The sequence below is a fragment of the Pseudomonas sp. NBRC 111138 genome, from assembly GCF_001320835.1.
Lineage (GTDB): Bacteria > Pseudomonadota > Gammaproteobacteria > Pseudomonadales > Pseudomonadaceae > Aquipseudomonas > Aquipseudomonas paracarnis.
This window is the reverse complement of the sequence record NZ_BCBO01000035.1, coordinates 1-56302: the sequence shown is the minus strand read 5'-3', so window position 1 is coordinate 56302 and position 56302 is coordinate 1. Positions and strand designations below refer to the sequence as shown.

At 61.0% G+C, this 56302-nt stretch carries 57 protein-coding genes (1 of these 57 cut by a window edge); 31 read left to right on the top strand and 26 right to left on the bottom strand.

What is annotated here, in order from left to right:
* Both APH41_RS07090 and bfr read left to right on the top strand, forming a co-directional pair.
* Positions 1–624 carry the final stretch of a catalase gene (locus APH41_RS07090; RefSeq protein ID WP_054918200.1) on the top strand. It extends 825 nt beyond the left edge of the window, so the window shows 624 of its 1449 coding nt (coding positions 826–1449); its start codon lies beyond the left edge, outside the window; the stop codon is at positions 622–624.
* Positions 625–779: 155 nt separating this feature from the next.
* Positions 780–1244 carry a bacterioferritin gene (gene bfr, locus APH41_RS07085; protein WP_003176400.1) on the top strand — a complete coding sequence of 155 codons (465 nt, stop codon included), beginning with the start codon at positions 780–782 and terminating at the stop codon, positions 1242–1244.
* A 67-nt stretch (positions 1245–1311) separates the two neighbouring features.
* On the opposite strand, the gene uvrA is transcribed toward bfr, so the two are convergent.
* Positions 1312–4146 carry an excinuclease ABC subunit UvrA gene (uvrA, locus tag APH41_RS07080; protein ID WP_054918198.1) on the bottom strand — a complete coding sequence of 945 codons (2835 nt, stop codon included), beginning with the start codon at positions 4144–4146 and terminating at the stop codon, positions 1312–1314.
* A 178-nt stretch (positions 4147–4324) separates the two neighbouring features.
* On the opposite strand from uvrA, the gene APH41_RS07075 reads away from it, so the two are divergent.
* The 3 genes from APH41_RS07075 (at position 4325) to tam (ending at position 7191) form a co-directional block, all read left to right on the top strand.
* Positions 4325–5719 (top strand): MFS transporter, encoded by a 1395-nt coding sequence (locus APH41_RS07075; protein ID WP_014720149.1) that lies wholly within the window; start codon positions 4325–4327, stop codon positions 5717–5719.
* A 9-nt stretch (positions 5720–5728) separates the two neighbouring features.
* Positions 5729–6244, top strand: a complete 516-nt coding sequence (locus APH41_RS07070) for a single-stranded DNA-binding protein (RefSeq protein WP_003232445.1) — start codon at positions 5729–5731, stop codon at positions 6242–6244.
* 185 nt (positions 6245–6429) lie between these two features.
* Positions 6430–7191, top strand: a complete 762-nt coding sequence (gene tam, locus APH41_RS07065; RefSeq protein WP_054918195.1) for a trans-aconitate 2-methyltransferase — start codon at positions 6430–6432, stop codon at positions 7189–7191.
* A gap of 21 nt (positions 7192–7212) precedes the next feature.
* Here tam and APH41_RS07060 read toward each other — a convergent pair whose 3' ends face one another.
* Positions 7213–7776: a cysteine hydrolase family protein gene (locus APH41_RS07060; protein WP_054918192.1), complete on the bottom strand. Its 564-nt coding sequence runs from the start codon at positions 7774–7776 to the stop codon at positions 7213–7215.
* A 96-nt stretch (positions 7777–7872) separates the two neighbouring features.
* Here APH41_RS07060 and APH41_RS07055 point away from each other — a divergent pair, with 96 nt between their 5' ends.
* From APH41_RS07055 to APH41_RS07045, 3 genes are all read left to right on the top strand, one after another.
* Complete coding sequence (locus APH41_RS07055) at positions 7873–8844, top strand: GlxA family transcriptional regulator (RefSeq protein ID WP_054918190.1); 972 nt, start codon at positions 7873–7875, stop codon at positions 8842–8844.
* A 169-nt stretch (positions 8845–9013) separates the two neighbouring features.
* On the top strand, positions 9014–10123 hold the full coding sequence (locus APH41_RS07050) for a DUF3182 family protein (protein WP_054918189.1): 1110 nt from the start codon (positions 9014–9016) through the stop codon (positions 10121–10123).
* Complete coding sequence (locus APH41_RS07045; protein ID WP_019818878.1) at positions 10113–10868, top strand: S9 family peptidase; 756 nt, start codon at positions 10113–10115, stop codon at positions 10866–10868. Before APH41_RS07050 ends, APH41_RS07045 begins: the two co-directional genes overlap by 11 nt.
* Positions 10869–10980: 112 nt before the next feature.
* On the opposite strand, the gene APH41_RS07040 is transcribed toward APH41_RS07045, so the two are convergent.
* The 4 genes from APH41_RS07040 to APH41_RS07025 are packed head-to-tail and all read right to left on the bottom strand — an operon-like array spanning position 10981 to position 14894.
* Complete coding sequence (locus APH41_RS07040) at positions 10981–11946, bottom strand: lysylphosphatidylglycerol synthase domain-containing protein (RefSeq protein WP_054896947.1); 966 nt, start codon at positions 11944–11946, stop codon at positions 10981–10983.
* Positions 11936–13198, bottom strand: a complete 1263-nt coding sequence (gene clsB / locus APH41_RS07035; protein ID WP_054918187.1) for a cardiolipin synthase ClsB — start codon at positions 13196–13198, stop codon at positions 11936–11938. The genes APH41_RS07040 and clsB overlap by 11 nt, the downstream gene beginning before the upstream one ends.
* Entirely contained in the window at positions 13195–13971 is a 777-nt protein-coding gene (locus tag APH41_RS07030) for an endonuclease/exonuclease/phosphatase family protein (protein ID WP_032895083.1), read from the bottom strand. Before APH41_RS07030 ends, clsB begins: the two co-directional genes overlap by 4 nt.
* Entirely contained in the window at positions 13968–14894 is a 927-nt protein-coding gene (locus APH41_RS07025; protein ID WP_054918185.1) for a DUF72 domain-containing protein, read from the bottom strand. Before APH41_RS07025 ends, APH41_RS07030 begins: the two co-directional genes overlap by 4 nt.
* Positions 14895–15082: 188 nt before the next feature.
* Between APH41_RS07025 and APH41_RS07020 the strand changes: the two genes are divergently transcribed.
* Positions 15083–17170 carry a mechanosensitive ion channel family protein gene (locus APH41_RS07020; RefSeq protein WP_054918184.1) on the top strand — a complete coding sequence of 696 codons (2088 nt, stop codon included), beginning with the start codon at positions 15083–15085 and terminating at the stop codon, positions 17168–17170.
* Between the two features lie 107 nt (positions 17171–17277).
* On the opposite strand, the gene APH41_RS07015 is transcribed toward APH41_RS07020, so the two are convergent.
* Positions 17278–21525, bottom strand: coding sequence for a DEAD/DEAH box helicase (locus tag APH41_RS07015; RefSeq protein ID WP_054918183.1), 4248 nt, complete (start codon positions 21523–21525; stop codon positions 17278–17280).
* Positions 21526–21691: 166 nt separating this feature from the next.
* Between APH41_RS07015 and APH41_RS07010 the strand changes: the two genes are divergently transcribed.
* Positions 21692–22576, top strand: coding sequence for a sugar nucleotide-binding protein (locus APH41_RS07010; RefSeq protein WP_054896955.1), 885 nt, complete (start codon positions 21692–21694; stop codon positions 22574–22576).
* A 166-nt stretch (positions 22577–22742) separates the two neighbouring features.
* Here the strand turns inward: APH41_RS07010 and APH41_RS07005 are convergent, their stop codons facing one another.
* From APH41_RS07005 to APH41_RS06985, 5 genes are all read right to left on the bottom strand, one after another.
* The gene (locus tag APH41_RS07005) at positions 22743–23441 is read right to left on the bottom strand and encodes an OmpW family protein (RefSeq protein ID WP_014720136.1); all 699 of its coding nucleotides are present in this window, start codon (positions 23439–23441) and stop codon (positions 22743–22745) included.
* A 139-nt stretch (positions 23442–23580) separates the two neighbouring features.
* Positions 23581–24102, bottom strand: coding sequence for a DUF3299 domain-containing protein (locus APH41_RS07000; protein ID WP_034125929.1), 522 nt, complete (start codon positions 24100–24102; stop codon positions 23581–23583).
* A gap of 11 nt (positions 24103–24113) precedes the next feature.
* Complete coding sequence (locus tag APH41_RS06995) at positions 24114–25379, bottom strand: ABC transporter permease (protein ID WP_054918178.1); 1266 nt, start codon at positions 25377–25379, stop codon at positions 24114–24116.
* 1 nt (position 25380) lies between these two features.
* Positions 25381–26091, bottom strand: coding sequence for an ABC transporter ATP-binding protein (locus tag APH41_RS06990; RefSeq protein WP_054918175.1), 711 nt, complete (start codon positions 26089–26091; stop codon positions 25381–25383).
* Positions 26092–26239: 148 nt separating this feature from the next.
* Positions 26240–26839 (bottom strand): DUF2796 domain-containing protein, encoded by a 600-nt coding sequence (locus APH41_RS06985; protein WP_054896939.1) that lies wholly within the window; start codon positions 26837–26839, stop codon positions 26240–26242.
* 129 nt (positions 26840–26968) lie between these two features.
* On the opposite strand from APH41_RS06985, the gene APH41_RS06980 reads away from it, so the two are divergent.
* A complete protein-coding gene (locus tag APH41_RS06980; protein WP_054896938.1) occupies positions 26969–27313 on the top strand; it encodes a hypothetical protein in 345 nt (114 codons plus the stop codon).
* A gap of 103 nt (positions 27314–27416) precedes the next feature.
* Here the strand turns inward: APH41_RS06980 and trxA are convergent, their stop codons facing one another.
* The 3 genes from trxA to APH41_RS06965 form a co-directional block, all read right to left on the bottom strand.
* Positions 27417–28289: a thioredoxin gene (gene trxA, locus APH41_RS06975; RefSeq protein WP_019818859.1), complete on the bottom strand. Its 873-nt coding sequence runs from the start codon at positions 28287–28289 to the stop codon at positions 27417–27419.
* 152 nt (positions 28290–28441) lie between these two features.
* The gene (locus APH41_RS06970; protein WP_054918174.1) at positions 28442–29098 is read right to left on the bottom strand and encodes a methyltransferase; all 657 of its coding nucleotides are present in this window, start codon (positions 29096–29098) and stop codon (positions 28442–28444) included.
* The gene (locus APH41_RS06965) at positions 29095–29550 is read right to left on the bottom strand and encodes a YbaY family lipoprotein (protein WP_034133864.1); all 456 of its coding nucleotides are present in this window, start codon (positions 29548–29550) and stop codon (positions 29095–29097) included. The genes APH41_RS06970 and APH41_RS06965 overlap by 4 nt, the downstream gene beginning before the upstream one ends.
* 140 nt (positions 29551–29690) lie before the next feature.
* Between APH41_RS06965 and nrdR the strand changes: the two genes are divergently transcribed.
* The 11 genes from nrdR to APH41_RS06910 all read left to right on the top strand — a co-directional run bounded on the left by nrdR (position 29691) and on the right by APH41_RS06910 (position 37866).
* Positions 29691–30155: a transcriptional regulator NrdR gene (gene nrdR / locus APH41_RS06960; RefSeq protein ID WP_019818855.1), complete on the top strand. Its 465-nt coding sequence runs from the start codon at positions 29691–29693 to the stop codon at positions 30153–30155.
* Positions 30152–31279 (top strand): bifunctional diaminohydroxyphosphoribosylaminopyrimidine deaminase/5-amino-6-(5-phosphoribosylamino)uracil reductase RibD, encoded by a 1128-nt coding sequence (gene ribD, locus APH41_RS06955; RefSeq protein ID WP_054918168.1) that lies wholly within the window; start codon positions 30152–30154, stop codon positions 31277–31279. The genes nrdR and ribD overlap by 4 nt, the downstream gene beginning before the upstream one ends.
* 49 nt (positions 31280–31328) lie before the next feature.
* Positions 31329–31991 (top strand): riboflavin synthase, encoded by a 663-nt coding sequence (locus APH41_RS06950; RefSeq protein ID WP_047711880.1) that lies wholly within the window; start codon positions 31329–31331, stop codon positions 31989–31991.
* Between the two features lie 15 nt (positions 31992–32006).
* The gene (ribBA, locus tag APH41_RS06945) at positions 32007–33098 is read left to right on the top strand and encodes a bifunctional 3,4-dihydroxy-2-butanone-4-phosphate synthase/GTP cyclohydrolase II (RefSeq protein ID WP_003194579.1); all 1092 of its coding nucleotides are present in this window, start codon (positions 32007–32009) and stop codon (positions 33096–33098) included.
* 88 nt (positions 33099–33186) lie between these two features.
* Positions 33187–33663, top strand: coding sequence for a 6,7-dimethyl-8-ribityllumazine synthase (gene ribE / locus APH41_RS06940; RefSeq protein ID WP_003194576.1), 477 nt, complete (start codon positions 33187–33189; stop codon positions 33661–33663).
* A complete protein-coding gene (nusB, locus tag APH41_RS06935) occupies positions 33660–34160 on the top strand; it encodes a transcription antitermination factor NusB (RefSeq protein ID WP_014720126.1) in 501 nt (166 codons plus the stop codon). Before ribE ends, nusB begins: the two co-directional genes overlap by 4 nt.
* Before the next feature lie 18 nt (positions 34161–34178).
* The gene (thiL, locus tag APH41_RS06930) at positions 34179–35144 is read left to right on the top strand and encodes a thiamine-phosphate kinase (protein ID WP_054918165.1); all 966 of its coding nucleotides are present in this window, start codon (positions 34179–34181) and stop codon (positions 35142–35144) included.
* Between the two features lie 54 nt (positions 35145–35198).
* A complete protein-coding gene (locus APH41_RS06925; protein WP_054918163.1) occupies positions 35199–35921 on the top strand; it encodes an ABC transporter substrate-binding protein in 723 nt (240 codons plus the stop codon).
* Positions 35922–36050: 129 nt separating this feature from the next.
* Positions 36051–36668, top strand: coding sequence for a GTP cyclohydrolase II (gene ribA, locus APH41_RS06920; RefSeq protein WP_005791841.1), 618 nt, complete (start codon positions 36051–36053; stop codon positions 36666–36668).
* Entirely contained in the window at positions 36665–37084 is a 420-nt protein-coding gene (locus APH41_RS06915; RefSeq protein ID WP_054896934.1) for a nuclear fragile X mental retardation-interacting protein 1, read from the top strand. Before ribA ends, APH41_RS06915 begins: the two co-directional genes overlap by 4 nt.
* Entirely contained in the window at positions 37081–37866 is a 786-nt protein-coding gene (locus tag APH41_RS06910; protein WP_054918161.1) for a cobalamin-binding protein, read from the top strand. The genes APH41_RS06915 and APH41_RS06910 overlap by 4 nt, the downstream gene beginning before the upstream one ends.
* Before the next feature lie 90 nt (positions 37867–37956).
* On the opposite strand, the gene APH41_RS06905 is transcribed toward APH41_RS06910, so the two are convergent.
* The 6 genes from APH41_RS06905 to APH41_RS27955 all read right to left on the bottom strand — a co-directional run bounded on the left by APH41_RS06905 (position 37957) and on the right by APH41_RS27955 (position 44221).
* Positions 37957–39831: a TonB-dependent receptor domain-containing protein gene (locus APH41_RS06905; protein ID WP_054918158.1), complete on the bottom strand. Its 1875-nt coding sequence runs from the start codon at positions 39829–39831 to the stop codon at positions 37957–37959.
* 137 nt (positions 39832–39968) lie between these two features.
* A complete protein-coding gene (gene dxs, locus APH41_RS06900; protein WP_034126860.1) occupies positions 39969–41867 on the bottom strand; it encodes a 1-deoxy-D-xylulose-5-phosphate synthase in 1899 nt (632 codons plus the stop codon).
* Between the two features lie 110 nt (positions 41868–41977).
* Positions 41978–42865 (bottom strand): (2E,6E)-farnesyl diphosphate synthase, encoded by an 888-nt coding sequence (gene ispA, locus APH41_RS06895; protein WP_054918156.1) that lies wholly within the window; start codon positions 42863–42865, stop codon positions 41978–41980.
* On the bottom strand, positions 42862–43104 hold the full coding sequence (locus APH41_RS06890) for an exodeoxyribonuclease VII small subunit (RefSeq protein ID WP_003194556.1): 243 nt from the start codon (positions 43102–43104) through the stop codon (positions 42862–42864). Before APH41_RS06890 ends, ispA begins: the two co-directional genes overlap by 4 nt.
* A 156-nt stretch (positions 43105–43260) precedes the next feature.
* Complete coding sequence (locus APH41_RS06885) at positions 43261–43638, bottom strand: MerR family transcriptional regulator (RefSeq protein WP_054918153.1); 378 nt, start codon at positions 43636–43638, stop codon at positions 43261–43263.
* Positions 43577–44221: an NAD(P)H-dependent oxidoreductase gene (locus tag APH41_RS27955; RefSeq protein ID WP_082430427.1), complete on the bottom strand. Its 645-nt coding sequence runs from the start codon at positions 44219–44221 to the stop codon at positions 43577–43579. The genes APH41_RS06885 and APH41_RS27955 overlap by 62 nt, the downstream gene beginning before the upstream one ends.
* Before the next feature lie 174 nt (positions 44222–44395).
* Here APH41_RS27955 and APH41_RS06875 point away from each other — a divergent pair, with 174 nt between their 5' ends.
* From APH41_RS06875 to APH41_RS06835, 9 genes are all read left to right on the top strand, one after another.
* Positions 44396–45427, top strand: a complete 1032-nt coding sequence (locus APH41_RS06875; protein WP_054896929.1) for a YhcG family protein — start codon at positions 44396–44398, stop codon at positions 45425–45427.
* Between the two features lie 229 nt (positions 45428–45656).
* The gene (locus APH41_RS06870) at positions 45657–46238 is read left to right on the top strand and encodes a YjfI family protein (RefSeq protein WP_032895109.1); all 582 of its coding nucleotides are present in this window, start codon (positions 45657–45659) and stop codon (positions 46236–46238) included.
* 17 nt (positions 46239–46255) lie between these two features.
* Positions 46256–46954, top strand: coding sequence for a PspA/IM30 family protein (locus APH41_RS06865; protein WP_003194548.1), 699 nt, complete (start codon positions 46256–46258; stop codon positions 46952–46954).
* Between the two features lie 156 nt (positions 46955–47110).
* Positions 47111–47671, top strand: a complete 561-nt coding sequence (locus tag APH41_RS06860; RefSeq protein WP_054918148.1) for a rhomboid family intramembrane serine protease — start codon at positions 47111–47113, stop codon at positions 47669–47671.
* A 72-nt stretch (positions 47672–47743) separates the two neighbouring features.
* On the top strand, positions 47744–48778 hold the full coding sequence (locus tag APH41_RS06855) for an ion channel (protein ID WP_054918146.1): 1035 nt from the start codon (positions 47744–47746) through the stop codon (positions 48776–48778).
* Positions 48765–49439, top strand: coding sequence for a DUF2491 family protein (locus APH41_RS06850; RefSeq protein ID WP_054918144.1), 675 nt, complete (start codon positions 48765–48767; stop codon positions 49437–49439). Before APH41_RS06855 ends, APH41_RS06850 begins: the two co-directional genes overlap by 14 nt.
* A gap of 15 nt (positions 49440–49454) precedes the next feature.
* Entirely contained in the window at positions 49455–49883 is a 429-nt protein-coding gene (locus APH41_RS06845; RefSeq protein WP_003194539.1) for a DUF350 domain-containing protein, read from the top strand.
* Between the two features lie 18 nt (positions 49884–49901).
* Positions 49902–50612, top strand: a complete 711-nt coding sequence (locus APH41_RS06840) for a DUF1190 domain-containing protein (protein ID WP_034126869.1) — start codon at positions 49902–49904, stop codon at positions 50610–50612.
* An 11-nt stretch (positions 50613–50623) separates the two neighbouring features.
* Positions 50624–51781: a glutathionylspermidine synthase family protein gene (locus tag APH41_RS06835; protein WP_054918141.1), complete on the top strand. Its 1158-nt coding sequence runs from the start codon at positions 50624–50626 to the stop codon at positions 51779–51781.
* Between the two features lie 152 nt (positions 51782–51933).
* On the opposite strand, the gene ycaC is transcribed toward APH41_RS06835, so the two are convergent.
* From ycaC to APH41_RS06810, 5 genes are all read right to left on the bottom strand, one after another.
* Positions 51934–52566: an isochorismate family cysteine hydrolase YcaC gene (gene ycaC, locus APH41_RS06830; protein WP_014720109.1), complete on the bottom strand. Its 633-nt coding sequence runs from the start codon at positions 52564–52566 to the stop codon at positions 51934–51936.
* A gap of 448 nt (positions 52567–53014) precedes the next feature.
* Complete coding sequence (locus APH41_RS06825; RefSeq protein ID WP_034126892.1) at positions 53015–53785, bottom strand: S24 family peptidase; 771 nt, start codon at positions 53783–53785, stop codon at positions 53015–53017.
* 211 nt (positions 53786–53996) lie between these two features.
* Positions 53997–54524 (bottom strand): inorganic diphosphatase, encoded by a 528-nt coding sequence (ppa, locus tag APH41_RS06820; RefSeq protein WP_003176323.1) that lies wholly within the window; start codon positions 54522–54524, stop codon positions 53997–53999.
* A 109-nt stretch (positions 54525–54633) separates the two neighbouring features.
* Positions 54634–55449 (bottom strand): zinc-dependent peptidase, encoded by an 816-nt coding sequence (locus tag APH41_RS06815; protein ID WP_054918139.1) that lies wholly within the window; start codon positions 55447–55449, stop codon positions 54634–54636.
* A 7-nt stretch (positions 55450–55456) separates the two neighbouring features.
* Complete coding sequence (locus APH41_RS06810; protein WP_003194521.1) at positions 55457–56113, bottom strand: DedA family protein; 657 nt, start codon at positions 56111–56113, stop codon at positions 55457–55459.
* Between the last annotated feature and the right edge of the window lie 189 nt (positions 56114–56302).

Below are 56302 nucleotides of genomic sequence, written 5' to 3'. Positions count from 1 at the left end.
CCGTTTGACGTGACCAAGACCTGGTCGCAAAAAGAATTCCCGTTGATTGAAGTGGGTGAGTTGGAGCTCAATCGTAATCCGCAGAACTACTTCGCCGAAGTCGAGCAGGCCGCATTTGGCCCAAGCAACATGGTCCCAGGCGTTGGCCTGTCGCCAGACCGTATGCTCCAAGGTCGAGTTTTCGCCTACGCCGATGCTCACCGTTATCGTGTGGGCACTAACCACCAGCAACTGCCGGTGAACGCACCACGTAGCCCGGTTAACAGCTACCAGCGTGACGGTTCCATGGCTTTCGGCAGCAATGGTGGGGCGGCTCCGAACTACGAGCCAAACAGCTATGCCGACGCACCAAAACAAGCCCCGCAATATGCAGAGCCAGCACTGGCCCTGAGCGGTGCCGCCGATCGTTACGATCACCGCGAAGATACGGACTACTACAGCCACGCCGGTGCGCTGTTCCGTCTGATGAATGATGAGCAAAAAGCGTTGCTCACCAATAACATCGCGGGCGCAATGGCTGGGGTTTCCAGCGATGTGGTCCAGCGTCAACTGCAGCACTTCTATAAGGCCGACCCGGCTTATGGAGAAGCAATTGCAAAGGCATTGGGTGTATCGCTTAACTGACTCTAAACGATAAGCAGAACCGCCCTCATTTGGGCGGTTTTTGCGTTATTTCAGCTACTTTTCTCCGGAAATCTTCACTTTTCTGCCGTTTGTCCCGTGACCTTCAAGTCAGCATGGTTCAAACTACAGTCTTTCAAGCAGGGAGATGTAGGGCGATGCAAGGTCACCCCGACGTAATCGATTACCTCAACACGTTGCTGACGGGCGAACTGGCAGCTCGTGACCAATATTTCATCCATTCGCGTATGTACGAAGACTGGGGCTTTACCGAGCTCTATGAGCGTATCAACCACGAAATGGAAGAAGAGGCACAGCACGCTGACGCCCTGATGCGCCGCATTCTGATGCTCGAAGGCACGCCGCGTATGCGTCCTGATGATCTGGACGTGGGTACCACAGTGCCTGACATGCTCGCTGCCGATCTTCGCCTTGAGTACAAGGTCCGTGCCGCACTCTGCAAGGGCATTGAGCTTTGCGAACAGCACAACGACTATGTCACCCGGGAAATATTGCGGGTGCAGTTGAATGACACCGAAGAAGATCACACCTACTGGCTGGAAAAGCAGTTGGGCCTGATCAAGTTGATCGGCCTGGAAAATTACCTGCAATCGCAGTTCTGATTCCCGGCTATAAAAAAGCCCCCGTCACCGCAAAGTGGCAGGGGCTTTTTATTGGGCGATGAAAAAATCAGGCCCTGTCGCGTTCCAGCAACGGTTTCAAGTAGTAACCGGTGTGCGATTGAGGCATTTCGGAAACCTGCTCCGGAGTGCCCACTGCGATGATCTGGCCACCCTTAGAACCACCTTCTGGCCCCAGGTCTACCAGCCAGTCGGCAGTCTTGATCACATCAAGGTTGTGCTCGATCACCACCACGGTATTGCCGTGGTCCCGCAAGCGGTGCAGTACGTCCAGCAACTGCTGGATATCCGCGAAGTGCAGGCCAGTGGTCGGCTCATCGAGGATATACAAGGTTTTGCCGGTATCACGCTTGGACAGCTCGCGAGACAGCTTGACCCGCTGCGCCTCGCCACCCGACAGCGTGGTCGCTGACTGCCCCAGCTTGATGTACGACAGGCCCACATCCATCAGCGTCTGCAGCTTGCGCGCCAGCGCCGGCACTGCGTCGAAGAACTCGCGAGCTTCCTCGATCGTCATTTCCAAGGTCTCGTGGATGCTCTTGCCCTTGTACTTGATCTCCAGGGTCTCGCGGTTGTAGCGCTTGCTCTTGCACACATCGCACGGCACGTAGATGTCCGGCAGGAAGTGCATTTCCACCTTGATCAGGCCATCGCCCTGGCACGCTTCACAGCGGCCGCCCTTGACGTTGAACGAGAAGCGGCCCGGCCCATAACCCCGTGAGCGCGACTCTGGCACGCCAGCGAACAACTCACGGATAGGGGTAAACAGCCCGGTGTAGGTGGCTGGGTTGGAGCGAGGCGTACGCCCAATCGGGCTCTGGTCGATGTCGACCACCTTGTCCAGATGCTCCAGGCCCTTGATGCTGTCGTGAGCTGCCGCTTCCAGGGTGGTCGCGCCATTCAGGGCGGTGGCACTCAGTGGGAACAGGGTGTTGTTGATCAGCGTCGACTTGCCCGAACCGGAAACACCGGTCACGCAGGTCAGCAGGCCCAGTGGAATCTCCAGGTCGACATTGCGCAGGTTGTTCCCGCGCGCGCCCTTGAGATGCAGCGCCATCTTCTTGTTACGCGGCGTTCGCTTGGCGGGTACTTCAATCTTCACACGCCCCGACAAGTATTTGCCGGTCAGTGAATCAGGATGTGCCATCACCTCGGCAGGCGTGCCTTCAGCAACGATATGGCCACCATGCACGCCCGCGCCGGGGCCGATATCGACCACGTAGTCCGCCAGGCGGATAGCGTCTTCATCATGCTCCACCACGATCACGGTATTGCCGATATCGCGCAGGTGTTTCAGCGTGCCCAGCAGGCGGTCGTTATCTCGTTGGTGCAAGCCAATCGACGGCTCGTCGAGGATATACAGCACGCCCACAAGGCCCGCGCCGATCTGGCTGGCCAGGCGAATGCGCTGTGCCTCACCGCCAGACAGGGTATCGGCACTGCGGTCCAGCGACAGATAGTCCAGGCCCACGTTGACCAGGAACTGCAACCGCTCGCGAATCTCCTTGAGGATCTTGTCGGCAATTTCGCCACGACGACCGGTCAGCTTCAGCACGCCAAAGTATTCACAGGCATCGCCGATCGGCAGGTTGGTTACTGCAGGCAAGGTCTTCTCGCCCACCCATACATGCCGGGCTTCACGGCGCAGGCGCGTGCCACGGCAATCCGGGCATGGCTGTGTGCTGAGGAACTTCGCCAGCTCCTCGCGCACGCTCGCCGATTCGGTTTCGCGGTAACGGCGTTCCAGGTTCGGCACGATGCCTTCGAACGGGTGCGAGCGCTTGACGATATCACCGCGATCGTTCAGGTATTTGAAGTCGACATTCTGCGAACCGCTGCCATTTAGAATGACCTTCTGCTGGTCTGCCGGGAGTTGGTTGAACGGTACTTCCAGGCTGAACTTGTAGTGGGAGGCCAACGACCCAAGCATCTGGAAGTAGTAGACGTTACGTCTGTCCCATCCGCGTATCGCCCCCTCGGCCAGGGTCAGGTCACCATTGACCAGGCGCTTGATATCGAAAAACTGCTTCACACCCAGGCCGTCGCAAGTCGGGCAGGCGCCGGCCGGGTTGTTGAAGGAAAACAGCTTGGGTTCCAGCTCACTGATGGCATGGCCACAGATCGGGCACGCAAAGCGCGCGGAGAAGATGATCTCTTCGCCCGGCTCGTCATCCATCGGCGCTACCAGGGCAATGCCATCGGCCAGCTTCAGCGCGGTTTCGAACGATTCCGCCAAACGCTGCTGCAAGTCGGCACGCACCTTGAATCGGTCGACCACCACATCAATGGAGTGCTTTTTCTGCTTGTCCAGCTTCGGCGCTTCGTCCAGCTCATAGAGCTTGCCGTTGATGCGCGCACGTACAAAACCCTGGGCACGCAGCTCTTCGAAGACCGACAGGTGTTCGCCCTTGCGCTCGCGAATGACAGGCGCCAGCAGCATCAGCTTGGCGCCTTCGGGCTGGGCCAGCACCAGGTCGACCATCTGGCTGACGGTCTGGGCTTCCAGGGGGATATCGTGGTCCGGGCAGCGGGGGATACCCACGCGTGCGTAGAGCAGGCGCAGGTAGTCGTAGATCTCGGTAATGGTACCCACGGTGGAGCGCGGGTTGTGGGACGTGGATTTCTGCTCGATGGAAATAGCCGGCGACAGGCCTTCAATGGTGTCGACATCGGGCTTTTCCATCATCGACAGGAACTGCCGGGCGTAGGCCGACAGGGATTCCACATAGCGGCGCTGACCTTCGGCATACAGCGTGTCGAACGCCAGGGACGATTTGCCGGAGCCGGACAAGCCGGTGATGACGATCAGTTTGTCCCGGGGCAGGGTCAGGTCGATGTTCTTCAGGTTGTGGGTTCTAGCCCCACGAATCAGGATCTTGTCCAAGATGGCCTCGCACGGCGGGCGTAAATGATGCCGGAGTATACGGCTAAAGACTGGATGAATATACACTGTCAAAACGCCGCCTGCAGCCTTACATGAAAGCTGCGCGGCAAAGCGCCGCATATACCCTCTCAATCGATGGGACTGGTAGAATCGCCGCCGGTTCACACGAGGTTTTTCCATGCACGATCCCCACAGCGAACGCATGAGTAGCGGCGAGACCCGAGCGGCAAGCGGGCTGGCCCTGGTGTTCGCCTTCCGTATGCTGGGCATGTTTATGGTGTTGCCAGTGCTGGCCACCTATGGGATGGATCTCGCAGGTGCGACCCCCGCCTTGATCGGCCTGGCGATTGGTGCCTATGGCCTGACCCAGGCGATTTTCCAGATCCCGTTCGGGATTATTTCCGACCGCATTGGCCGTCGCCCGGTGATCTATCTCGGGCTGATCGTATTCGCCCTTGGCAGTGTGCTAGCGGCCCAATCCGATTCGATCTGGGGCGTGATCGCCGGCCGCATCCTGCAGGGCGCCGGTGCGATTTCCGCCGCCGTGATGGCGCTGCTGTCGGACCTGACCCGCGAACAACACCGCACCAAGGCCATGGCGATGATCGGCATGACCATCGGCCTGTCGTTTGCCGTGGCCATGGTGGTCGGGCCCTTGCTCACGCGCGCGTTCGGCTTGCATGGGCTGTTCCTGGCCACGGGCGGCATGGCGTTGTTTGGCATCCTGATCGTTGCCTTTATGGTGCCGCGCTCCACCGGTACCCTGCAGCATCGTGAATCGGGCGTCGCACGCAAGGCGTTGCTTCCCACGCTCAAGCACCCGGACTTGCTGCGCCTGGATTTAGGTATCTTCGTATTACACGCCATGCTGATGTGCAGCTTCGTCGCCTTGCCCCTGGCCCTGGTGGAAAAAGCCGGCCTGCCCAAGGAACAGCACTGGTGGGTCTACCTCACTGCGCTGTTGATTTCGTTCTTCGCCATGATCCCGTTCATCATCTATGGCGAGAAGAAACGCAAAATGAAACGAGTTTTACTCGGCGCCGTCGCGACATTGATGCTCACTGAACTATTCTTCTGGCAGTTCGGCGACAGCCTGCGAGCATTGGTGATCGGTACGGTGGTGTTTTTCACCGCCTTCAACCTGCTCGAAGCGTCGTTGCCGTCATTGATCAGTAAAGTTTCACCGGCAGGCGGCAAGGGCACGGCCATGGGGGTGTATTCCACCAGCCAGTTCCTGGGTTCCGCGTTGGGCGGCATCATGGGCGGCTGGATGTTCCAGCATGGCGGTTTGTCGGTTGTGTTCCTCGGATGCGCCGGGCTGGCTGCACTTTGGCTGGTCTTTGCTGTTACCATGCGCGAACCTCCCTACGTCACCAGTCTGCGTTTGCCGCTATCGCCCGAAGCGATCCGCGAAGCCGGCCTGGTAGAGCGCCTGAAGGCTGTCGTAGGGGTAACGGATGCAGTCGTGGTCGCTGAAGAGGCGGCCATTTACATCAAATTGGACACCGAATTATTGGATCGCGCGACGCTCGAGCAACTGGTCAACCCAGTGCCAACAGCGCGCCCAGCCTAGGAGAACGTTATGGCCCGTGGGGTTAACAAAGTCATATTGGTCGGTACTTGCGGCCAGGATCCCGAAGTTCGCTACTTGCCTAACGGTAACGCCGTGACCAACCTGAGCCTGGCGACCAGCGAACAGTGGACCGACAAGCAGACCGGCCAGAAGGTCGAGAAGACCGAATGGCACCGCGTGTCGATGTTCGGCAAGGTCGCAGAGATCGCCGGTGAATACCTGCGCAAAGGTTCGCAGGTGTACATCGAAGGCAAACTGCAAACCCGCGAGTGGGAAAAAGACGGCATCAAGCGTTACACCACCGAAATCGTGGTCGACATGCAAGGCACCATGCAACTGCTGGGCGGCCGTCCACAGGGCGACCAACAGGGCCAGGGCGGCATGTCCAACTCGGCACCGCGCCCACAGCAGTCGCGTCCGCAGCCAAGCCAGCAGCCACAGCGTGAGTCGCGCCCAGCACCACAACAGGCTGCTCCGCAACCGGCTCCGGATTTCGACAGCTTTGATGACGATATCCCGTTCTAAGGTCCAAGACCGACCCTGAACAAACAAAACCCCCGATAGCGAAAGCATCGGGGTTTTTTTATGGTCGACGTGCAGGCGTCGCGCGCGGGGTGCCTTTGTACAGGCAGCACACCAACCCCAGCATTTGTTCTCATGGCTCACAAGATTTAGGCTGGCGCCACCTCTAACAAAGAAGGAAGGCTGTGATGACCTGGTCCGCCAAGCAGTACACGATGTTCGAACAGCAGCGCACTCGCCCCGTCCGTGACCTGGTTGCGGCAATTCCCAACACCGACGTGGGCACCGCAGTCGACCTGGGGTGCGGGCCGGGAAACTCCACTGAAGTGCTGGCCGAGCGTTTCCCCCAAGCGCACGTCACTGGCATGGACAGCTCCGATGACATGTTGGCAGACGCCCGCAAGCGCCTGCCCAGGTTGAACTTCGAGCTGGCGGACATCGGCGCCTGGCATTCTGCGCAACGCTTGGATGTGATTCTGGCCAATGCCTCGCTGCAATGGCTGCCCGACCACGCCACGCTCTACCCGCATTTGGTCCACCAACTGAACCTAGGCGGTACGCTGGCGGTGCAAACCCCGGACAATCTTGACGAGCCCGCCCATCGTCTTGCCCGAGAAGTCGCGGCCGATGGCCCATGGTCGGCAAAGATAGGGGCGGTCAAACACAATGAACGGCACACCGCCAGTTACTACTACGAACTGCTGAGCAAGCATTGCAGTACCGTGGACGTGTGGCGCACCACCTATCAACACCCCTTGGCGGACCACGCGGCGGTGGTGGAGTGGTTCAAGGCTTCGGCATTGCGGCCTTTTCTTGCGCCGTTGACGGACGATGAAAAAGCCGCCTTCCTGCAGCAATACCAGGCGCGAATTACCCAGGCTTATCCAGCCCTGGCCGATGGCACGGTGTTGTTGCCCTTTCCGCGGCTGTTCATCATTGCCACACGCTAAAGCGATCAGCCCAGGTGGCGGTCACGCAGCCGCTGCTTGGGCTTTCAGATATTCCTCTGCCGACACTACACCCGCATAGCCAAATGCCAGGGAGGCCATGTACGCCCCGTGCACCTGTGCCGCCGGAATCACCTGGCCGTTGAATTCCTGGTCGCGGGTCGCGCAGGCGTCATGGATCACCGTAACCTTGTAGCCCAAGTCCGCTGCCGCCCGCACCACGGCGTCAACGCACATATGGCTCATGCTACCCACCACCACCACCTCGGTGATGCTGCGCTGTTCCAGCAGTTCGCGCAGGTTGGTTTGGCGAAACGCATTCACGAAGTGTTTGAGCACCACCGGTTCATCGCCCTCGTTGAGCACCTTGGCATGCAAATGCGCGCCTTCGGAGCCCGGTGTGAAGAACGGTGCGTCGTCGCCAGCGAACTCATGCCGTACATGAATCACCGCATCGCCTGCCTGCCGAAACGCCTGGAGCACCTGCGCCGCCTTATCCGCTGCGGCTTCCACGCCGTCGAGCGGCCACTCGCCCTGGGGGAAGTAGTCGTTCTGGATATCGATTAGGATGAGCGCCTGCTTGGCCATGTGTGTTGCCTCGTGATGGGTTGATGGGCCTAGTATCTTAGCTGGCGATCACACCGAGAATTGGCTGCACCGACAATAACAGGGGGAAAACTGACAATGGCCGCGCAACGCAGCACTGTCGAGCTGGGTGTGTTGATCTACCAGGGCGCGCAACTCGCCGCAGTCCACGGGCTGACCGACCTGTTCGGGGTCGCTAACCGCATCGCCGCCGAGCATGAATCTGCGCAGTTACCGCTGCTGCGGGTCAGCCACTGGCAGGTAGATGCCCACGGCACGCCCGCGCGCACGTTCGACAGCCACCCAGGCCCCGAGCAACCGATGATGGCCGTGTTGGTGCCGCCCTCAATTGCAGAGTTCACCGAAGACCAGGCGCCGCCTGCGCTGCTGGAATGGCTGCGCCTGCAACATGCGGGCGGCACCGTGCTGGGCGGCGTGTGCATCGGCTCGATCATGCTGGCGCGCAGCGGCCTGTTGGATGGCCGCAGTGCCACCACCCACTGGTCCTCCGCGAAGTCTTTTGCGGCCTGTTACCCGGCGGTGCGACTGGAAGCGGATAAACCTATTGTCGATGACGGCGACCTGATCACCTCCGCTGGGCTGATGGCCTGGTCGGAGCTGGGCCTGCGCCTGGTCGATCGGCTTATGGGGCCGAGCATTGCAGCTGACACTGCGCGCTTTCTGGTGATCGAGCACAGCGCCAGTGCCAGCCAGTGCGGTAGCAACTTTGCGCCGATTCTCAGGCATGGTGATGGTGCGGTCCTCAAGGTCCAGCATTGGCTGCAGGCCAGTGGCGCGGTGGATGTGTCCGTGGCGGCGATGGCGCAGGAGGCGAACCTGGAGGAGCGCACGTTCTTGCGCCGCTTTCGCAACGCCACCGGGCTGAAACCCACCGAGTACTGTCAGCATCTGCGAGTCGGCAAGGCGCGGCAGATGCTGGAGTTCACCAACGGCACGATCGATCACATTGCCTGGACCGTGGGCTATCAGGACCCCAGCGCCTTTCGCGCCATCTTCAAGAAAATCACCGGCCTGTCCCCCAGCGATTACCGCAACCGCTTCGGGGTTTGAATCGTGCAGAACGCCGCAGGCTTCTCCCCGGGTCGTGCAGAATAAAACAGGCTAACGGCCATCACTTTTTGCGCAACTGATTGATTTAACAGCTCTTCCCTCAAACCCAGCGTTGGCCTGATCCATGCAACCTCACTGCTACACAAAGGTTGATAGAAAAGGGGACCGCATGACCCCCATAAGTCGCAAGAAGTTGGTGGTCGCCCACTCCATGCGAGAGGGTGCGCCCCTGCATGAAATTGAGACCAACCGCGCCCTCGCACGCTGGCTCGCGCAGATCCTGGGGCTCAAGTTCGGTGGCAGTTACGACCCGGCCCTGCATGCGGGTCGGGAATTGTATCTGCTGCCCACGCAAACCCTGGTCGGGCCAGCCCAAGCGCACCAGCTCAATATCAAGGGGCCACAAGATCTGTGGGGCGGCTATGTCGATCACGCGTTCATCTGCACCAAAGCCATCAGTCACGGGCTGCTGAGTCCCGAGGCCAAGGCGCCCGAAGGCTGGTCGCCGTCATTCTGCGAGCGTGTGCGTGACGTGGTGTTGGACGGTGTGAGTGTGTTCGCCCTTGAGGATGCACGGCCTGCCGCGACCCGCTTGCTCTACAGCGGCCCGATTCGTCTGAAACCCGTAAATGCCTGTGCAGGGCGGGGGCAGGAAGTTATCCACAGCCTGGATGAGTTCGACGCGATAGTGGCGCGCCCGGAAGCGGCCCGAATGTTCAATGAAGGTGTGGTGCTGGAACAAGACCTGCACGCGGTGGTCACCCACAGTGTGGGCCAGAGCTTTATCGGCGCTCACCTCTTCAGCTACTGCGGCGAGCAGCACCTGACGCAAGACGGGCAGGGGGAAGAGGTCTACGGCGGTTCCGATCTGCTGGTCGTCCCCGGTGATTACGCTGCCCTGCTCAAACTGGATCTGCCTGAAGACGTGCGTGAGGCCATCGAACAGGCGCTGGTTTTCGACCGTGCTGCGAATGAGGCCTACCCAGGCTTCTTCGCCTCGCGCCGCAACTACGACATCGCCCAAGGCCTGGACAGCACAGGCCAGCGCCGCAGTGGTGTGCTCGAACAATCCTGGCGCATGGGCGGGGCCAGCAGCGCGGAAGTCGCGGCGTTGCAGAGTTTTATCAACCATCCGGGCCTTAAAGCCATCCGTGTGTCCTCGGTAGAAACCTATGTAGACCAGGCGCTGCCGGCGGATGCCATCGAGGTATACCGAGGCCCGGCCGAAAACAGCGACTTTCTACTCAAGTATGTGACGGTCAAGACTTATGACGGCTAGAAGCGAGAGCATCACCATCGATATAGACGACGAACAGATGAGCGGGACGTTCCTCAGTCCCAAGTCCAAAGTGCCCGGCGTATTGTTCGTGCACGGCTGGGGCGGCAGCCAGGAGCGCGACCTGGAGCGGGCCAAAGGCATCGCAGGCCTTGGATGTGTATGCCTGACCTTCGACCTGCGTGGCCATGCTGGCACCGGCATCCCCTTGTCCCGCGTCACCCGCGAAGACAACCTGCGCGACCTGTTGGCCGCTTACGATCGCCTGCTGTCCCACCCGGCTATCGACACCTCGGCGGTGGCAGTGGTGGGCACCAGTTATGGCGGGTACCTCGCGGCGATCCTCACCTCATTGCGCCCGGTACGTTGGCTGGCGCTGCGAGTGCCGGCGCTGTACCGCGACCAGGAATGGCTCAAGCCCAAGCGCGACTTGGATAAAGCCGACCTGATGGATTACCGCGGCACCCTCGTGCACGCCGAAACCAACCGCGCCCTGCATGCCTGCGCGCAATTTACCGGCGATGTGCTGATTGTCGAATCGGAAACCGACGACCATGTGCCCCACGCCACCATCATGAGTTACCGCGCAGCGTGCCAGCAGACCCATTCGCTGACCCACCGCATCATCGACGGCGCCGACCATTCCCTGAGCGACCCGGTGTCGCAGCAGGCGTACACCTCGATCCTGGTGGACTGGATTACCGAGATGGTGGTGGGGGAGCGGTTGAGCATCATTCAGGCCCGATAGTCGTTGCCCTTGTGATCGCTATCGCGGGCAAGCCTGGCACCACCTTGGAATGCATTCCCCTGTGGGAGCCGGGCTTGCCCGCGATAGCGATTCAACAGTCACCACCGCCTCATCAGGCTGTCTTCTTCACTCGCAACGCCTTGGCCTTGGCCTCCACCCCCAAATACATCACCAGTGCAATCAACAACGGGCAGATAAAGTAAATCGCCCGATACGCGATCAGCCCCGCCAGCAAACTCCCCCGCGACGCCTCATGTTGCAACAGCGCAATGAACACCGCCTCCAACACCCCCAACCCGGCGGGGATATGGGTGACCACCCCGGCAATCGCACTGATCAACAGCACGCCCAGCACCAGTGGGTAATCCAGTTTGGCCGGCAGCAAGGTAAAGATCACCGCGGCCATCAATGACCAGTTCAACGCACCCAGGGCCAACTGCAAACAGGCCATGCGCAACGACGGCAAGTTGATCTCGATACCGCGAATCGACCACGCACGCTTTTTCGAAAACCGGCACGCCGCCAGGTAGCCCAGGCTCGCGATCACCAATAACACCCCGACGCCTTGCAAGGCGCCGCTGCTGAGCTTCCAGCCTGGCGGCAGGGTCACCAACCCGCTGCTGAATACCACCCCGGCCAACGCCATATAGCCGAACCAATTGGTGGCCAGGCTCAGGCCGAGGATCTTGGCGATATTGCTGGTGCTCACGCCCAGGCGTGAATACAGCCGATACCGCATGGCGATGCCGCCGACCCAGGCGCTGAGGTTGAGGTTGAACGCGTAGCTGATGATGCCCACCGGTAATATCTGCTTCCAACGCAACGGCTGGCGAATGTAGGTGCGGCCGATCAAATCGAAGCAGGCATAGACGATAAAACTGCACAGCGTCAGCGCGCCGGCGATGAACAATGTGCGTAGCTTGAACTCGCTCAGGGTCTGGAACACTTCGCTCCAGTCGATGCGCCGGGCGAGCAGGGTAAACAACACGATCAGCAGCACGAAGAACGCAATCGTCAGCGGTTTCTTCCAGCGCTTGAACCCAGAGGCTTGCGTTTGGGGGCGGGCTTCAGACGTCATGGGGCGTGGCCTCAAAAGGTTTCAAGCGCGGTTTGTGGGCCGGCAACCAACTGGCCAGTACCGGGAAATGGCGCATCACATGAAACACCAGGAAACCCACGGTCAAGCGCCAGAGCCACAGGCGTGGCTTGCGCTTTTCCGGCATGGTCTGGCAATGATTGTGGGCGAGGGCTTCCAGGCGTTCGTAGAGCTGCTGATTGAAAGCCCGGTCGCGAATCAGCACATTGGCCTCCAGGTTTAATGCCAGGCTGAGTGGGTCCAGGTTGCTCGAACCGACGGTGCTCCATTCGTCATCCACCAGCGCCACCTTGCCGTGCAGTGGGCGTTGGCAGTATTCGTGAATCACCACGCCATCCTTGAGCAGATAGTCATAGAGCATGCGCGCGGCAAGTTTTGCCAACAGCACGTCGGGCTGGCCCTGCATGATCAATTGCACCTGCACGCCACGGCGCGCCGCGTTACGGATCTCGCGAAGCAGGCGATAGCCGGGGAAGAAGTACGCGTTGGCGATCACCACCCGCTGCCGGGCCTGGCTCAACGCATGGATATACGCGTCTTCGATGTCGTCACGATGCTGGATATTGTCGCGGTAGATCAGGCGTACCAGGCCGTCGCCTGGCTCGTTCGTCCAGGGTGAAGGCCGCTGCTGGCGCCGCCGCCAACCGCGACGGCTGCGCACCTGGCGGCCACTTTGGGCAAGGGCGAAATGGTGCAGGTCGGCCACGGCCGGGCCGATCACCTGCACGGCGTAATCCTGCTTGGCTTCGGGGCCGAAATCCGCCAAGTGGTCAGCAGAAAAATTGATCCCGCCGATAAACGCCACGCGGGCATCCACCACCACAATCTTGCGGTGCAGGCGGCGAAACCAGTTAGTGCGTATGCCGAAGGTCTTGGGCGCCGGGTCGAACATTTGCACCATCACCCCGGCTTCGGCCAACTCCCGCAGGAAGCCCGGGCTCAGCTCGCCGCAACCAAAACCGTCGAGGCTGACCACCACCTTTACCCCACGCTTGGCCGCCTCGATGAGGATGCTGTGCAGCTCAAAGCCGACCTTGTCTTCAAAAAGGATGAAGGTCTCCAGCAGGATCTCGCGCTCGGCGCTGCGCAATGCCTCGAACACGGCAGGAAAGTACGCCTCGCCGTTCTCCAGCAACACCACCTGGTTGCCGCTCTGCCAGCCGTAATCCAGATCTCGCGCCTTGCTGTCATCTGGCGGTTGGTCTGTGGCGATATGGTCTACCGCAACGTTCATAGCTCAACCTCCACCGACAGCGGCACATGGTCTGATAAATGGGACCAGGGACGAGTGGTGAGCACGCGAGGGTTGTGCACCGTCAGGTTGCGCACATAAATGCGGTCCAGCGGCAGCAACGGCAGGCGTGCCGGGAAGGTGCGCGCCGGTTTGCCGAGGGTGTGCATGAACACTTCCTGCAGGCCGCTTTGGCTCAGGTCGGCTTTTTGCCGCCAGTCGTTGAAATCGCCAGCGACCACCAACGGCGCATCGGCGGGAATCTCGCTGATACGTTGTTCCAGCAAGCGCAATTGTTGTTGGCGATGCACCTCGCGCAAGCCCAGGTGGATGCAGATCGCGTGCACCTGCTGGCCGCTGCCCGGCAGGCGCAACACGCAATGCAGCAGGCCGCGGTTTTCATGGCCGCTTTGCGAAATATCGAGGTTGTCGTAGCGGATGATCTGGAATTTCGACAGCAGTGCATTGCCATGATCGCCATGGGGGTACACCGCATTGCGCCCATAGGCAAACTGCGGCCAGATGCTGTCGGCGAGGAATTCATACTGCGGCATTTTTGGCCAGTCGCTGTAGCGCTGGGGATGGCGTTCGTGGGTGCCATGGATCTCCTGCAAGAACACCATGTCTGCGCCCACGCTGCGCACCGCTTCACGCAGCTCGGGCAAGATGAAACGGCGATTCAGTGCGGTGAAACCCTTGTGGATATTAACCGTCAGCACCGTGAAACGGGTGATGGCGGTGGTCGGCGGGGTGGGGATTAGCTCTGGATGCGTCATGGCAATACTCCTGGTTCCGGCAGCCGGCCAGGTTCGGTGAGCAGGTGTTGGTCCAGCCCGAAACGTTGCAGCAATTGGCGTGCATCGAAGGGGGCGCGAACTTTGATGTCGTTGTCGAAAAAGCAGAACACATCGCGCTGTTTACGCCTGCGGGGTGTGTGGTGAGGGTCGATTAGGTGTGCATCGGCAGGCTGCTTGCCTTGGGCCCAGCGTTCGATTCGGTCACCCCAGCGCTGGAGCGCTTCGGCGCTATAACCGCTGGCGTATAACTGCTTGTCGCCGTGCAAGCGCAGGTACATGAAGTTAGCGGTCACGTCTTCCATGTACGGCCACTTGCCGGCAGTGTCCGCGACCACCAGCGCCACACCGTGCTTATCCAGCAATTGGATGAACTCCGGCACGGCAAAACTTTTGTTGCGAATCTCCACGGCATGGCGCAAAGGCTTCTTGGCATAGGCCTTCATGCTCGCCTTGCCGTTCAGGCGTGGCTCATGCTGGCGGGCGAGGGCGGCTGCCTGCTGGGTATCGGTAGGTAATTCAGCCAAAAAGGTTTCGAACAGCGTGGCGTCGAATTTGAAGCTGGGCGGAAACTGCCAGAGGATGGGGCCAAGTTTTTCTTTGAGTTCCAGCACGCCGGAAGCGAAGAAATTCGCCATCGGCTTGTGCACGTCCCGCAGGCGCAGGATATGCGTGATGAAACGGGGCGCCTTGACACTGAACAGGAAACCTTCGGGCGTATCGGCATACCACTCGGCGTAGCGCTTGGGGGTTTGCAGCGCGTAGAACGAGCCGTTGATTTCGATGCTGTTGACGGCGCGTGACGCAAACTGCAACTCGCGTTTCTGGGTCAGCCCTTCGGGGTAAAAGTCCCCGCGCCAGGGCGTGTAGCGCCAGCCGGAAATGCCGATGTGAATCGCCGCCATGTTTACTCCCGTGGATGGTGGGTGAGGTGACCTCCGTTATGGGATGACTGCGCTATTTGGCTGAAAGTTTCCACATTCCTACAGGCGGTAATAGGGGTGAAATGCGGGAGGGGCATTGCAAATGCAGGGAACGATAAAGGCCCCAGCTCGTCAGTTCCTTACAGACCCTGCTGAAGGAGCTTGCTGTTTTGCTGAATTTAAAGACTGCATTACTGCTCGGCGCGCTGCTGCTCTGCGGCAATGGCGCATTGCAGGCCGCGGCCTCTGCGCCTGCTGCCGACACACCGGCCAAGCCGGAGCTGCTGGTGGAGGGCGGGTTGCTCGGGGCCATCAGCTCCAGCATCGACGACGTGCAGAACAAGCTCGACCTCGACCAGAACCTCATCGACGCCTGGCGCCTGCGTGCTGATCGCGCCGCAGACGAAGTCGGACGCCTGGTAGACCAGACAGCCGCACGCTCGCCCTGGAGCGTGGCCGGCGATTTCCTGCTGTTGTCCGGCGTGTGGGCCGGTGCCTTTACCCTGTTGACGATGCTTGGGCGTCTGGTTGTGCAACGCACGAGCCGCCGCCCGTTCCTTGCGCGGCGTCAACGGCTGCAAGGCTTGCTGGGCTATGTGGTGCCCTACACGATTCCAGCGCTGATCTGCCTGCCGCTGACGCTTTATGTCAGTCACTTTTTACCTGCGTCTGTCGGCCGAGCCCTGGCACTGTGTTTTGCCTACGCCACCAGCAGTGGCATCTTTTCCACCTCGCTGTTGCTGTGCGTCATTGTCATGTTCAACGTCGGGCACAAGCGGCGTGCCGTGCAGATCATTCGTGACTATTGCCCCAAGCCGCTGTTCCTGATCGGCTTTCTCGCGGCCCTCAGCGATGCGCTGACCAGCCCGCAAATCGCTCGTCAGTTGGGCGGCAATATCACCAGCAGCATCGCCGTGTTTACCGGCCTGTTTGCCGCGGTCATCTTTGGCGTGCTGGTGGTACGCCTGCGGCGGCCGGTGGCCCATTTGATCCGCAACCGGCCACTGGCCCAGCGCCTCAAACATCCAGCATTGCAACAGTCGCTGCGGGTGTTTTCCGGGCTCTGGTACTGGCCGATTCTGTTGATGGTGCTGGTGTCGGTGGTCAACCTGATCGGTGCCGGTGACGACAACCAAGAGGCCCTGCGCTGCGCGCTGCTCACCACTTTGTTACTGATCGGCACGGTGTTTCTCAGCACCGTGCTGCAACACCTGTTCAAGTCCCGCAGCCAGGTATCGATCCAACGCAGCAGTGCCTACAAGGAACGCTTCCTGAGTTTGCTGCACGCGATTTTGCGTATCGCCATGGCCATTGCGTTTATCGAGATACTCGGGCGTATCTGGGGTGTTTCGCTGTTCGAATTCGCCCAGCGCAACTCGGTGGGGCGGGCCATCAGTGACTCCCTCAGCAGCATCGGCCTGATCCTGTTGGTGACCTGGCTGTTCTGGGTGGTGCTCGACACCGCGATCCAGGAAGCCCTCAAACCACCCGTGAATAAGCGCTCCAGTCGCCAGCCCAGTACCCGGGTCAAAACCATCCTGCCGCTGCTGCGCAATGCAGTGAAGATCATCCTGGTGGTGATCTGCGCGATCACCACCATGGCCAATCTGGGCATCAATGTCGCGCCGTTGCTGGCGGGCGCCGGGGTGGTGGGACTGGCGATCGGTTTCGGTTCCCAGCAACTGGTGCAGGACGTGATTACTGGCCTGTTCATCATTATCGAAGACACCCTGTCCATCGGCGATTGGGTGGTGCTCGACTCTGGTCACGCCGGCACCGTGGAGGGCCTGACCATCCGCACCCTGCGCCTGCGTGATGGCAAGGGGTTTGTGCATTCGGTGCCGTTCGGGCAGATCAAGGCGGTCACCAACCAGTCCCGTCAATTCGCCTATGCCTTCTTCTCGGTGCAGTTCACCTACGACACTGACGTGGACAGGGCCGTGGAGCTGATCCGCGAGGCCGGCCAGTCGATTCGCGACGATGTGTTCCTCAAGTACAACCTGCAAGGGCCGTTGGAGGTGTTCGGGGTGGACAAGATGGACCTCAATGGCGTGGTGCTCACGGCGCAGTTCCGCACGGTTTCGGGTGGCCAATACGCTGTCAGCCGTGCGTTTAATCAGCGCTTGAAAAAGCTTGTGGATAACTGTGATGAGGTGCATTTTGCGCAAACTTATCCACAGCAGGTGTTGTTGCCTAAGCGTGTGGCGCAGGAGCATGAGCAGGATGCGGTGTTGACGGAGCAGCCCAGGTCTCAATGATGAAGGTGGCTGTTCTGGCCCCATCGGGAGCAAGCCCCTCCCACATTGAGATTTGTGAACACGTTTCAAGTGTGGGAGGGGGCTTGCTCCCGATGAGGCCCTCAAGGTCAGCGCCTGATCAACTTCTCCTGCACCGCTTGCTGATCCATCTCCAACAAAACCTGCTGCTTGCCCCCTACCATCACCGCCGCCGGCACCCCATCACGGTACACAACCCGATTACCGCTTACCGCTGGCACCTTGGCTCCCGGTAACAGCGTGCCGACAAGATTCAACGGATCCGCCCCACACACCGCAATTAAACTCCCATCATGGGGCCGCCGCCGCACCTCGCGCAGCAACGGTATCGCCTCCGGCAATGCAAACTGCTCTCCCGCCAACCCACTGACAAACCGCCCGCCACGGATCTCGCCTCGCGCCTCCAACCGATGGAAGGTGCGCAGCAACTCGCGCCAACTCGGTAACCAATCCGCCTCGCGCTCCAGCAGCCGCCAGAACACCACGCCATAGCGGCGCAGCAGGGTCATCGCCACATGCTCCAGGGTCTCGGCCGTATGCGCGCCGGCGGCGGTCGCCGAGCGGCGAACCAAGGCCCAACGCCCGGCGTCGTCCATACCGCCGACAAACGCCCCGCGCCCACGTCGACTGCTGCGCGCCTGGCGTTTGCTCGCGGGGGTGGTCAAGGCGCGCAGGCCGGCGAAGCTGTCAGCATTCACCAAGCCGGCGCCTACCAATTCCTGCAAGGCTGTCTCCAACTCGCTGGGCAGCAAATGGGCCTCGTGTACCAGTTCATCGAAAAACAGCGCGCCATGCTCGCGCAGGGCCAGGTGGACCTTCTGCGTCTTGGGCGACAACGTGGTGCTGTCGGTAGGCTCGGTCAGCCCGCTCCACAACGCTACCTGGCTACGGGGGAGCAAAACCACCGGGGTGCTGCGCAATGCCATGGCGCCGGCCTTGTTGCTCAGGCGCGTCCAGACCAGCTTGCCGCTGCGGCACAGGTCATCGAGCCAGGTCGATGAGTAATCCTTGATGCGGGCGCTGAGCAGGTCTGTGTCCCAGGCTGACGTGGCAGCGGCATAGCCTTCGAACTGGCCGACGATTTGCGGCAACACGGCGCTGCCCTGGCCGCGGGTGCTGTGGGACAGGTGTTGCCAATCGAACAGAAAGCGCATGAAATCCTGCAATGCCACCGGCTCGATTTCCCGGCGCAGGCGCTTGACCGTGTAGCGATGAATGCGCGCCAGCAAATGACGTTCGCACCATTGTTCTTCACCCACGCCGGGGCTGAAGTGACCGCGCAGCACGTAGCCTTCTTGTTCCAGGCGTGCCAGGGCCTGGGTAAGCGCCACCACCGGTAATGCCAGGGGCGCTGCGATCTCGACCAGGGTCAGTGGGCCAAAACCACTGAGGCGCGCACGTAGCACTTCCACCAGCGCTTCATCAAAGGACCAGGGCTCATCGAACCCCGGCAGCAACGGCAGATCGTTGGGATACAGCGCCTGCAAACAATTCAAGCGCTCTACGGCGCCCCACATTCCATTGGGCAACTGATAGGCCCGCCCGGCCTTGCGCAAGGCCTGCAACCATTGGGCCCATTGCGGCGTAACTTCGCCCGCTGCGATGCACGCCAGGCTCATCAACGCTTCATGCATTTCATCCAGGCCATTGGGCGCCGGCCAGGCTTCTTCGCGTACACCGGCGATGGCGTCGGCATCCAGGGCGCCCAAGTCGTCGGTGCTCTGCGGGTCGCTCCAGCGTCGGTTGAGCACGGCCTGGGTGCGGCGCTCTTCCAGGGGGGCGTCGTCGAGGAAGGTATAGGGTTTAGCGCTGAGGATTTCTGCGGCCATGGGCGAGGGCGCGGGCAGGTCGCGGCTGATCAACCGCACGTCGCCGCGTTCCATGCGCCGCAGCAGCGCCAGCCAGGCGTCGCTGTCCATGGCCTCGTGCAGGCAGTCGTCGAGGGTTTGCTCCACCAGCGGGTGGTTGGGGATTTCGCGTTCGCCGGAGAGGTTTTCCAGGCAGGCGATCTGGTCGGGAAATACGCTGGCGATCAGGTCTTCGCTCTTCATGCGCTGGATCTGCGGCGCCACCTTGCGCCCGCCGGTATAACGCGGCAGCGCCAGGGCCACGCCGGCATTCCAGCGCCAGCGCACACCGAACAGTGGCGCATCCAGCACGGCCTGGATCAGGATGTGCTCGGCACTGTTGCTGTTGAGGTAACGCCACACCTCATCCAGCGCGAAGCTGTGACTGGTGGACAACGACAGCACGATGGCATTTTCACTGGCCGCCGCTTGCAACTCGAAATTGAAGGTACGGCAAAAGCGCTTGCGCAAGGCCAGGCCCCAGGCGCGGTTGATGCGGCTGCCAAACGGCGTGTGGATGATCAGTTGGGTGCCGCCGGACGCATCGAAAAACCGTTCCATGATCAATGTGTCCTGGGACGGCAAGGCGCTCAGGGCCTGGCGCGACCGGGCGAGGTAATCCAACAGTTGGTCGGCGCTGGCGACATTGAGACCCAGGGTGCCGGTAAGCCAGTCGAGGGCCGGTTGCAGGTCGCCGGGCGTGGCGCCGAGCAAGCTGTCCAATTGCCCTTGCAAGCGGGCCACGGCCACCGATAACTCGTTGCTGCGCCCGGGCGCTTCACCCAACCAGAACGGAATGGTCGGGGGTTGGCCCTGGGCGTCTTCGACCCGCACCTTGCCGGCTTCGACACGCAGGATGCGATAGGAGGTATTGCCGAGCTGGAAGATATCCCCGGCGATGCTTTCCACCGCAAAGTCTTCGTTGACGCTGCCGATATTCAGGCTTTGCGGCTCCAGCAACACGCTGTAGTCGGCGTTGTCGGGGATCGTGCCGCCGCTGGTTACCGCCGTGAGCCTGGCGCCACGGCGGCCACGCAGGGTGTGGGCCACAGCGTCGCGGTGCAGGTAGGCGCTGCGCATGCCCTGGCGGCCGTTGTAGCCCTCGCTGAGCATCTGCAAAAGGGCCTGGTAGTGGCGTTCATCCAGTTCGGCGTAAGGCGCGGCGCGGTGGATAAGCGCCAGCAGCGCCTGTTCCGGCCATTCCTGGGCGCTGACCTCGGCGATGATCTGCTGGGCCAGTACATCGAGCGGTGCCACCGGAATATGCAAGGTATCCAGCTCGCCACGGCGCACGCAGTCGAGCAGCACGGCGCACTCGATCAGGTCGTCGCGGGTGGTGGCAAACAGGCGCCCCTTGGGCGTGCCACCGACCTGGTGCCCGGAACGGCCGACCCGTTGCAGGAAGCCGTTGATGGAACCGGGTGAGCCGATCTGGCACACCAGGTCCACTTCGCCGATATCAATCCCCAGCTCCAGGGACGCCGTGGCGATCAACACTTGCAGTTCGCCGGCCTTGAGGCGCTGTTCGGCATCCAGGCGCATCTCCTTGGCCAGACTGCCGTGGTGAGCGGCCACGGCGGTCTTGCCCAGGCGCTCGCTCAAGTGCCGGGCCAGGCGTTCGGCCAGGCGTCGGGTGTTGACGAATACCAGGGTGGTGCGGTGTTCACGGGCCAATTGCGCGAGGCGATCGTAGACCAACTCCCACACGTCGTTGGCCATCACCGCCGAGAGCGGCACCAGCGGCACTTCGATCGCCAGGTCACGGGGGCGGGCGTGGCCGATATCCACAATGGCGCAATCACGTTCGGTGCCAACTAAAAAGCGTGCGACGGCTTCGATGGGTTTTTGCGTGGCCGACAAGCCGATACGGGTCAATGGCTCGGCACACAGCCCTTGCAGGCGCTCCAGGCTCAAGGCCAAGTGGCTGCCGCGCTTGCCAGCGGCGATGGCGTGGATCTCATCGACGATCACCGTACGTGTGCTGGCGAGCATGTGCCGGCCGGAATCCGAGCCAAGCAGCACGTAGAGCGATTCAGGAGTGGTTACCAGGATATGCGGTGCGCGTTTGCGCATCTGGGCGCGGTCTTTTTGCGGGGTGTCGCCGGTGCGCACAGCGGTGCGGATTACCAGCGGCGGCAGCCCCCGCTTCTCTAGATGTTCGGTAATGCCGGCCAGCGGGTTTTGCAGGTTGATCTGGATATCGTTGGATAGCGCCTTGAGCGGCGACACATACACCACCAGGGTTTGGTCCGGCAGTTCGCCGCCGTTGGCCAGGCCTTGGTGCACCAGGTCGTCCAGCACCGCCAGAAAGGCCGTCAGCGTCTTGCCGGAGCCGGTGGGCGCGGCGATCAGCGTCGAGCGGCGCTGGCGGATCAACGGCCACGCCTGGGCCTGGGCGTTGGTCACCGAAGGAAAGGTACTACGGAACCAAGTGCTGACGGCGGGGTGAAAGCCGTGCAAACCCTTGTCCGTTGATTCGGGAAGGTTCATTCACCCTATATGCAACCGGCGGGGCCAAGTTGCAACCCCGCACTTTATCCGTGACGGTTGCGCTACAAACCCGCAAAATGCAACGATTCTGGCAACTACCTACGGCAAGGCGCACATGCCTGTCGATAATAACCATCGTTCCAAACAGACCGGGCCTGCTCAATCTATGCGAATGCGCCTTATGTTACTGGGCGGCGGGAATGCCCTCGGGCAGGCGCTGATTCGCCTCGGTGCGGAGGAAGACATCGGTTTCCTCGCCCCCAAACCGCCCCAAGACGGCTGGGATGCCGCAAGCCTCACCCAATTGCTCGACGACACCCGTCCCGATGCCTTGATCAACCTCGCCTACTATTTCGACTGGTTCCAGGCCGAAGCCGTGAGCGAAACCCGCTTGGCCGCCCAGGAGTTCGCCATCGAACGCCTGGCCGAGCTGTGCCAGCATCACAGCATCACCCTGCTGCAACCGTCCAGCTACCGCGTATTCGATGGCTCCCGCGCCACGGCCTACAGCGAGAAAGACGAGCCGGTGCCCCTGGGCCTGCGCGGCCAGGCGTTGTGGCGTATCGAACAAAGCGTGCGCGCTACGTGCCCGCAGCATGTGCTGCTGCGGTTTGGCTGGTTGCTCGATGACAGCGTCGACGGCACGCTCGGGCGCTTCCTGGCCCGGGCCGAGAACGCCGACGAGCTACTGATGGCCGACGACCGCCGGGGCAACCCGACGCCGGTGGACGATGCGGCGCGGGTGATCATCTCGGTGCTCAAGCAACTCGATTGCGCTGCGCCGCTATGGGGCACCTACCACTACGCCGGCCACGAGGCGACTACCCCGTTGGCGCTGGGGCAGGCGATTCTGACTGAAGCGCGCAACTTCCATCCGCTGGCCATCGAGTCCCCCACCGCCCAGGCTCACGCAGCGCGGCCGGATGCGGCGGATGAACCGCAGCATGCGGTGTTGGCCTGCAAGAAAATCCTCCACACCTTCGGCATCAAGCCCAGGGCATGGCGGGCAGGCTTGCCGGCGCTTCTGGATCGCTTCTACCGCCATAGCTGACACCCTCAAAACCAAAATGTGGGAGGGGACATATGTGGGAGCTGGCTTGCCTGCGATAGCATCACCTGGGTATCACTGATACACCGTGGTGTCTGCATCGCGGGCAAGCCCGGCTCCCACATAAGCCCCCTCCCACATGGGTTATGCGGTGTGGCTTAAACCGAACTCAGAACTTGTAGCCGATACCCACCATGTAAACCATCGGGTCTACATCCACATTGACCTTGGCCCGAGTGCCCTGGCCCAGCGCGTTGTTATCCACAGTCGCTTTGGTGCTGATGTCGATGTAGCGCGCCTGGGCGTTGATCATCCACTTGTCGTTGATCATGTAGTCGGCGCCGATCTGTGCAGCCCAGCCCCAGGAGTTCTCGGCCTTGAAGTTGCTGAAACCAGCCTGTTCGGCGCGGCTGCCCACGTGCTCGTCGTAGATCCAGGTGTAGTTGATACCGGCGCCCACATACGGTTGGAACGCGGATTTGTGATCCAGCGGGTAGTACACGACGCTCAAGGTCGGCGGCAGGTGCTTCAGCGTGCCGAGCTTGCCATTGGCGGCGCCCAGGGCGGTGTTCTTGATCTTCACGTCATGCTCGAACGGCGTGGCCGCGAGCAATTCGATGCCGACGTGGTCGGTGATCATGTAGGCGAAGTTCAAGCCCAGTTGGGTGTCGCTGCTCATGGTCGCCTTGCCGCCCAGATTGGTGCCGGCCAATGGGCCCTGGTCAACCTTGACGCTGCTGCTGTCGGCCTTCGGGTTCACGGTAATTGCACCGGCGCGAACCAGAATATCGCCCGCCTGGTGAGCGTGAGCGACGGGGGCGACGAGGGCGAGCGCGAAGAGGGACGCGCCGAGCAGAGACTTGTTCATGGGAGCTCCAAAGGACGTTTAAAAGTTGTACGTCCAATGGTAAAGATCGTTCCGTACGGTCTTTTGACTCAGCTCAATGAAAGGGTGATCAGTCACTTGCGCCACTGATCTAAACCTGTGGGAGCTTCGGTGTGTGGAGTTATTCCTCAAGCTCGTACATGTAAATCTTCTGTGCATCCATCTGGTAGCCAGCGTCCGCCAACTCGCTGGACGATGGCTTGACCTGCATCGCACCCTCGATCCAGTACGGTTGATACAGCTCATCGAGCTTCACCCCGACTTCACTTTTAACATGCACGATCTGGTTCGATGGCGGTGGGGGCACGTGTATGCATGCGCCGAAATACGGCACCAGCAGAAACTCCGTGGTGCGGCCTTCTTCGCTGACTTCCAGAGGCACGATATACCCCGGCAGGCGAATGTGCTGGCCGTCCAGGCTCTGTACCACTGGCGCGTTAGGCATGTCCTGCTTGGCCGCCGGCGCGGCTTCGACGGACAAGGCATCGGCCATGTTCGACAGGTCGTGCAGCGGCTTCATATTGGGCACTTCAGGTGGCGCATCCGGCGGGATCATCTCCTGCCAGGACAGATCCTTGGGCTGTTCCTGCGCCCAGGCAGGCACGGCCATCAACAACAACAGGGCAAACAGGGCACGACGCATCGAAGCCTTCCTCATAAACGGATGGACAGGCCATCGGCCAAAGATTGGCGGTAGGCGCGCCACGCGGGCACGCTGCCCATCAACAGGGCGGCTGCCAGGATACCGGCGAGCAACGTCCATTCATATTCGCTCGGCCACGACATCGGCAGGTCCAGACCGTAGTTGGCCTGCAAATAACCCCGCGAGGCGGCGATGCACAGGTACAGCAACCCCAGGCCCGCCATCACGCCAGACAAGGCCAAGGCGAAGGCTTCGAAGATCAGCAGCGTTGCGATGTGCCAAGGCCGCGCGCCCACCGACCGCAGGATCGCCATCTCGCGGCGGCGCTCGTTAAGGCTGGTGAGGATCGCCGTGAGCATGCCGATCAAGCCGGTCAGCACCACGAACAGCGAGATCACAAACAAGGCTTTTTCGGCAGTGCCCATCATGCTCCAGAGTTCTTGCAGCGCGACACCGGGCAGGATCGCCAGCATTGGCTCGCCACGGAATTCATTGATCTCCCGTTGCAAGGCGAAGGTGGAAATCTTGTTGTTCAGGCCGAGCATGAACGCGGTAATGGCTTGCGGCGTCAGGTCCATATTGCGCGCCTGGTCGGCACTGATGCGGCCTTTGCCCTGGGCCGGCACGCCGTTGTGCCAGTCGATATGGATCGCTTCCATGCCGCCGAGGCTGATATGCAACGTGCGGTCCACCGGCGTGCCGGTACGCTTGAGAATGCCCACCACCGTAAACGGCTTGTCGTCATGCTTGACCAGGCTGACCACCGCCACGCCGTGGGCCAGCACCAGCTTGTCACCGAGTTTGTAATGCAGGGCGTCGGCCACTTCGGCGCCGAGCACCACTTCGAATGGGTCGGTGGCGAAGGCGCGGCCGCTGGCCAGCGCGAGGTTTTGCTTACGCCCGTACTGGTAGTGCTCGAAATAGGATTCGTTGGTGCCCATCACCCGGTAGCCGCGATGGGAGTCGCCGAGGGAAATGGGAATCGCCCATTTCACTTGAGGGCTGGCGGCGAAGTGCTCGTAGCTGTCCCAACGGATGTTGTTGGTAGCGTTGCCGATGCGGAACACCGAGTACAGCAGCAGGTTGACCGAGCCGGAGCGGGCACCGACGATCAGGTCGGTGCCGCTGATGGTGCTGGCGAAACTGTTGCGCGCCTCGACGCGCACACGCTCCACCGCGAGCAGCAAGCAGACGGAAAGCGCGATGGCAAACGCAGTGAGGATCGCGGTGAAGCGGCGGTTAGCCAGGCTGGCCATGGCTAGACGGAACAGATACATCTCAAACCTCTGCGGGCATGGCGGCGCGATTGAGTTCGGCCAGCGACAGGTTGCGGTCGAACAGCGACGCCAGGCTCTGGTCATGGCTGACAAACAACAGGCTGGCGCCCGCTTCGCGGCATTCTGCGAACAGCAACTGCAGGAAGGCTTCGCGGGCGTCGGAGTCCAGGGCCGAGGTGGGTTCGTCGGCAATCACCAGTTCTGGCTGGCCGATCAGCGCTCGGGCAGCGGCCACCCTTTGTTGCTGGCCAATGGACAGCGAATCGGCGCGGCGTTCCAGCAGGCTCGGGTCCTTCAAACCCAAGTGCGCTAGCAAGGCCGAGGCGGCCTGGTCGACACTGCCGTGGCGCTGTTTGGCCCGTTGTGCGCGAAGCTTGGAAAAGTGGCAAGGCAGCTCGACGTTTTCGCGTACCGACAGAAACGGCAGCAAGTTGAACTGCTGGAAGATATAACCGGTGTGGTCCACACGGAAACGGTCACGAGCGCCGGCCGAGAGTTCGGTCAACTCCTGGCCGAGCAGGCGGATGCTGCCCTGGCTGGGTTTCTGCACGCCTCCCAACAGCCCGAGCAGAGTGGTCTTGCCACTGCCGCTCGGGCCCTTGAGGAACACGGTTTCCCCGGGTTCCAGGCGGAACGCGGGAATGTCCAGCAACTGCGGGTGACCGGGCCAGTTGAAGCCCAGGTCGGACAGTTCGATTAACGCTTGAGTCATGGGAAGTCAGTGTCGCCTGGTAGTCGAAAATGGCGCCGATCCACTGTGGGAGCTGGCTTGCCCGCGATGGCATCGCTACGGTGTGCCTGCTGCACCGCATCGCCTGTATCGCAGGCAAGCCAGCTCCCACAGGGACTGTGCTTTCAAGTCAGAACTTCAGGGTGGCGGCGGTGGCCGTCGCTTCAACACCTTGCTGACCGCTAGGGCCGATCAGTTGTACCTGAATTTTCTGCGTGGCGGGGAAGGTCTTGAACACTTGGCTCAAGTCCAGGTTGCCCAGGGCCGCCGGCGTGGCGCAGGTGAACTGGTAATGGGCGTGGATTTCACTGTGGTCGTGATCATGCTTGTGGGCGGCTGCGCCCTTGCCATCGGTGGCGTGGTCATCGTCGTCATGCTCGGCTTCTGGTTTGTCACCGAACAACGGGCTGTTGAGTTCCTGGCTGCTGACCACGCAACCTGCGGCCTTGGGCAGGTTGAACAGTGCCGATGGATTTTCCAGCTGCTTGCGTACGGCGGCGACCTTGGCTTTGTCGGCGGCGCTGGTGGCGGCATGTTCGAAACCCACCAGGTTCATGGCCGGGCTGTCCAGTTCCAGCTCCAGGGCCTGGCCGTCCAGTACGGCATTCAGGCGCCCGACGCCATGTTCATGGGCGCCGAGGCTGCCGTGCTCGTGGTCGTGGTCTTCGTGAGCATGAGCGACAGCCAGTGGCAGCAGGGCAAACGGCAAAGCAAGCAGCAAACGGCGCATGAGAGGGCTCCAGGATGAAAGTTTTGTTATGTGATCTTATAACAATTGATCCGAGAGTTTGACCGCCCGCTTGGTGTTGCGCAAGCTGCATGGGAGCATGCCCGTCAGAAAAATGCAGGAGTAAGGACGATGTTGCGAATTCGTGGAACCATCGGTGAGTTGCCGGTGGACTTGACCCTGGAGCTGGACGACGGCGATTGGGCGCGATTAGGCGCTCAACTGCAGGCCGCTCCAACGCCCAGCGCACCGGCTGCGGCGCCGGTCAAACAGAACGAAGACCTGTGGCAGAACGCCCAGGATTTGCTACGCAAGGCCGGGCAACTCAATGGCCTGGAATTGCTCGACCAACTCGAAGGCTTGGCTGGCGATGCCGGGGCGGGCAAGCGCCTGTTGGTGCGTCTGCGCCACAGCGCGAACGTGAAGGTGGCCAGCGGCGGCGACACACCGCTCTACACATGGATTGGCCCTTTGTAGGAGCGAGCTCGCTCGCGAAAAAACCTCAGGCTCCGCGTTCATTCAGGATGCCCGCGTTATCGTTGTCGTTTTTCGCGAGCAAGCTCGCTCCTACAAGGTTGGGTTAATACAACGCGGCAAACAACTTGCGGCGGTACACCGTGACCAGCGGGTGATCATTGCCCAGCAATTCGAACACCTGCAGCAAGGTCTTGTGGGGCAGGCCTTCGCTGTAGCTGCGGTTGCGGATAAACAACTTGAGCAAACCTTCCAGCGCCGCGTCGTATTGCTGGCGCGCCAGTTGCTGGATCGCCAACTGATAGGCCGCTTCGTCATCCTGGGGGTTTTGCGCCAGGCGGCTTTTCAGCTCGGCAGCGTCCGGCAAATCCGCAGCCTGGCGAAGGAAGGTGATTTGCGCCTTGGCCCCGGCCAGGGCGGCCTTGTGGTCGTCGCTCTTGACCGCGTCGAGCACGGCCTGGGCTTCACCCAATTCACCGCGTTCGGCCAGGCAGCGTGCATACAGGATCAAAGCGGCGGCGTTGGTATTGTCCTCGCCCAATAATTGCACCAGCAACGCTTCGGCCTCGCTGATACGCCCTTCGCTGAACAGCGCCTGAGCCTGCTCCAACGGGTCCGCCGCAGCCGGCGGTGGCATTTGCACATGGGGCTCCAGCATCGCCCGCACTGCCGACTCCGGCTGTGCACCGGCAAAACCGTCCACCGGTTGGCCATCCTTGAACAGCACCACCGTCGGCAGGCTTTGAATGCCAAAACGCGCCACGATGTCCTGTTCGGCTTCGCAGTCGATCTTGGCCAGCAGCAACTCACCCTGATAACTCTCGGCAATCTTCGCCAGCATTGGCATCAGTGCTTTGCAGGGTGCGCACCACTCGGCCCAGAAATCGACCAATACGGGCTTTTCAAAGGAGTTCTGGATAACGGCCTGGTCGAAGTTGGCGGTGGTGACGTCGAAGATGTACGGCGTGGGCTCACTCATGGGGCGTCTCGAATAAAGCGGGAATGGGGGCAACTATAAGGGCTGGCGAGGTTGGCTGAAAGCATCCTGGATTCAAGACCGCTATCGCAGGCAAACCCGCTCTCACCTTTGAAATGCATTCCTCTGTGTGTGCGGGCTTGCCCGCGATGGCCTCAAGCGCGCCGCGAATGGTACAGGCTCACCTTGCGAAACTCCCAAGGCTCGGCCAGGTCCGGCAGGGTCAAGGCTTCGAGGATCTCCAGCCGCTGGTAATCCGGATGCTGGAAGTCCCGTACCCGCGAATCCGCCACCAGCGCTTCGCGGCCGCGGGTGAGGAACTGATCCAGCAACGGCAGGTTGGCGCGGTCGTAGAGCACGTCGGCCACCAGGATCAGGTCGAAGCGGTCGGCTTCGGCAAAAAAGTCTGCCGAATAACTCAATGACACCTGGTTGAGCTCGGCATTCGCACGGCAAGCGGCCAAGGCCAGTGGGTCCAGGTCGCAGGCCACCACCTCCAGGGCCCCAGCCTTGACGGCGGCGATCCCGGCTACTCCCGAACCTGCGCCGAAATCCAGCACGCGTTTGCCGGCGACCCACTCGGGATGCGCCACCAGGTAGCGGGCCAACGCCAGGCCGCTGGCCCAGCAAAAGCTCCAGTAGGGCGGCTCATGCAGGATGCGCCGGGTTTCTTCCTGGCTGAAGGCGCGGTCCATGTTGTCGGCGTCCAGCAGCCACAGCGATAATTCGGTGCCCGGCAGTGGGCAGGGCACTAATTGCGCGTCGCCGATCAGTTCGCTCAAGGCACGCTGCAGGTGCAGCGGTGGTGTCATGGTGCCTTGACGAGTTGCAAGGGGCCGGTGCTCTGGGTGATCGCCTGGGTGACGCGCACGGCAGGCAGATGCAGGATCAACTGGCCGGACTGGCTGGCGCGGCCGCGCAATTCCACGCGGGCACCGGCCGGGAAGGCTTCAGGGTTGAAGCGCAGGCGGAAGGCCAAAGGCTTGCCGTTGCCGCTCAGTACGCTGCTGGCGAGCAGTTGCTGCGGGCGCGAACGCTCGTCGATCACCAAGAGCGCCATCTCGACTTCGGCACCGGCGGGCACGTTGGTCAGGCTGCCGCTGATTTCGCGCTGATAGGCGGGCAGGGGGCCGAGGTCTTCAATGCCCGGGACTTTTTTCTCTTGCGCGGGTGTCGGTTGAGGCGCGGCCGGCTTGGGGGCTTCGCTGCTGCAGGCGACCAGAAAACTGAACAGGCTGAGTAGAACGAGTGGTCGTAACTGCATGTACGGCTCCAGAAAGGACAAAATCCGTGGCTTAAAAAATATCAAACATATAAGCCTGCCTATATACCGTAAAGGCTATGGCTTGTCTTGCCACAGGGATGCGCTACCATGGCCCTCCCATTTTTTGTTGCCTGCCAACCATGCACTGTCCCTTCTGCGGTGCCAACGACACCAAGGTCATCGACTCGCGTCTGGTCGCCGAGGGCGACCAAGTGCGTCGCCGGCGCGAATGCCTGGCCTGTGGTGAACGTTTCACCACCTTCGAAACCGCCGAACTGGTGTTGCCGCGTCTGATCAAGTCCGACGGCAGCCGCCAGCCTTTCGACGAAGAAAAACTGCGCGCCGGTATGCAGCGCGCCCTGGAAAAACGCCCGGTGAGTGTCGAGCGCCTGGAAGCGGCGCTGGTGCATATCAAGCACAAGCTGCGGGCGACCGGCGAGCGCGAGGTCAAGAGCCTGGTGGTCGGCGAGTTGGTGATGGGCGAGCTGCAAAAGCTCGACGAAGTCGCCTATATCCGTTTTGCCTCGGTGTATCGACGCTTCCAGGACCTCAATGAGTTCCGCGAAGAGATCGACCGCCTGGCCCGTGAGCCCTCCAAACAATGACATCTGAACAGGCTGTGCTTGACGCCCACTACATGTCCCGGGCCCTCGAATTGGCGCGCAAGGGCCTGTACACCACCCACCCCAACCCGCGGGTTGGCTGCGTGATAGTGCGTGATGGGCAGATTGTCGGCGAAGGCTGGCATGAGCGCACCGGCGAGCCCCATGCCGAGCCCAATGCCCTGCGCGCCGCTGGCGACAAGGCCCGTGGCGCGACGGTATACGTGACCCTTGAACCGTGCAGCCATCATGGCCGTACGCCGCCCTGTGCCGATGCGCTGGTGACCGCCGGCGTCGCGCGGGTGGTGGCTGGCATGCAGGACCCGAACCCCGAAGTGGCTGGCCGAGGCATGCAACGCCTGGCCCAGGCCGGTATCGAGGTTCGTAGTGGTGTGTTGGAAACCGAAGCGCGGGCGCTTAACCCCGGCTTCCTCAAGCGCATGGAGCACGGCCTGCCGTTTGTGCGGGTCAAGCTGGCGATGAGCCTGGACGGCCGCACGGCGATGGCCAGCGGCGAAAGCCAATGGATCACCGGCCCCGCCGCCCGTGCTGCGGTGCAACGCTTGCGTGCCGAGGCCAGTGTGGTGTTGACCGGTGCCGACACGGTACTGGCCGACGGTGCCCGCTTGACCGTACGCGCCGCCGAACTGGGCCTGGACGACGCAACCACCGCCCTGGCCATGTCGCGCCCGCCGTTGCGCGTGCTGATCGATGGCCGCCTGCGGGTGCCGCTCAACGCACCGTTCTTCAAGGCCGGCCCGGCATTGGTCATCACCTGCGTGACTCCGGAGAACCAGTTCCCCCGGGGCCCTGAGTGCCTTGTGGTTCCAGGTGTGGAGGGCCAGGTTGACCTGCGCTCGGCATTGGTCGCCCTGGCCGCCCGTGGCGTCAACGATGTGTTGGTGGAAGCCGGCCCAAGCCTGGCTGGCGCGTTTGCCCAACAAGGCCTGGTGGATGAATACGTGATATTCATCGCCGGCAAGTTCCTCGGCTCCGCTGCCCGCCCGTTGCTGGACTGGCCGCTTGATAAGTTGGCCGATGCTCCCCAACTCAAGATCACCGAAATGCGCGCTGTGGGCGACGACTGGCGAGTCACTGCCATCCCCATCCCAGCAGTGAGCGTATAATTCCCGGCCTGCGCTTGAGCGTCAGCCCCCTCGTTTTCAGGAGAACGAAATGTTCACCGGCATTATCGAATCCATCGGCAGCATCCGTGCAATGACCCCCAAAGGCGGGGATGTCCGCCTGCTGGTTGAAACCGGCAAGCTGGACCTCGGCGACGTCAAGCTGGGCGACAGTATCGCCGTCAGCGGCGTGTGCCTGACCGTCATCGAGCTGCCGGGCAACGGCTTTGCTGCCGATGTCAGCCGGGAAACCCTGGACTGCACCGCGATGAACGATCTTGCGGCCGGCAGCCCGGTCAACCTGGAAAAAGCCCTGACGCCCACCACACGCCTGGGCGGTCACCTGGTCAGCGGCCACGTCGACGGTGTCGGCGAAGTGGTGGCCCGCAGCGAAAACGCCCGCGCCGTGGAATTCCGTATCCGCGCGCCAAAAGAGCTGGCCAAGTACATCGCCCACAAAGGCTCGATCACCGTCGATGGCACCAGCCTGACCGTGAACGCCGTGAATGGCGCCGAATTTGAACTGACCATCATTCCCCACACCCTCAGCGAAACCATCATGGCCTCGTACCAGCCGGGTCGCCGGGTGAACCTGGAAGTGGACTTGCTTGCCCGTTACCTGGAGCGCCTGTTGTTGGGCGAAAAGGCCGCAGAGCCTGCAGCCGGTAACATCACCGAAAGTTTTCTGGCCGCTAACGGCTACCTGAAATCCTGACCAAGGGGGTGCCGCGTGGCGCTCAATAGCATCGAAGAACTGGTTGAAGACATCCGCCAAGGCAAGATGGTCATCCTTATGGATGACGAAGATCGCGAGAACGAAGGCGACATCATCATGGCCGCCGAGGCGTGCAAGCCCGAGCACATCAACTTCATGGCCAAGCACGCCCGGGGGCTGATCTGCATGCCCATGAGCCGTGAACGCTGCGAACTGCTCAAGCTGCCCTTGATGGCGCCGCGCAATGGCTCGGGTTTCGGCACCAAGTTCACCGTATCGATTGAAGCCACCACGGGCGTCACTACTGGCATTTCCGCCGCTGACCGCGCCCGCACCGTGCAAGCCGCTGCCGCGAAAGACGCCAAGGCCGAAGACATCGTCAGCCCCGGCCACATCTTCCCGCTGATGGCCCAACCGGGCGGTACCCTGGCCCGCGCTGGCCACACCGAAGCCGCCTGCGACCTGGCGCGCATGGCCGGTTTCGAGCCAAGCGGGGTGATCTGCGAAGTGATGAACGACGATGGCACCATGGCCCGTCGTACTGAACTCGAGGCCTTTGCCGCAGAGCACAACCTCAAGATCGGCACCATCGCCGACCTGATTCACTACCGGATGATCCACGAACGTACCGTTCAGCGGATTGCCGAGCAGCCACTGGACAGCGAGCTGGGCCAATTCAATTTGGTGACCTACCGTGATTCAGTGGAAGGCGACGTGCACATGGCCCTGACCCTGGGCAACATTTGCGCAGAAGAACCGACCCTGGTACGCGTACACAACATGGACCCACTGCGTGACCTCTTGATGGTTAAGCAGCCCGGTCGCTGGAGCCTGCGCGCCGCCATGGCTGCGGTTTCCGAGGCCGGCAGCGGTGTGGTGCTGTTGCTCGGTCACCCGCTCGATGGTGATGTGCTGCTGGCGCACATCCGCGAAACCGCCGACGCCGTGCCGGTGAAAAAACCGACCACCTACAGCATCGTCGGTGCCGGTTCGCAGATCCTGCGCGACCTGGGCGTGCGCAAAATGCGCCTGATGAGCGCACCGATGAAATTTAATGCGATATCCGGATTCGACCTGGAAGTTGTAGAATACGTGCCCTCCGAATAAAGGCTGGCGATTTTTGCCCCTTGTTCGCGGTTAAATCATCACTGAGGGACGCACTTTTCGCGTCCCGGCTCTTTAAGAGATTTGTCGAATGACCCTGAAGACCATCGAAGGTACCTTCATCGCCCCCAAAGGCCGCTATGCCCTGGTGGTTGGCCGCTTCAACAGCTTCGTGGTTGAAAGCCTGGTAAGCGGTGCGGTTGACGCCCTGGTTCGCCACGGTGTGAGCGAGAGCGATATCACCCTTATCCGTGCCCCTGGCGCCTTCGAAATTCCACTGGTTGCGCAAAAAGTTGCTCAGCAGGGTGAATACGCGGCGATCATCGCCCTGGGCGCGGTCATTCGTGGCGGCACCCCGCACTTCGAATACGTAGCCGGCGAATGCACCAAGGGCCTGGCCCAGGTGTCCATGGAGTTCGGCGTGCCAGTCGCTTTCGGCGTACTGACCGTGGATTCCATCGAGCAAGCCATCGAGCGTTCCGGCACCAAGGCCGGTAACAAAGGCGCTGAAGCTGCCTTGTCCGCCCTGGAAATGGTCAGCCTGCTGTCGCAGTTGGAGGCCAAGTGATTTCCGACGAAAGCGATCAGTTCAATCCTCAGGACCCGCGTCCTGCCGATGCCGGCAAACCGTCCAAGAGCGAGAAGCGTCGCAAGGCGCGTCAACTTGCGACCCAGGCGCTGTACCAGCGTCACCTGGCAGGCGCTTCGCTGAACGAAATCGAGGCACAGTTTCGCGTCGATAACGATTTCACCTTCGCCGACCAGAGCTACTTCCATGACATCCTGCACGGCGTGCATGCCAACCTGACCGAGATCGACACAGCCCTGGCGCCATGCCTGGACCTGACCATCGAAGAACTCGACCCGGTTGAGCTGTGCGTGATGCGCCTGTCCACCTGGGAGCTGCTCAAGCGCGTCGACGTGCCGTACCGCGTCGTGATCAACGAAGGCATCGAACTGGCGAAAGTCTACGGTTCGACCGATGGCCACAAGTTCGTCAACGGCGTGCTCGACAAGCTGGCCCCGCGCCTGCGTGAAGCCGAAGTGAAGGAACACAAGCGCTAATCTGCGCTTGATTCCTCAATGGGTGAGTTTGAGCTGATCCGCACATACTTCGCCGCCGCGCCTTGTGCGCAAGGCGGCGAAGGCATTGCCCTGGGGATCGGCGACGACTGCGCCTTGCTGGCGCTTCCCGCCGGGGAGCAACTGGCAGTCTCCACCGATACGCTGGTGGCTGGCGTGCATTTTGCCGACCCCTGTGACCCGTTCCTGCTCGGCCAGCGCTCGCTGGCCGTGGCGGTGAGCGACCTGGCCGCCATGGGCGCCCACCCCCTCGCCTTTACCCTTGCCCTGACCACGCCGAGCGTCGAAGCCGATTGGCTGCAACGCTATGCCCAAGGCTTGAACGCCATGGCGCAAAGCTGCGGCGTAGGCTTGGTGGGCGGCGATACCACCCGTGGGCCGCTGAGCCTGACCCTGACCGTGTTCGGCCGTGTGCCGGCTGGCCAGGCCTTGACGCGCAACGGTGCACAGCCGGGCGATTTGCTGTGTGTGGGCGGCGAGTTAGGCAATGCCGCTGGTGCCTTGCCGCTGGTATTGGGGCAACGCACGGCTGACGCAGCAATCGCCGAGCCGCTGTTGGCGCATTACTGGTCGCCGCAACCGCAGCTGGCCTTGGGGCTGGCGCTGCGGGGCAAGGCGACAGCGGCGATGGATATCTCCGATGGGCTGTTGGCTGACTGTGGGCATATCGCCAAGGCGTCAGCGGTGCGCCTGGTGGTTGAGCGCCAGCGGTTGCCGTTGTCCGAGGCCTTGCTGGCGTTTGTCGGTGAAGACCAGGCTCAAGTAGCGGCGTTGAGCGGGGGCGACGACTATGTGTTGGCGTTCACTTTGCCACCGTCCGAGTTGGCGCCGTTGCAGGCGGATGGCTGGCCGGTGCATGTGGTCGGTCGGGTCGAAACGGGGCACGGCGTGACGCTGCTCGACGGCGACTGCCAGGACATCACCCCGGCTGTGCGCGGCTACCAGCATTTTCGCCAGACGCCCTGAGCCGGCGGTCTGCGCTACCCTTTAGACGATTATCCCGAGTAAGAGGCCGTGACTATGGCTGCATGCCGCTGGCTGCTGATCGTGCTGTGTTCCTTCGTTTCCCTGGCCCAGGCGGACACTCCCGTGCCCGGTAAAATCGTGCTGGCCAGTGAGGAGTGGAACGACTACACCAACAGAGATGGTAGCGGCCTGGCCTGGGACCTGCTGCGCCGCGTCTTCGAGCCAGCAGGCATTACCCTGGAAACTCGCAGCGTGCCCTATACCCGATCGGTCGGCCTGGCCCAGCGTGGTGAGGCGGATGGTTGTGTCGGCACCTACCGCGATGAGGTCAGCGCAGTGCTGTACCCGCGCTGGAACTTCGACGCCGATCATGTCTACGCTCTCGGGCTGGCAACTTCACCCACGCCGACGTTGGCGACCCTGGGCAACTACCGCCTGGCCTGGGTGCGCGGCTATAAATACGAGGAATACCTGCCCACCGTGCGCCGCTTCAACCAGATCGAGCGGCGCAGCGGCATTCTGCCAATGCTGCAACACGGCCGTGCCGATTTTTATATCGACGCCCTCACCGAAGCCAAATACGTGCTCAGCCAGGCGCAAGACCCGGCGCTGTTCAAACTCACCCATATCGCTGAATTACCGCTCTACGTAGGCTTTGCCGACACCGAGCGCGGCAGGGCATTGATGGCCGTGTATGACCAGCGTTTGGGTATCCTGGTCCAGACCGGTGAGTTGAAAGCGATATTCGAACGCTGGAAACAGCCGTATCCGTTCTGACGCCCATAGAACTGACTCAAAGGCCAATCGAACCTATTGATCTTTATCAGCGATAATTCAGCTTAAGCGTCTGTAGGAACGTGCTGTTACAATGCCCGCCTCTGTGAAATCTGAAATCAGGAGCACACGGTGCCCGTCGTTTTCGTCGCCGCTTCCAAGCTGCCTACCCCTTTTGCCACGTTCACCATGAACGGCTTTCTTGAAGAAGCCACCGGGCGCGAGCACGTTGTGCTCAGCCTCGGCGACATCACCGATGGCGCGCCGGTGCTGGGGCGTGTGCATTCCGAGTGCCTGACCGGCGATGCGCTGTTCAGCCAGCGCTGTGACTGCGGCTCGCAACTGGAGGCCGCACTGCAGGCCATCGCCCGTGAAGGGCGTGGCGTGCTGCTGTACTTGCGCCAGGAAGGCCGGGGCATTGGCCTGTTGAACAAGATCCGCGCCTACGAACTGCAAGATGGCGGCGCCGACACCGTGGAGGCCAACGAGCGCCTGGGCTTTGCTGCCGACCAGCGCGACTACGCCATCTGCCTGCCGATGCTCGAGCACCTGGGGGTCAAATCCCTGCGCCTGATGACCAACAACCCCCGAAAGGTCAAAGCCTTGACCGAGATGGGCATCACCGTGGCCGAGCGCGTGCCTCTGCACACCGGGCATAACCCGCACAACAAGCTCTACCTGGCCACCAAAGCCAGCAAGCTCGACCATATGATGGGCAATGAGCACCAGGGCGAGGTCGACCGCGCGTGACCCGTGGCCAGGTGAAACGGCGACTGTCCTTCAACTGGTGGCAGTACCTGGCCTTGGCGTTGCTGCCCTTGTTTTTGATCAACCTGCTGTTTGGCCGCGCTGAATCCTTGCTACCGGTACTGGCCATGCCGTTCTTCATCGCTGGCGTGGCCTCGATGTTTCTTAGCCTGCGTTATTTTCATGGCTATAAACACGCGCTTATCGCCACCTCCAAAGCCCTTGATACTGCTGAAGAACCCGCCGCTTGGATCACCCTGGCGGCGCGTCGGCGCACAGCCTTGCTGGTTGCAGCGCTACCGGCCTGGATCGGTGCGCTGGCGGTGTTCGTCGGCCTGGAGGCGGTGCCGCTGTTTCTGTTGGCGCTGTCGACGCTGGTGCTGTTCTACCTCTATCGCATACCGCGTCAGTTGGGATGAAGCGCTATTGGCTGGCGCTGCTGCTGGTAGTCAGTGCCCAGGCGTTGGCGGTCGAGCGGGTTGTCAGCCTGGCGCCGTCACTGTCCGAAATCGTGCTTGAGCTAGGTGCCGAGGACTTGCTGGTCGGCGTGCTTGACGGTGGTGACCGCCCGGCGGCGTTGGCGAAGGTGCCCTCGGTCGGGCACTACGGCCAGTTGGACATGGAGCGCCTGCTCAGCCTCAAGCCCGACTTGATCCTGCTGTGGCCTGGCAGCGTCGGCCCGGCCCAGCGCGAGCAGCTCCAGCGGTTGAATATCCCGGTGTACGTCGCAGAACCCCACAGCCTTGAACAACTGACCGCCCAGGTGCAGGCCATTGCCGAGCAATTGGGCCGCGCTGAGGCAGGGCGCCAGCTCGCGGTACAACTGCGTCAGCGCTTGGCCGAGTTGCGCCAGCGCTACCAGCGGGCCGAGCCGCTGCGGGTGTTTTACCAAGTGTGGAACCAGCCGCTGTACACCGTGGGCGGTGGGCAGATCATCAGCGATGCCCTCAGTGTGTGCGGGGCGCGCAATGTGTTTGATGACCTGAAGTTGCCGGCGCCGCAGGTGAATATCGAATCGGTGCTGGCGCGAGACCCCGAGGTGATCCTGGTGGGGGATCAGGCTCAGAAGGAGGCCTGGAAGGCATGGCCGGCGATGGCTGCTCGGGTGCGGTTGGTGCCGGACAAGGGCCTGGAGCGGCCCAGCGGGCAGATGTTGGAGGCGGTGGGGCGGTTGTGCCAGGTGATTGCGCCGAGCTTGTGACAACGCTATCGCAGGCAAGCCAGCTCCCACTGGGGAATGCATTTCAATTGTGGGAGCTGGCTTGCCTGCGATGACGCCGGATCAGGCTACTTAGATCTCAGGTGTCCACGTCACCCCAACCATCCACACCCGACCTTCTTCACGATAATTCTGGCTTTCCCCGAGGTAGCTGTACTTCGCCCGTGCGTAAGACTTGTCCAGCACGTTATCCACCTTCAACGACAACGACACCTCCCGGTTCAACGCCCAACTACTGCGCAGCCCCAACAAGGCATAACCGCCCAGACGGTTGCGGTTGGCTTCATCGTCGTAGCTGCTGCTGATCGCTTGCCAGCTGGCGCCGAGACCGAGTTGATCAAATTGCCGGTCCAGATCCAGGTTCACCGTTCGCCGGGCGCGACGTGCCAGGGTGTGGCCGCTGTCACGGTCACGCGGGTCGATAAGCGACAGGCCCAGGTTGCCCTGCCAGCCAAACAGTTCCTGCTTGAGCGCCGCTTCAAAGCCGTTGATCCGCGCCGACGCCACGTTTTGCGGCTTGCCAGCGTCAAGGATAATCGCGTCGCTCAGGTCGGTGCGATACAGCGAGGCTTCCAGGCGCGTGCTGTCGCTCAGTTGGCTGCGCCATTGCAGCTCGTAGCTCTTTGATGTCTCGGGCTGCAGGTTGGGGTTGCTGTACTGGGTGTCGGGGTAATAGAGGTCGTTGAAGGTCGGCGCGCGAAAGCCTTCGCTGTAGCTCAAGAGCAGGTCATTGTCAGGGTTGACCGGCAAGGTCAGGGTGCCGCTCCAACTGTTCTGGCCGCCGAACTGCTGGTTCTGGTCGCGGCGCAGGCCCAGCTCGGTGGAAAACCACTGGCTATGGAAGCGATGCTGCACGAACGCTGCCCGGTTCCAGCGGCTGTTCTCGGTAAAGGTGGTAGAACCGTGGAAACGATCTTCGTACCAGTCGCCGCCGACGATCAGGCTGTTTTGCTCATCCAGGGTCAGGTCGTTCTGCCAATTGACCGAGTCGCGGTAGGTGTTGAATGCACTGTAATCATCGCTGAGGGTATCGCGCTTGGTGTCGCGGTTTTCACTGTGGCCCAGCTCCAGGCGCGACTGCCAGCTGTCATTGAGCTTGGCATCGAGATAGCCGCTGGCGCTGCTCACGGTGTAGTCGGTGTAGGGTTTCTGGCCCAGGCTCTGCCCGGTGGCGCCGTCGTAGCGGCCATAACTGTTGTCGTACTCCGACTTGCCACGGTTATCCAACAGGTTGAAGCCCGCCTCCAGCTCATCGCTGAACGAATGGCTGAGGTTCAGGCTGATGGACTGGTTGCGGTAGGCATCATGGTCGCCGTCACTGGGAAACGACGCGTGGCTCGCATTGATACCGGCGGTTTCATCCAGGCTCGCGCCCAGGTTGAAACGCGTGTGTTCATCGCCGCCCGACAGGCCCAGGCTGCGCTCCCAGGTCTGGTTGCTGCCAAAGCCAAGTTTCAAGCGCGGCTGCAAGCCTTGCTCGGCATTGCGCCGGGTGAACACCTGAATCACCCCGCCAATCGCATCGCTGCCATAAATGACCGAACGTGAACCGCGCAGCACTTCCACCCGTTCAATCTGATCGACGTTGAGGTATTGCAAGCCGCTGTCGCCGGAGGTGGTGTTGGCGATGCGTTGGCCGTCCACCAGCACCAGGCTCTGCGCCGACTTGGTGCCGCGAATGAAAATCCCCGGCAAACTGCCACGCCCACCGGTTGGCGCAACTTGCACGCCCGGCACGCGGCTGAGCAGGTCGGTGACACTGGTGGGCTGAAGGCGGTCGATGTCGGCGCGGGTGAATACGGTGTTGGCGGCGCTGCTGTCATTACGCGCCTGGACTTGGCGGTTGGCGCTGATGACCACGTCGGAGAGCTTCAGGGCCTGGTCGCGGGTGTCGGCGAGCAGGTCAGCGCAGGGTAGCAGCAGCAGGGCAAGGCACAGGCGTTTCATGGGCTGTCCATAGCATTCGAAGGTCATGCAAAACCACTGTGGGAGCTGGCTTGCCTGCGATAGCGGTGTATCTGACACATTGTTAGCGAATGTGCCGCCGTCATCGCAGGCAAGCCAGCTCCCACATTTGGGGCAGATTACAGATTCAGTAGCGCCAGGCGCTCGCGAACGGACGCCTCGATACCCGCCTCATCCAACCCGCATTCAGCCAGCATCTGCGCCGGCTTGGCGTGCTCAACGTATACATCCGGCAAGCCCAGGTGCAGCACCGACTTGAGGATATTCTCCCGCGCCAGGAACTCGCTGACCGCCGCACCGGCGCCGCCCATGATGGCGTTCTCTTCGACGGTCACCAGCAGCTCATGGCCAGCGGCGATCTCGCGCACCAACGCGTCATCCAGTGGCTTGACGAACCGCATGTCGACCACGGTAGCGTCGATCTTCTCAGCGACTTTCAAGGCTTCGGCCAGTTGTACGCCAAACACCAGGAATGCAGTTTTGCTGCCTTGGCGACGCACGATGCCTTTACCGATTTCAATCGGCTCCAGGTCTTTTTCGATCACGGCGTTCGGGCCGGTGCCGCGCGGGTACCGCACAGCGGCCGGGCCGTTGTACAGGTGGCCGGTGCTGAGCATCTTGCGCAGTTCGTTCTCGTCGCTCGGAGTCATCACCAGCATGCCGGGGATGCAGCGCAGGTACGAGAGATCGAAACTGCCGGCATGGGTCGGGCCGTCTTCGCCTACCAGGCCGGCGCGATCGATGGCGAACAGCACATCGAGGTTCTGCACCGCCACATCGTGAACCAGCTGGTCATAACCGCGTTGCAGGAAGGTGGAGTAGATCGCCACTACTGGCTTGGCGCCTTCGCAGGCCATGCCGGCCGCGAAGGTAACGGCGTGTTGCTCGGCAATCGCCACGTCGAAGTAACGCAGCGGGAAACGCTCGCTGAACGCCACCAGATCGGAGCCTTCCTTCATCGCCGGGGTAACCCCTACCAGACGCGGGTCGGCGGCGGCCATGTCGCACAGCCATTCGCCAAACACCCCGGAATACTTCGGCCCGCTGGCCTTTTTCGGCGCGGCGGCGGGGGCATCGAGGGGTTCGAGCTTGGTGATCGCGTGGTAACCAATCGGGTCGACTTCCGCCGGAGCGAAACCTTTGCCTTTTTTGGTGACAATATGCAGGAATTGCGGGCCCTTGAGGTCGCGCATGTTGCGCAACGTGGCGATCAGGGTGGGCAGGTCGTGGCCGTCGATAGGGCCGATGTAGTTCCAGCCCAGCTCTTCGAACAGGGTGCCGGGTACCAGCATGCCCTTGGCGTATTCTTCGGTGCGACGCGCGATTTCCCACGCGCCAGGCAGGCGCGACAGCACTTTCTTGCTGCCTTCGCGCATGCTGGCGTAGGTACGGCTGGAGAGGATCTTCGCCAGGTAATTGGACAGGCCACCCACGTTGCGCGAAATCGACATGTCGTTGTCGTTGAGGATCACCAACATGTTGGCGTCCACTTCCGGCGCATGGTTCAGCGCTTCGAAGGCCATGCCTGCGGTCAGCGCGCCATCACCAATCACCGCAATCGCCTTGCGCTCACTGCCTTGCAGGCGGGCGGCAATCGCCATGCCCAGCGCTGCACTGATGGACGTGCTGGAGTGGCCGACGCCAAAGGTGTCGTACTCGCTCTCGGCACGGCGCGGGAAGGCGGCCAGGCCGTCCTTCTGGCGCAGGCTGGCCATGCGCTCGCGACGGCCGGTGAGGATTTTATGCGGATACGCCTGGTGGCCCACGTCCCACACCAGCCGGTCGTCCGGGGTGTCGAACACGTAATGCAAGGCGATGGTCAGCTCGATCACGCCCAGCCCGGCGCCAAAATGCCCACCGGTCTGGCCGACCGTGTAGAGCAATTCCAGGCGCAGCTCATCGGCCAGGGTTTCCAGCTCGGCTTCACCCAGTCGACGCAGGCCGTCCGGCGTGGCAGCACGGTCGAGCAGGGGCGTAGACGGGCGTTTGCGGGGAATCTCTTGAAACGTCGTGGGCATCAGGCGAATCGTTATAGGTATAGAAGAGGCGGCAGTTTACCTCAAGCCGTGCAAACTGCCCACGCAGAGGGCCTAACTTGGCCGATATGCGGCGCAAATGGCCGCGGCTGTCAGTGGCGACGTTCGACGATATACCGTGCCAGGTCACGCAGTGGCTCGGCCGCCGCGTCGAAAGGTCGCAGGGCATCCAGGGCCTGGTCGCGCAACTCGATGGCATACGCCTTGGCGGCTTGCAGCCCCAGCAAGGCAGGATAAGTCGGCTTGTCCCGTGCGATATCGGCGCCTTGGCGTTTGCCGAGGGTGGCGGTGTCACTTTCCACGTCGAGAATATCGTCCTGCACCTGGAAGGCCAGGCCGATAGCGCGGGAATAGGTCTGCAGGGCCGCCAATTGCTCGGCGCCGGCGCGGCCACTGGCCAGGGCGCCCAACTGCACGGCCGCCTCAATCAGCGCGCCGGTCTTGTGGCGATGCATGTGTTCCAGGGCTTTTTGATCCAGCTTGAGGCTGACCGAGCCCATGTCGATGGCTTGCCCGCCGACCATGCCAGCCGGGCCTGCGGCGTGGGCCAAGGCGGTGACCATGCGCAGGCGGATCTCGGCGTTGACGCTGCTCAAGCGCGGGTCCAGCAATGCGCTGAACGCCAGGCTCTGCAAGCCGTCACCGGCCAGGATCGCATAGGCTTCATCAAAGGCTTTATGGGTGGTGGGCTGGCCGCGACGCAAATCATCATCGTCCATGGCTGGCAAATCGTCATGCACCAGGGAATAAGCGTGGATCAACTCCACCGCACACGCCGCGCCATTGGCCTCGGCCGCCGGCGCTCCCAGGGCTTCGCAGGCCGCATAGGCCAGCAACGGGCGCACCCGCTTGCCACCATTCATCACGCTGTAGCGCATGGCTTCATAGAGGCGCGTCATTTCCGGGCTTGGCGCAACAAACAGGGGCTCCAGCGCGGCATTCACCCGGGCTTGGCTACTGGCCTGGTATGCGCTGATCATTCCGGCTGTTCCGCATCGAAAGGCTCTTCGGCCAACTCCCCGTCACGCTCCAGCAACACCTGGACCTTCTGCTCCGCCTGCGCCAACGCGCTCTGACAGTCGCGGGTCAGGCCGATGCCTTGCTCAAACGCTGTCAACGAGTCTTCCAGCGACAACTCGCCGTTCTCCAGACGCTCGACCAGGGCTTGCAGGTCGGCGAGGGATTGTTCGAAATCGAGTGCAACTTTTTTGCGGGCCATGGCGGCAATTCCGGTAGACGGTAAACCGGCGCGACACTAGCAGACATGGGGGATTGGGGCAAATGAGTGGCGCACACACGGTGATGTGAGCCGATTGATGGGTTTATTCGGCTCACCCCATGAGCCGATTAGCGACCTTATTCGGTTCACCGAGTCTCAGCTTGCCTTCGTGGCGACCCAGCACTTCCCCTGCGCCGCTTTCAATTGGGCCTCGAAGACCAATAAACCCTGATGCATATTCTGCAATGTCACAATTTGCATGGCTAACGCTTGCTTCTTATTGGCGATGGCTTGGTCAGCCTTGTCCCAGGGAAGCGCATCACCCTCGTACCCCTGCAAAATCTCCTGTAATTCCTTGAGCTTGAACCCCAGCTGTTGCGCGCACTTTATAAACATCAGCCGCTCGACACTCTGCTCGGTATAAACGCGATAACCGCCCCGACGCGCAGGCGCTGGCATCAGCCCGATTGCCTCATAGTGACGAATCGCCTTGATGGTCGTGCCGGACAACTGCGCGGCTTTGCCGATGTACATGAAAATTCCCTTTTTCAAATAGTGCGCCGGCCTGTTTGAGCCACTTGGCCCGCTGCGTCAGCGAAGAGCCCAGCACCGGCCCCAACAGCAGCGTCTTGCTCGTCGCGATGCCGCACAGCGCCAGCGTGGTGCGCCGCATTTGGTGGATGGCCGGCATGCGATAAGCCCAGCGGTAATACCACGGCGGCGTGTCGAGGGTCACTAACAAGTGCGCGGTTCGGCCCTTTAGCAGCGTGTCTGGGAATGCCTTGCCTGCGCGGTACTTGAAGGCAAAGCCGGGTAGGAACGCGCGGTCGATAAAGCCCTTCATCAGTGCCGGGATACCGCCCCACCAGACAGGGAAAACCCAGGCCAGATGCTCGGCCCAAAGGATGTCGGCTTGGGCGCTGAGCACGTCAGGTTCCAGCGCTTGAACCTGGGTGTAAGCATGATGAAGGATGGGGTCGAACCTGAGATCACCCAGGCGCAGGACGCGGACTTCGTGACCGGCCGTTTTAGCAGCGTGGATATAAGTGTGTGCGAGGGCGGAACAAAAGCTATCGGCGGACGGGTGGCCGAGAATGACCAGAATGCGCTGACTCATGGTGATAAGTTCTGAGAAAAGGGCATTCAGGGTAGGGGGTGCCGTATAGGGGAGAGTCAAGTGCCAGCAGGACCTTTCTGTGAGGTACGCAGGCCCCTTCTTGAACTGTTCACGAACGCTTGTGACGGTACTGTCGGCTGGCTAGCCTGCCGAAAACACCAGAGTAAAAAAGGCATGAGCGAAACTTCTATCGGGTTGATCGCGCCTCCTGAGGGCTACGGCGATTGGCTGACAGACCTCAAGGGCCGCATCCATCAGGCGCAACAACGTGCGTCAATTGCAGTCAATCGTGAACTGGTACTGCTCTACTGGCAGCTCGGCCACGATATTTTGACGCGTCAGCACGCTCAAGGCTGGGGTAGTAAAGTGATTGACCGCCTTGCGCAAGATCTGCGAGCGGCCTTTCCGGACATCAAGGGTTTTTCGCCGCGCAATCTTAAGTACATGAGGGCTTTTGCCGAGGCGTGGCCGGATTCGGAGTTTGTGCAAGAGGTGCTTGCACAATTGCCTTGGTACCATCAAATCGCGCTTCTGGACAAACTTCCCGGCCCTGAAACGCGACGTTGGTACGCCATCCAAACGATCAAGCATAGTTGGTCGCGCAACACCTTGGTGATGCACATTGAAAACCGCCTGTTGGAGCGCAGTGGCAAGGCAGTGAGCAACTTCGAAAGCCATCTGCCCAAAGCGCAATCCGACCTGGCTCGCGAGTCTCTTAAGGACCCTTATCGCTTTGATTTCCTCAGCCTGGGTCAGAATGCACAAGAGCGCGAAATCGAAAACGCCCTGATCAAGCATGTCACTGACTTCTTGTTGGAGTTGGGCGCAGGTTTTGCCTTCGTTGGCCGGCAAGTGCTGCTGAATGTAGGCGGCGATGAGTTCTTCATCGACCTGTTGTTCTATCACCTGAAGCTGCGTTGCTATGTGGTGATCGAACTCAAGGCGGGCAAGTTCAAGCCCGAGCATCTGGGCAAATTGAGCTTCTATCTTGCGGCGGTGGATGCCGAGATAAAGCACCCACAAGACGGCCCGACTATCGGTCTCTTGCTGTGCAAGGGTAAAAATGAAGTGGTGGCTGAATATGCACTGCGCGATAACAACCGACCTATTGGTGTGGCGGAATATCAACTGATGGAGTCTTTGCCAGTCGAACTGCAGTCGAGCTTGCCTAGCATCGAGCAAATCGAGCGAGAGTTGGCGGGATAGGCTGGGTCTTTTCGGTGGCTGAAAAATGTAAGGAAAAATCTCACGCGTGAGCTATTGAGTGCCTTGAGGATTGCCTGTAGATTTTCTCACGCGTGAGTTTTTCACAGCGAGGTCAGTACCAATGAACAGCAGCTCTCCATCGAGCCCATCAGCAGGGCTCGATACCGATTCAGCAAGCCTCAAGGGAGAGCGCTTGAAATCGCCTGCAAAAAAACCGTCGAGCTTTTACATGAAGCAGATGCGTGCGGGGCTGGCGGCGGCCGGTTATGTGAAACACGAGACTTGGGTGCTTCCCGAAAACCGAAGCCTGCTCAAGCAAATGGAGAAACAGCTACGCCAACCGATCCTGGCTGGCTCATTCATGTCGGAGAATTTCATGAGCGCAGGTACCAACTGGAATATCGATCGCCTCTTCAGTGCTCTTCAGGCGCTGGATGACGTGACGTCCAATGACATTACGCTTTCTCTCGTCCAAGGCTCCGAGTCCAGCATCAAGCTGGAGATGAACGACTTTGGTGGCTTGCCGATTTACATCGCGGTGGTGGGCGAGCAAATCATCGTGGATACCGTCCTGGTTGACGCTGAGTCCATCAACGACGTGCCGGCCTTCAACGACGCCGTGCTGCGCAGCCGGGAGATGTTCCCGTTGTCGTCCATCGGTATCGAGTCCATGCCGAACGGGCAGGTGGTTTACAACATGTTCGGTGCGCTCAGCTCCGACTCCAGCCTGACCAACATCGTGACCGAGGTGAAAACCCTGGTTGATAACGTGCAGCGCGCCAGCGAAGCCTTCGAACGTTTCTTCATTTAATTATTCGGGAAAACCCAATGACTCAGTCCATCTGGAGCAAATTGTTCACCGCGTTGCGTGGCGGTGCCAGCGAAGTCGGCGAATCGATCGTCGACCAACAGGCCCTGCGCATCCTCGACCAGGAAATTCGCGATGCCGACAGCGCCTTGGCCAACGCCAAGCGTGAATTGGTAAGCATCATGGCCAAGCACAAACTGGCGGCTGATCGCGTTGGCGAGTACGACGCCAAGATCAAAGACCTGGAATCCAAGGCGATGGCCGCTATCCAGGCCAACCGTGAAGACCTCGCCCTGGAAGTGGCCGAAGCCATTTCGACCCTGACCAACGAGCGGGACGTGGAGCAAAAGCAGACCGCCGAGTTCGGCGGGTACGCTGAAAGCATGCGCAAAGACATCACCAAAGCCGAGAGCCGCATCAAAAGCCTGCGCCAGCAAGTGGACATGGCCAAGGCTCGCGACAGCGTGCAAAAGGCCCAGGTCAGTGCCTCCATTGCCAGCGGCGGTGCCAACGGCAAGCTGGAAACCGCGGTCGGTACGCTCAACCGCTTGCAGGCCAAGCAGCAGCAACGTGCCGCTGAGCTGCAAGCCCAGGATGAACTGGCTGAAGCGTCAACGGGCACGGACCTGGAGCGCAAACTGCGCGATGCCGGCATCACGCCGAACGAAGGCAGTGCCAATGCGATTCTGGAGCGTCTGAAGCAAAAGTCGGCTGAGTAATCAACGCAGGTCAGTTAAGCCTGCAACTCTGTGGGGAGGGTGCTTGCTCCCGCTGGGCTGCGCAGCAGTCCTGTTTTTGGGGCCGCTTCGCGCCCCAGCGGGAGCAAGCTCCTTCGCCACAGTCGCAGTGCTCTTCTTTTGTATGTTGAGGTCAGGATGAACGCCTTGAAGGGTTTCAAGACAATCGCAGGCCTGGCCCTCTTCATGGTCGCGCTGCAACTGCTCAATGTGGCGACCGGTTACAGCCTCATGGCATTCGGGCTAATCCCGAGAACGGTGCAGGGTCTGTTCGGCATCCTCTCCTCGCCGTTTTTGCACGCCTCCTTCGCCCACCTGAGCGCCAACCTGATTGCCTTTGTGATCCTGGGTTCTCTGGTCATCATCGAAGGGGTCAACCGGTTCATCGCCGTCAGCGCCATCATCATTCTGCTGGGCGGCTTGTTGGTCTGGCTGTTTGGTTTTTCAGGCGTACACGTCGGCGCCAGCGGCTGGGTGTTCGGGCTATGGGCTTATCTGCTGTCTCGCGCCTGGTTCCATAGAAGCTGGGGCAACCTGCTAACAGCCGCTGTCGTGGCTTTGCTGTATGGCGGACTGGTCGTGGGCTTCTTTCCGCGGCAGGGCGTTTCCTTCGAAGGGCATCTGTTTGGTGCGCTCGCCGGATTTATTGCAGCCAAGGTACTTCTATCCACGCCGCGCAGCGGGTTTAATGCCGGGTGACCGCACTTGAGCATCCAGACGCCGAGGCGATGCTGTCGTCAGGATTCAAGTACCCAGGGAGCCAGGGGCCAAATGTCGATTTTCCTACTGTTACGCATGTACGCCTCGTCCCTCTTTCACCGCTTCGGTTGGGCAGGGCTGATCGTTGCCTTGGGTGTCCACCTGAGCACGGCTTACATGGGCCTGGTGTTGCTGGGCGAACAACACCTCACCGCTCCCGCCACGTTTATCTACTTCTACCTCACCACCACACTCACCGTCGGCTATGGCGACCTCGCGCCGCAGACCTCGGCGGGACGAATTTTCGTGGCGACCTGGGTCATGCTCGGGGGCATTGCGCTGCTCACGGCCGCCATCGGCAAAACCACCAGCAGTGTTATCGATGCATGGAGAAAAGGCATGAAGGGCAAAGGTGATTTCACCGGCAAGGTCGGCCATACCGTGCTGATCGGCTGGGAGGGCGCGTCCAGCGAGCGGGTGATTGAATTGTTGCTGCAAGACGAAACCTCGAACGACAACCTGATCGTGATCTGCGATTGCAGCCTTGAAGAAAACCCGATGCCGGGCAAAGCAGCGTTCATCCGCGGCGAAAGCCTGTCTTCCACCGCACTGTTGCTGCGTGCCGGTGTGCCCGGTGCCGAGCGTGTGCTGGTGCGAACCCTGTCTGATGACCTGACGCTGGCCACCGTGCTGGCGGTGAACCAACTGAGTCCCGTCGGGCATGTGGTCGCCCACTTCAACGAAAGTGAAATCGCCGCACTCGCCAGCTCCTACGCCCCGCGCCTGGAGTGCACGTCCAGCATGGCAATCGAAATGCTGGTGCGCGCCTCTCAGGATCCGGGCTCGTCGGTGGTCATCAATGAATTGCTGTGCGTGGGGCAGGGCGCCACCCAGTACCTGATGAAATTGCCCGAAGCCTTTGAGGCAACATTCGGCGAGCTGTACACGCAGATGAAGGAGCGCCACAACGCCACCCTCATTGGCTATCGCGCCAAAGGTGTTCAGCAGCCGTCGATCAACCCGCCCAGTGCCACAGAGGTCAAAGGCGGCGAACTCTTCTACATCGCTTCCACTCGCCTTAAGGAAATCTCCCATGGGATGGCTTAAACAGTTGATGGGGCTTGAGGCCCCAAAAGCCACTACCGACTCGAGCCGAACCGCCAGCCCAAGCCTGCCTGCTACCGGTCCTTTGGGCCTGGCGCCGGGCAAGGGCGTGATGTTCGACACCACCCTGAAATTGCTGCTCGATGAAAAAACCAACGTGGTGATCCCCGGCTCCCAGGAAATCTGGAGCAATGGCACCATCGATCTTGGCCAGTCCACCTGGCTGTCGCGCTATTACATGAACGACGAAGATTATTGGTTGCAGGTGCACACCACCGGCCAGATAGCGGGCCAGGTCGAGTCAGTGATTCTGTTCAACTACCTCAGCTACGTCACCATCAGCAGTGAAGCGGAACTGCGCAGGCTGGCGGGCCCACAGAGCCTGATCGGGCTGCCGACCTACACCCACGACGGCGTTGAGTACTTCCGGGAGTGGGGCAGCGAGGACGGCCAGACCGAATTGGTGGCGATGAGCGAACAGGTCACCAGCCCAGAAGCCACCTACAGCGTCGAGCACCGTTCGATGCTATACGCCCGCGACACCGGCCTGACCGACCGTCGAGAGTTCCTGCTGTTCTCCGTCGAAGAAGATGCCGAAGGCACCATCAGCCTGAGCACATCCCTGGGCATTTCGCTGTACACCACCGACCTGACTACGCTCTAAAAAAGGAAGCCGTCCATGCTAGAAGCACTCTCCATCTCCCTCAACAAAGCTGCGGTGCTCGGCTTTGTCCTCTACATCCTGGGGGCTGCGGTACTGTTCGCGCTGTTCCAGTTCATCTACACCCGCATCACCCCGCACAAGGAGTTCGAACTGATCCGTGCGGGCAACACCTCCGCAGCGGTCGCCCTGGGCGGTGCCATCGTCGGTTTCGCCATTCCGGCCAGCAACGTGATTGCCTACTCGATCAACGTTCTCGACTTCATCGTCTGGGCCGTGATCGCCGCCGTCGTCCAACTGCTGGCGTTCCTGCTGACCAGCCTGGTGCTCAAAGGCACGTCCGAGCGCATCAAGAAGGGCGAACTGGCGGCCGGTATCTACGTGGCCGCGGTGGCCATCAGCGTCGGCATGCTGAATGCCGCGTGCATGACGCCCACCTCGAACTGATTGCCCACGGAGCTCCCGATGAAACGAAGCAAGTACGTCCAGCTGTCGCTGGCAGCGTCGGTCGCCATGGCGATATCCGGCTGTGGCCCAACGGAAAAAACCTACGACCTGCAAAAGAAGTACAACTTCCAGTCGGTACAGCAATGCGCCGATGAAAAGCTTCCGGTGGACGTCTGCTCGGACGCCTACATGACGGCCATGGCCGAGCATCGCCGCATTGCGCCGGTGTATGACAGCCAGGCCGATTGCGACGCCGACTTTGTCGCTGATTGGTGCCAGCAAGACTCCACCGGCAAATTCATCCCGCGCTTGGGCGGTTTCGAACTGACCGCCGAAGGCCAGGTGACCCAATCCCAGGTCGACGCTGCCAATGCGCAAGCGGCCAACGCTCAGGCCAGCGGCGGCGGCTCAGGCTTCTCCACCAGCAGCCTGCTGACCGGCTTGCTGATCGGCAACATGCTGAGCAACAACCGCAACAGCTACCGTTCGGAACCGGTGTACCGCTATCGCGATGATCGCGGCAACTACGGTAATTCGACGCTCAACCAGCGCGTGTCCAATGGCGCGACCTTTGGCCGTTCCAATCAGGCCCGGTACGGCAGCAGCAATTACACCAACACGCTGCGCTCTTCACCTAAGTCGAGCTCGGTTTCATCGGCCACCTCCCGCGGCGGCTTCGGCAGCAAAGCCAGCGCACGCAGCGGCTGGGGCGGCGGGTCAAGCAGCTAAGGAAACCGGCCATGAAGAAGATCCAATGCGCAGAGCGTCATGACTGGAAACACACAGCCGAGAGTCTTGGCTTCCTGTTCCATACCATCGACGACGAACCTTACTGGGACGAAAGCGCGTACTACCAGTTCACGCTCAAGCAAATCGAGCGCGACCTCGAAGACCCGACCACCGAGCTCCATGACATGTGCATGGACCTCGTCGCCCGCGTGGTCCACAGCGAAGAACTGCTTGAACGCCTGAGCATCCCCGCGCCTTTCTACGACATGATCCGAACCTCATGGCTCGAAGGTCACCCGCACCTGTACGGGCGCATGGACTTCTCCTACAACGGCAGCGGGCCCGCCAAGTTGCTGGAACTCAACTACGACACCCCCACCAGCCTCTACGAAGCAGCCGCGTTTCAGTGGGGCTGGCTGGAACAATGCATCGAGCGTGGCCTGCTGCCCAAGCACGCCGACCAGTTCAATAGCATCGACACCAAACTGCACCAGGCCTTCGCCCAACTGCAGGTCAACCAGCCGTTCTACTTCGCCTCGATGAAAGACTCCATCGAAGACAAAGGCACCACCGACTACCTGCGTCTGGTTGCCGAAAAGGTCGGCATCGAATCGCGCCACATCGACGTCGAAGACATCGGCCTGACCAGCGAAGGCCGCTTCGTCGACCTTGAAGATCGCTGGATCCCCCACCTGTTCAAACTGCACGCCTGGGAGTTCATCTTCCACGAGCCCTTTGGTGCCGCGATTGCCCAGAGCGACACGCAGTTCTTCGAACCCGCGTGGAAATCCGTCCTCTCCAACAAAGGCATCCTGCCGCTGCTGTGGGAATTCAACAAAGGCCACCCCAACCTGCTCGCGTGCCACCTGGACACCGACCCAGGCAAGGCCGTACCAAAAGGTTGGGTGCGCAAACCGTTCTTCTCCCGGGAAGGCGCCAACATCGAACTACAAACCGCCGACGGCCTGATCGTAAAAGAAGACGGCCCCTACACGGATGCGCCATTCATCCTTCAGGAGTTCGCACCGCTGCCAAAATTTGGGGACAGCTACACGCTGATCGGCTCTTGGGTAATTGGCGACCAGGCCGCTGGAATAGGTGTGCGAGAGGACAATAGCTTGATCACCAAGGACTCAAGCCGGTTTCTGCCGCACTTGATCCTGGATTAAGGAAGTTGATCGCTCCCACGCTCCGCTTGATCGTTCCCACGCTCCGCGTGGTAATGCATCCAGTGACGCTCCGCGTCACCCACACGCATCTCAATCTACACCCATAAAAAAGCCTGCCTTTTCAGGCAGGCTCAATACGGAGCATGGCAGTCTTAGCTCTGGCGAGCAGACAGGGCCGAGTAGCTGTTCATCAAATTGCGGTAGTTAGGAATCCGCTGGGACAACAGATTCCCCAGCCCTTCGATATCGTTGCGCCAGTCGCGGTGCAACTCACACGCCACCGAGAACCAGTTCATCAACTGTGCACCGGCCTGTGTCATCCGGCTCCACGCCGCCTGCTGCACCGTGGTGTTGAACGTGCCCGACGCATCCGTCACCACAAACACCTCAAACCCTTCCGCCAGCGCCGACAACGTCGGGAACGCCACACACACATCCGTCACCACACCGGCAATGATGATCTGCTTACGCCCGGTGGCCTTGATCGCCTTGACGAAATCCTCGTTGTCCCAGGCATTGATCTGACCAGGGCGAGCGATATACGGCGCGTCCGGGAACATCTCCTTCAACTCCGGCACCAGCGGGCCGTTAGGGCCTTGCTCGAAACTGGTGGTGAGGATGGTCGGCAAGTTGAAGAACTTGGCCAGGTCAGCCAGGGCCAGCACGTTGTTCTTGAACTCGTTGGGGGAGAAGTCCTGCACTAGGGAGATCAGGCCGGTCTGGTGGTCGACCAGCAGAACAATGGCGTCGTCTTTGTTCAAGCGGTTGTAGGTTGCAGTGCTCATGGTGAATCCTTTTTTTGTTTAGGTTGGTTGGGCGTTGCGTTCAACATGGGCACAGATTAATGGGTGGGTGACGGGGGATAAATCGGGTGGGAGGAGTCTTACTGTCAACTCAAGGTGGACAATGGTTAAGGCGCGATTTCAGGCCTCAGGTCGCTGCGCAGAACAGGAATGAATTGTCTGCCTCAATGACATTGATTGAAGGGTGGGCCAGCAGCTGTTGGGTAATTGAACTGTGTTTTACGGGCATTAAAAAGCCGGCTTGTGGCCGGCTTCTCGGGGACTGCCTCAGCTTGTTTTTGACAAACCTCACCAGCCTTCAAATCGCTCAGCCCACATTGCGTCAGGCTGAATAGTAGGGGCATCCGCGGGAACTCCTCCGCTTCGCCGGCAGGAAATCAGCTAAAAGCGACCCCTGCCAAATGTGCGGCGCATGATACCCACATTCACCTCAGTTGCCCACCTCCGGTTCCGATTTAGAGCCTTCCCAGCCCAGCAGGTGTTCATCCAGTGGCACCGGTGGGCGGCGGTTGTTGAGGGTGGACCACCAGAATACCCAGCCGACGATCTTGAAGCTTTGTTCGAAGCGCTCCTCATGGTTGAGGTATTCGTCCGGGTGTTCGCTGGCGTTGTGGCTGCGCATGCGCAGGCCGCCGCCAGGACGGTTGTAGAGGTATTTGATGCGCAGCATGCCGTCGTGTTCGACGGCGTAGATTTCACCGTCGATGATTTGGGTGCGGCCTCGGTCGATGGCGAGGGTGGCGCCTTGTTGGATGATGTCGATCATGCTGTTGTCGACCATGTAGGCGCCTATCGCGCGGTCGGGGTTGACGTTGAGAGTTTCCAAATTGTGCAGGGAGACGCGGATGCGTTCGGTTGAGGTAAAGGTGGGGTGGAGAGGAATCTCCACGTCGGTTTTTTCCGGGCGGCAGGCGGGGCCTGTGAGGTATTTGCCTGTGTCTTCGCGGGTAGTTGCAATCCTTGCGATGGGGCCTTCCAACAGGTAGTTGGCAGGCGGGTGCTTGGGGCCTTTACCGTCGCTTAACCAGCGACTTGAGACGCACAGCAATTCTGCGATCTCGTTGAGTCGGCCCATGGGGACGCCGCGTTTGAACCAGTTGTTCACGTGCTGAGGCGTGACGCCGCGGTTCTTGGCGAAGTCGGAGGCGGAAAGATGAACTTCCCGTAGTAGTGCTTTTAAACGATCACCTGATGTATTCATAAACGCAGAGTTTACTGGCCGGAAAGTCCCATCAAATAAACCATGCGTTGATTTGCAGTTGTAGGATCTGGCTTAGTTATGGCTTGATCTTTCATATGTGCAACTTGGTTAAACGCTGCAACTAAACATTGAACTTGATGTTTAGTCTGGCCCATAAAAAAGCCCCGAATTAACGGGGCTTTTTATTTGCCGTGGCAATGAGGTGCGGGTGTCAGCCTTTGTAGGCAGCAACCGACTTCATGATCTCGGCGCGGGCGGCGTCTGCGTTGCCCCAACCGTCGATCTTCACCCATTTGCCTTTTTCGAGGTCTTTGTAGTTCTCGAAGAAGTGCTTGATCTGTTCCAGCAGCAGTGGCGGCAGGTCGGTGTATTCCTTCACGTCCACATACAGCTGGGACAGCTTGTCGTGTGGCACTGCGATGACTTTGGCATCGCCGCCGCCGTCGTCGGTCATGTTCAGGATGCCGACTGGGCGGGCGCGGATAACCGAGCCTGGGGTGACCGGGTAAGGGGTCACGACCAGCACGTCGAGCGGGTCACCGTCGTCAGCCAGGGTGTTGGGGATGAAACCGTAGTTGGCCGGGTAGAACATCGGGGTGGCCATGAAACGGTCAACGAACAGGCAGTCGCTGTCTTTGTCGATTTCGTATTTGATCGGCGCGTGGTTGGCCGGAATTTCGATGGCGACGTAGATGTCGTTCGGCAGGTCTTTGCCAGCCGGAATCTTGCTGTAGCTCATTGGGCGTTGCCCCCGTTAGTTGGCCATATGACATGGCCGGATTGGCCTAAAAGTGGCGGCGATTATAGGCATATTCTGACGCCGATGCCATGCGCCAAGCGTCGTACGGTCATTCGCCTTGTGGCTGATAACGTGGGTCGCTGGCTTGCAGTTGAGTCAGGCGGGCCAGGGGATCCTGGCGATAAAAGCGGCTGAGTTGGGCGTACACCTGTGGATAACTGTTGACCAGTAAATCCGGGGCGCTGAAGAAATACTCGCTGGTGACGGCAAAGAACTCCGCCGGGTTTTCCGCAGCGTAAGGGTCTATCTCGGTCTCGGCGTCCGGGTTGGCGTCCAACTGGCGGTTGAGGTCATCGAAGGCGCCTTGCATGACGCTGGCCCAGTCCTTCACGCGCATGTCATGGTGCAGAGGCGGCAAGCCGTTGGCGTCGCCGTTGAGCATGTCCAGCTTGTGCGCCAGTTCGTGGATGACCAGGTTGTAGCCTTCCCATTGGCCGCTGGCGAGCACACCAGGCCAGGCGAGAATCACCGGGCCCTGTTGCCAGGCTTCGCCGCTGTGTTCGCCGTCCCATTCGTGCTCCACGCCACTGGCATCGCGATGGCGTTGCGGGCTGAGGAAGTCGTCGGGGTACAGCACGATCTCATGGAAACCCTGGTACCAGTCGAGGTCGCCCAGGTTCATCAGCGGCAATTGCGCCTGGGCGGCGAGCACCAGGCGTTGTTCCTGGTGCAGTTCGACGCCGGGCAGGGCGGTGAGGTGTTTTTCGCTGAGGAACACCACGCAGGCTTCGCGCAGCCACTGGTCTTGCTCCGGCGTGATGCCGTCGAGGAAGGTCAGGTGGTGGCGCACCCGTTGCCAGGTGTCATCGGCAATCGGGTGCTTGGCCAGCAGGCGCCGGCGACGCCAGGCGCTGAGGGACCACACGGGGGGGTCAGTGCGGGTTGGCTTCGGAGGACGTGCGGCCAAAGCGGCTGCGCACTACGCCAATAATCATCGGCACCAGTGACAGCAGGATGATGAACACCACCAGCAGCGACAGGTTCTTCTTGATAAAAGGCACGTTGCCGAAGAAGTAACCCAAGGTCACCAGGCCACCGACCCACAGGATGGTGCCCAGTACGCTGAAGCCGAAGAAGCGCGGATACGGCATCTTGGCCACGCCCGCGACGAACGGCGCGAAGGTGCGCAGGATCGGCAGGAAGCGCGCCAGGGTCACGGTCTTGCCGCCGTGCTTGTCGTAGAAGTCGTGGGTTTTTTGCAGGTAGTCGCGGCGGAAGATCTTGGAGTTCGGGTTGCTGAACAAGCGCTCGCCCGCCGTTCGTCCGATCACGTAGTTGGTGCTATCGCCGAGGATGGCCGCCAGCATCAGCAGGCCGGCCAGCAGGACTGGGTCCATACCGCCGCCAGCCGCTACAGCACCGGCGATGAACAGCAAGGAGTCGCCCGGCAGGAAAGGCATGACCACCAGGCCGGTTTCGCAAAAAATCACCAGGAACAGAATGGCGTAGATCCACGGACCGTAATTGGTTACCAGCATGTCGAGGTAGACGTCGAGATGCAGGATAAGGTCGAGCGGGTTGAAATCCATGGATGGCACCTGTGTGAATAGCCCGACTCAGCGGGCTTGTGCGGAAGCTCGGGCAATAAGGCTACAAGTAATTGTCGCGGTTCTTACAACCCTGAAAGGTCGGCATTATACGGATTGAGAGGTGAAAAGCGTGTGGCTTTTGTAGCGGGGAGTGTCGCGAAATTGTGAAGGGGTGAGGCTTCAAGCCAG

Bases quoted from the DNA above. Each gene is read 5' to 3' on its own strand.
- APH41_RS06965 (WP_034133864.1), bottom strand. From the start codon at position 29,550: ATGCAGTTACGACCACTCGTTCTACTCAGCCTGTTCAGTTTTCTGGTC.
- APH41_RS06855 (WP_054918146.1), top strand. From the start codon at position 47,744: ATGTCGATTTTCCTACTGTTACGCATGTACGCCTCGTCCCTCTTTCAC.
- APH41_RS06840 (WP_034126869.1), top strand. From the start codon at position 49,902: ATGAAACGAAGCAAGTACGTCCAGCTGTCGCTGGCAGCGTCGGTCGCC.
- APH41_RS06950 (WP_047711880.1), top strand. From the start codon at position 31,329: ATGTTCACCGGCATTATCGAATCCATCGGCAGCATCCGTGCAATGACC.
- ribE (WP_003194576.1), top strand. From the start codon at position 33,187: ATGACCCTGAAGACCATCGAAGGTACCTTCATCGCCCCCAAAGGCCGC.
- APH41_RS07055 (WP_054918190.1), top strand. From the start codon at position 7,873: ATGGCCGCGCAACGCAGCACTGTCGAGCTGGGTGTGTTGATCTACCAG.
- tam (WP_054918195.1), top strand. From the start codon at position 6,430: ATGACCTGGTCCGCCAAGCAGTACACGATGTTCGAACAGCAGCGCACT.
- APH41_RS07025 (WP_054918185.1), bottom strand. From the start codon at position 14,894: ATGGCGGCGATTCACATCGGCATTTCCGGCTGGCGCTACACGCCCTGG.
- APH41_RS06860 (WP_054918148.1), top strand. From the start codon at position 47,111: ATGAACGCCTTGAAGGGTTTCAAGACAATCGCAGGCCTGGCCCTCTTC.
- APH41_RS07005 (WP_014720136.1), bottom strand. From the start codon at position 23,441: ATGAACAAGTCTCTGCTCGGCGCGTCCCTCTTCGCGCTCGCCCTCGTC.
- APH41_RS07030 (WP_032895083.1), bottom strand. From the start codon at position 13,971: ATGACGCATCCAGAGCTAATCCCCACCCCGCCGACCACCGCCATCACC.
- APH41_RS06970 (WP_054918174.1), bottom strand. From the start codon at position 29,098: ATGACACCACCGCTGCACCTGCAGCGTGCCTTGAGCGAACTGATCGGC.
- APH41_RS07050 (WP_054918189.1), top strand. From the start codon at position 9,014: ATGACCCCCATAAGTCGCAAGAAGTTGGTGGTCGCCCACTCCATGCGA.
- APH41_RS06985 (WP_054896939.1), bottom strand. From the start codon at position 26,839: ATGCGCCGTTTGCTGCTTGCTTTGCCGTTTGCCCTGCTGCCACTGGCT.
- bfr (WP_003176400.1), top strand. From the start codon at position 780: ATGCAAGGTCACCCCGACGTAATCGATTACCTCAACACGTTGCTGACG.
- APH41_RS06825 (WP_034126892.1), bottom strand. From the start codon at position 53,785: ATGAATACATCAGGTGATCGTTTAAAAGCACTACTACGGGAAGTTCAT.
- APH41_RS07075 (WP_014720149.1), top strand. From the start codon at position 4,325: ATGCACGATCCCCACAGCGAACGCATGAGTAGCGGCGAGACCCGAGCG.
- APH41_RS06865 (WP_003194548.1), top strand. From the start codon at position 46,256: ATGACTCAGTCCATCTGGAGCAAATTGTTCACCGCGTTGCGTGGCGGT.
- APH41_RS06980 (WP_054896938.1), top strand. From the start codon at position 26,969: ATGTTGCGAATTCGTGGAACCATCGGTGAGTTGCCGGTGGACTTGACC.
- APH41_RS27955 (WP_082430427.1), bottom strand. From the start codon at position 44,221: ATGAGTCAGCGCATTCTGGTCATTCTCGGCCACCCGTCCGCCGATAGC.
- APH41_RS06835 (WP_054918141.1), top strand. From the start codon at position 50,624: ATGAAGAAGATCCAATGCGCAGAGCGTCATGACTGGAAACACACAGCC.
- APH41_RS06885 (WP_054918153.1), bottom strand. From the start codon at position 43,638: ATGTACATCGGCAAAGCCGCGCAGTTGTCCGGCACGACCATCAAGGCG.
- APH41_RS06875 (WP_054896929.1), top strand. From the start codon at position 44,396: ATGAGCGAAACTTCTATCGGGTTGATCGCGCCTCCTGAGGGCTACGGC.
- APH41_RS07040 (WP_054896947.1), bottom strand. From the start codon at position 11,946: ATGACGTCTGAAGCCCGCCCCCAAACGCAAGCCTCTGGGTTCAAGCGC.
- APH41_RS06990 (WP_054918175.1), bottom strand. From the start codon at position 26,091: ATGACTCAAGCGTTAATCGAACTGTCCGACCTGGGCTTCAACTGGCCC.
- ycaC (WP_014720109.1), bottom strand. From the start codon at position 52,566: ATGAGCACTGCAACCTACAACCGCTTGAACAAAGACGACGCCATTGTT.
- APH41_RS07015 (WP_054918183.1), bottom strand. From the start codon at position 21,525: ATGAACCTTCCCGAATCAACGGACAAGGGTTTGCACGGCTTTCACCCC.
- APH41_RS06910 (WP_054918161.1), top strand. From the start codon at position 37,081: ATGAAGCGCTATTGGCTGGCGCTGCTGCTGGTAGTCAGTGCCCAGGCG.
- ppa (WP_003176323.1), bottom strand. From the start codon at position 54,524: ATGAGCTACAGCAAGATTCCGGCTGGCAAAGACCTGCCGAACGACATC.
- APH41_RS06905 (WP_054918158.1), bottom strand. From the start codon at position 39,831: ATGAAACGCCTGTGCCTTGCCCTGCTGCTGCTACCCTGCGCTGACCTG.
- APH41_RS07000 (WP_034125929.1), bottom strand. From the start codon at position 24,102: ATGCGTCGTGCCCTGTTTGCCCTGTTGTTGTTGATGGCCGTGCCTGCC.
- APH41_RS06810 (WP_003194521.1), bottom strand. From the start codon at position 56,113: ATGGATTTCAACCCGCTCGACCTTATCCTGCATCTCGACGTCTACCTC.
- clsB (WP_054918187.1), bottom strand. From the start codon at position 13,198: ATGAACGTTGCGGTAGACCATATCGCCACAGACCAACCGCCAGATGAC.
- APH41_RS06870 (WP_032895109.1), top strand. From the start codon at position 45,657: ATGAAGCAGATGCGTGCGGGGCTGGCGGCGGCCGGTTATGTGAAACAC.
- APH41_RS07060 (WP_054918192.1), bottom strand. From the start codon at position 7,776: ATGGCCAAGCAGGCGCTCATCCTAATCGATATCCAGAACGACTACTTC.
- APH41_RS06925 (WP_054918163.1), top strand. From the start codon at position 35,199: ATGGCTGCATGCCGCTGGCTGCTGATCGTGCTGTGTTCCTTCGTTTCC.
- thiL (WP_054918165.1), top strand. From the start codon at position 34,179: ATGGGTGAGTTTGAGCTGATCCGCACATACTTCGCCGCCGCGCCTTGT.
- APH41_RS07070 (WP_003232445.1), top strand. From the start codon at position 5,729: ATGGCCCGTGGGGTTAACAAAGTCATATTGGTCGGTACTTGCGGCCAG.
- APH41_RS06995 (WP_054918178.1), bottom strand. From the start codon at position 25,379: ATGTATCTGTTCCGTCTAGCCATGGCCAGCCTGGCTAACCGCCGCTTC.
- APH41_RS06845 (WP_003194539.1), top strand. From the start codon at position 49,455: ATGCTAGAAGCACTCTCCATCTCCCTCAACAAAGCTGCGGTGCTCGGC.
- APH41_RS07010 (WP_054896955.1), top strand. From the start codon at position 21,692: ATGCGAATGCGCCTTATGTTACTGGGCGGCGGGAATGCCCTCGGGCAG.
- trxA (WP_019818859.1), bottom strand. From the start codon at position 28,289: ATGAGTGAGCCCACGCCGTACATCTTCGACGTCACCACCGCCAACTTC.
- APH41_RS07045 (WP_019818878.1), top strand. From the start codon at position 10,113: ATGACGGCTAGAAGCGAGAGCATCACCATCGATATAGACGACGAACAG.
- dxs (WP_034126860.1), bottom strand. From the start codon at position 41,867: ATGCCCACGACGTTTCAAGAGATTCCCCGCAAACGCCCGTCTACGCCC.
- APH41_RS06890 (WP_003194556.1), bottom strand. From the start codon at position 43,104: ATGGCCCGCAAAAAAGTTGCACTCGATTTCGAACAATCCCTCGCCGAC.
- APH41_RS06850 (WP_054918144.1), top strand. From the start codon at position 48,765: ATGGGATGGCTTAAACAGTTGATGGGGCTTGAGGCCCCAAAAGCCACT.
- ispA (WP_054918156.1), bottom strand. From the start codon at position 42,865: ATGATCAGCGCATACCAGGCCAGTAGCCAAGCCCGGGTGAATGCCGCG.
- nrdR (WP_019818855.1), top strand. From the start codon at position 29,691: ATGCACTGTCCCTTCTGCGGTGCCAACGACACCAAGGTCATCGACTCG.
- ribD (WP_054918168.1), top strand. From the start codon at position 30,152: ATGACATCTGAACAGGCTGTGCTTGACGCCCACTACATGTCCCGGGCC.